We start from the raw sequence: 57,152 nt of genomic DNA, 5'->3' as shown, positions 1-57,152 counted from the left end.
GCCCAGCTGGCCGATCATCTGGTGGCTTTCGTCCAGAAACATCAGCGCATCGGCGGGCAGGTAGTCGGTGAGCGTGGGCGGCGGCTCACCCGGGGCCGCGCCCGAGAGGTGGCGGCTGTAGTTCTCGATGCCTTTGCAGTGGCCCACTTCGGCGAGCATTTCCAGGTCGAAGCGCGTGCGCTGCTCCAGCCGCTGGGCCTCGACCAGCTTGCCCATCTCGTAAAGCTGCTGCAGGCGCTCGCGCAGCTCGATCTTGATGGTCTCCACGGCTGCCAGCACTTTCTCGCGCGGCGTGGCGTAGTGGCTGCTGGGGTAGACCACGAAGCGCGGCACCTTTTGCACCACGCGGCCGGTGAGCGGGTCGAACAAATGCAGCGCCTCCACCTCGTCGTCGAACAGCTCGATGCGCAGCGCCAGCTCGGAGTTTTCCGACGGGAACACGTCGATGGTGTCGCCACGCACGCGGAACGTGCCGCGCGCAAAATCCATATCGCTGCGCCGGTACTGCATGCGCACCAGTTGCGCAATCAAGTCGCGCTGGTTGGCCAGGCCGCCGCCGCGCAGAATCAGCCGCATCTGCATGTAATCCTCGGGCGCGCCAATGCCGTAGATGGCGCTGACGGTGGCCACGATCACCACGTCGCGCCGCTCCAGCACGCTTTTGGTGGCCGAGAGGCGCATTTGCTCGATCTGCTCGTTGATGGCCGAGTCCTTCTCGATGAACAAATCGCGCTGCGGCACGTAGGCTTCGGGCTGGTAATAGTCGTAGTAGCTAACGAAATACTCCACCGCGTTTTTGGGGAAGAACTCGCGGAACTCGCTGTAAAGCTGCGCCGCCAACGTCTTGTTGGGCGCAAACACAATCGCCGGCCGCCCCAGCCGCGCAATCACGTTGGCCATGGTGAAGGTCTTGCCCGAGCCGGTCACGCCCAGCAGGGTCTGGAACACCTCGCCGTCCTGCACGCCTTCCACCAGCTCGGCAATGGCCGTGGGCTGGTCGCCCGCGGGCGGATAGGGCTGGAACAGCTGGAAGGGGGAATCGGGGAAGGTGACGAATTGGCCCTGCTGCGGGGCCGGCGGCGTAGCTGTGGACATGGGTGCCAAAGGATGCAACCGCATTGCGGGGGCATTGCGGCGAGAAGACGCGCGCAGCACAGGGCATGGCGCAACCAGACAAAGCGCAGATTGTGCCTGCCCTGCTACCCGGGCCGCCGCGTTCGGCCTGGCGCAGCTTGCCGGGCCTTGGTCTTTTTTTGGGGATCAGCCCGCTGCCAACCACTGCGCCGGGGTGTGCACTGGCAGGCCGCACAGGGCGAAGTCGCGCACATTGCGCGTGATGATGGCCTGCGCGCCGCAGGCCTGTGCAGCGGCGGCGAGCACGGCGTCTTCAAAGTCGGCCATGGGGCTGCGCAGCGCGGCGTCCAGCACGGCGCGGGTGACAGGGGCCACGCCGCACAGGGCCAGCAGGTCTTGCAGCATGGCGCGCGAGCGCTCACGCCCCACTTGCTTGCAGGCCAGGTAGTCGATGGTCGTCAAGGTGCTGTGCTGGCGGCAATTGCCTCGTCCAGTGCCCAGCCCCCAGCGCGCGCCGCTGCAGGACTGCCGCCAGCCCAGCCCCAGCGCCATTACGATAGCGGCCATGGCCACGCCCGCTTCCTCCCACCCTGCGCCTGATGCTGCCCGCGCGGCGGCAGCCGATGCAACGCCCGATGCCACACCCAGTGCCGCACTCGATGCCGCGCAGTTGCCGGGCGTGGCAGGCGGCGCCGCGGCGTGGCCAGCGCCGGCGCTGCAAAGCGGTGAGGTGCTGTATCTGCAGTTGTTCGACAGCCTGCCGCTGCCAGCGTTCATCCTGGCCTCGGACGGTTTCGTGATCGACGTCAACCCGGCTGCGGCCGCGCTGTTTCAGCAAACGCGGCCCCAAGCCCGGGGGCAGCCACTGCAGCAGTTGCTGCCGCAGTTGAGCGCCCCGCAGTACGAGGCGCTGCTGCACGCGCTGCGCCACGGGCATACGCACTTCATGCAGGCGCCGGGCCAGCGCTCGCTGGCGCTGTATGCCGCGCCTCTGCCCTACCCGATGGCGATGCTGCAGGCGGCCAACCATACCCCGCCGCACTGGCTGGTGCTGGCGCACCGTTTGCACAGCCAGGTCAGCGATCAGTATGCAGAGCTGTTCGAGGCCATCGACCAGGGGGTGCTCGTCTATGACGCGCAGGGCGCGCTGCAGCACATCAACGATGCGGCCATGCGCATCCTCAACCACTCGCCTGGCGATGATGGTTGGCGCGCGGCCATGCAATCGAGCGACTGGACGACCATCGACGCGCATGGCATGCACCTGCCGCGCGAGCAAACGCCCATCGCCATTGCGCAGCGCAGCGGCAAGCCGGTGCTCAACCGCACCATTGGCCTGTACCAAGTGCATGACCGGCGCTTCCGCTGGCTGCAAGTCAGCGCCATCCCCCGTTTTGCCAGCACGGCCCGGCCTGGCGATGCGCCGGTGCAGGTGGTTTCGCTGATCCGCGACGTCACCGAATCGCGGCGCGATCAGCATTTGTTCAGCCGGCTGCAGGCCTTGTCCACCGCCGGCGCCTGGGAGTGGGAGCGCGGCAGCGACCGCTGTTTTCTGACGCAAGGGGCGCTGCGCATTCTGCGACTGGAGCAGCCGCCGGCCTCACTGGGGGGGCTGCTGGCCTGCTTCATACCGCCCGACAGCCAGCGCCTGCGGCAAGCGCTGGAACAGGCGCTGGCCACGCAAACGGCCTTCACGCTGGAGCTGCGCCCCCACCCTCAGCCCAACGAGCCCGAGCACTGGGTGCGCATGCAGGGCGAGCCGGACATGCTCGACCCCTTTGCCGTGCGCATCAGCGGCACGCTCGAGGACATCAGCCGCAGCAAGCACATGGAGCAAAACCTGCTGCACAAGGCCCGCACCGACCCGCTGACCGGCCTGCTCAACCGCGATGCGCTGCTCGAGGAGCTGCACAGGCGCCTGCTGGGCAAATCGCCCCTGCTGGCGCTGCTGTATGTCGATCTGAACCGCTTCAAGGTCATCAACGATGCACTGGGCCACTACATCGGCGACCAGTTGCTGCGCGCCGTCGCGCAGCGCCTGCGCAGCGCCGCTGGCGAGCAGGCCTTGTGCGCGCGCATGGGCGGCGACGAGTTCGTCTTTCTCTGCCCCGCGGCCGAGCCTGGCATGCCCATTGCGCTGGCCCAGCGCATCCTGGCGCAGCTCTCGGAGCCTTTTCAGATCGAGCAAGAGAGCATCCGCATCAGCGCCAGCATCGGCATTGCCCTTGCGCCGCGCGATGGCCGCGACAGCGACACCCTGCTGCAAAACGCCGATGCCGCCATGTACGAGAGCAAGCGCCGCGGCCACGGCAGCTGGCAGATCTACAGCGAGGACCTGGCACGCCGCCAGCACGACCGGCTGCAGATGGACAACCTGATGCGCAGCGCCATCGACAAAGGGGAGTTGCAGCTGCTCTACCAACCGCAAGTGCACCTGCAAAGCGGCGCGCTGATCGGCGCCGAGGCGCTGCTGCGCTGGCGCAGCCCGCAGCTGGGCGAAGTCCCGCCGGAGATCTTCATCGCCCACGCCGAGCACAACGGCGAAATCATGCGCCTGGGCGCCTGGGCCTTGAACGAAGCCTGCCAGCAGGTGCGCCGCTGGCGCAACGCCGGGCTGAACACCGTGCCCATTGCCGTCAACGTCTCCTACCGGCAATTTCTCGCCGGCGACCTGGCGCACATCGTGGTGCAGGCCCTGCAGCAGGCCCACTTGCCCGGCGCGGCGCTGGAGCTGGAGTTCACCGAACGGGTGCTGATCGAGGACGAGCCGCTGACCACGCGCACCATCTCCCACCTGCGCACGCTGGGCGTGCGGCTGTCGATCGACGACTTCGGCGAAGGCTACAGCGCCCTGAACTACCTGCGCCGCCTGCCCATTCACGGCCTCAAGCTCTCGCGCCTGTTCCTGCAAGGCGCGCCCTACAACGCCTCGGACGCGGCCATCTGCCAGGCCGTGGCCGCCATCGCCCAGGGCCTGGGCCTGGGCCTGGTGGCCGAGGGCGTGGAGCGCCCCACGCAGCGCGACTTCCTGCAAAGCCTGGGCGTGGCCTACGGGCAGGGCTATCTGTTCTCCCCGCCCTTGAGTGCCCAGACGTTCACGCAATGGCTCAAGCAGCCACAGCCGGGCAACAGCGCTCCAGGCCCATGACGCAAGGGGCTGCCAGGGCCAGCAAGGGCCAGCCCCCGCAGCGCGCGGCCCAACAACACCTACAATCGTCGGCTCGCGTTTTTCCCTGTCTTTTTCCTTCGTTTCAAGGACGCTTCATGTCATTGTTTTCCGCCGTCGAGATGGCCCCTCGCGATCCCATTCTGGGCCTGAACGAACAATTTGCCACCGACACCAACCCCAACAAAGTGAATCTGGGCGTTGGCGTGTACTTTGACGAAAACGGCAAGCTGCCGCTGCTGCAGGCGGTGCAAAAGGCCGAGGCCGCACTGCAGGCCGAGCCCAAGGCGCGCGGCTACCTGCCCATCGACGGCCTGCTGGCCTACGACCAGGCCGTCAAGGAGCTGGTGTTCGGCAAGGATTCCGAGCCCGTGACATCGGGCCGCGTGGCCACCGTGCAGGCCCTGGGCGGCACGGGCGGGCTGAAGGTCGGCGCGGACTTCCTCAAGAAACTGCTGCCGCAGGCCAAGGTGCTGATCTCCGACCCGAGCTGGGAAAACCACCGCGCCATCTTCCAGAACGCGGGCTTTGAAGTGGGCACCTACCGCTACTACGACGCCGCCCAGCGCGGCATCGACTTCGAAGGCCTGCTGGCCGATTTGCAGGCCGCGCCCGAAGGCACCATCGTGGTGCTGCACGCCTGCTGCCACAACCCCACGGGCTACGACCTCACGCCCGAGCAGTGGGACCGCGTCGTGCAGGCCGTGCAGGCCCGCAAGCTCACGCCCTTTTTGGACATGGCCTACCAGGGCTTCTCGCAAGGCCTGGCCGAGGACGGCGCCGTGGTGGGCAAGTTCGTGCAAAGCGGCCTGACCTTCCTGGTCTCGACCTCTTTTTCCAAGAGCTTCAGCCTGTATGGCGAGCGCGTGGGCGCGCTGTCGGTCGTGGCTGCCAACAAGGACGAAGCCGCGCGCGTGCTCAGCCAGCTCAAGATCGCCATCCGCACCAACTACTCCAACCCGCCCACGCACGGCGCCGCCGTCGTGGCCTACGTGCTGGGCAAGCCCGAGCTGCGCGCGCTGTGGGAGCAGGAGCTCGGCCAGATGCGCACCCGCATCAAGGCCATGCGCCAGAAACTGGTCGAGGGCCTCAAGGCCGCGGGCGTGCAGCAGGACCTGTCCTACATCACCACCCAGGTGGGCATGTTCAGCTACTCGGGCCTGAGCAAGGCGCAAATGGAGCGCCTGCGCAACGAATTCGGCGTTTACGGCGTGGACAGCGGCCGCATCTGCGTGGCCGCGCTGAACGAGCACAACATCGGCCACGTCTGCGAGTCCATTGCCAAGGTCATGTGAGCACCTGCCTGTCTCTGGCAACAGCAAACACAAAAGCAAAAGCGCCCGCAGATGCGGGCGCTTTTTTCGCGGCAGTTCAACCGTCCTGCATCAAGAATCCTTGGGCAGCTTGCAGGTGTTCACGCCCAGCAGCGGATAGGCCGGGCAGAAGCGAAACAGGCCTGTGGCCAGCGGCAGCACGCCCAGCCAGCCCCACCAACCCACGGTGCCCGTGGCCGCCAGGGCAATCAACACCAGGCCCACGACGATGCGTGCAATGCGATCAATCCCGCCAACATTGAATTTCATCAGAGAACTCCTTCACGTTCCTTTTTCATACTCCTTTTGCCAGGCCCTGCAACGGCCGGGCCGGCAAAACACCGATCCCAATATCCAATCGGTGGCGCATCACTGCGCTGCATCCTGCGCCTTCTCGCCGCCGAATTCCTCATAGGCGGCCAGCGCATTGGCAGCATACATCAGCGACGGCCCGCCGCCCATGTACACGCACATGCCCAGCATCTGCAGCAGCTCGGCGCGCGTGCAGCCCAACTGCACCAGCGCCTTGGCGTGGTAGCCCAGGCAAGGGTCGCAACGCGCGGCCACGCCCAGCGCCAGCGCAATCAATTCCTTGGTCTTCTTGTCCAGCGCGCCATCGGCCAGCGCGGCCTGCGACAAAGCGCCAAAGCCTTTCATGGTCTCCGGCATGTCCTTGCGCAGTGGCGCCAGCCAGGACGATGTGTGCTCGATAATTTCGCGGTAGCTTTTGCTCATGCTCGACTCCTTGTGGGTTGCCATACAATTCACAAGAATACATTTTATATTTAAAACAATTGTATGCAGTCCCCCGCCCCATCCCCCATGCCCGAAACCGCCGCACTCACCCCCGAACTCATGCGCTCGGGCGCCGGCAATGCCGTCACCACCCTCAAGCTGCTGGCCAATGAAGATCGCCTGCTGCTGCTGTGCCAACTGGCGCAGGGCGAGAGCTGCGTCAGCGATCTGGCCGCCGCCCTGGGCATCCGCCAGCCCTCGCTGTCGCAGCAACTGGCCATTTTGCGCAGCGAGGATGTAGTCAGCACCCGGCGCGATGGCAAGCGCATCTTCTACAGCATCGCCCAGCCGGAAATCCTGCAACTGCTGCAACTGCTGCACACGCTGTACTGCCCCAACTTACAGGGCAGCAACGCCAACGGCGCCAGTCCAGCCCAGAGCTGCGCCGCGGCTTGAGGCGCACGCGCCGATCGTTGCATTCGACTTCATCCGGCATTGGGCTTTTCTGGCGCCCATCCAGCAATGCAAGCCGCCTGTGATGCGTGTGCAGCAGCCACGGGCGGCAATGGAGTCAATGCATCTCTTCTGACTTGGACGGCTCACACGCATCGATGGCCTCCAGCAACAGCACCAGGGCCGTGCAGACCATGGCCGCCCCCGCACCTGCGGCCATGAACCAATACGCGTTGTCGTGCATCAGCGCAAATGGAGCGATCAGACCCGCTGCCGCGCCACAGGCTCCGGCAAACAGCAATCGAAACCAGCCATTGCGACCAACCCTGGGCAGGCGCCAAGCCAGTTGCGCCAGCAATGCCGCGCCGATGGCCGGCGCGATGCCCGGCAAATAAGAAAGCAGCAGCATTGCCAGAAAGACCGAGGGCAGCGGCACACCGTGCGACGAGAAGTGCTGCACAGCCTGCGCAAAAAAGATCAGCGCAGCCCCCACTGGCGGGCCCAGCGCGAGAAACACAAGCAGCGTGCGCCAGCCCCACCAGGCCTCTGCGGCCAATGCGGCGATGGCAAACAGCACCAGGATGTACGTCATCATTTCTCGAGCACGGCTCAGCCCGGATTGATCGCCCTGAGCGCTTGCTCGCGCGCTCAGGGCGAGTGAGCAAGCTCACACGTTGAACAGGAAGTTCATCACATCCCCATCCTGCACCACGTAGTCCTTGCCTTCGGCGCGCATCTTGCCTGCTTCCTTGGCGCCTTGTTCGCCCTTGTATTGGATGAAGTCCTCAAAGCCGATGGTCTGGGCGCGGATGAAGCCGCGTTCGAAGTCGCCGTGGATGACGCCGGCGGCCTGCGGCGCGGTGGCGCCTTTTTTGATGGTCCAGGCGCGCACTTCCTTGACGCCGGCGGTGAAGTAGGTCTGCAGGCCCAGCAGCTCATAGGCGGCGCGGATCAGGCGGTTCAGGCCCGGCTCGCTCTGGCCCAGCTCCTGCAAAAACAGTGCGCGGTCGCCCGGCTCCATGCCGGCCAGCTCGGATTCGATCTTGGCCGAAATCGCCACCACGGGCGCGCTCTGGCTGGCGGCGTAGTCCTGCAGGCGCTGCAGCAGCGGGTTGTTCTCGAAGCCGTCTTCGCTGACGTTGCCGACGAACATCGCCGGCTTGGCGGTGATCAGGCTCAGCGGCTTGAGCAGGGCCAGCTCCTGGGCGTCCAGGCCCAGGGTGCGGATGGGGCGGGCCTCGTCCAGCGCGGGCTGGATGCGCTGCAGCAGCGCCAGCATCTTGGCCGCCTCCTTGTCGTTGCCGGACTTGGCCAGCTTGGCGTAGCGCTGGATGGATTTTTCCACCGTGCCCAGATCGGCCAGGCACAGCTCGGTCTGGATGACTTCGATGTCGGCAATGGGATCGACCTTGCCGGCCACGTGCACGACGTTGGGGTCCTCAAAGCAGCGCACCACGTTGACGATGGCGTTGGTCTCGCGGATGTGCGCCAGAAACTGGTTGCCCAGGCCCTCGCCCTTGCTGGCGCCGGCGACCAGGCCAGCGATGTCCACAAACTCCACCACGGCGGGCACGACGCGCTCGGGCTTGACGATCTCCGAGAGTTGCGCCAGGCGCGGATCGGGCACCTCGACCACGCCCTCATTGGGCTCGATGGTGCAAAAGGGATAGTTCTCGGCGGCGATGCCGGCGTTGGTCAAGGCGTTGAAAAGGGTGGACTTGCCCACGTTGGGCAGGCCCACGATGCCGCATTGCAGACTCATGCTGTGTTGTTCCTGATGGGATGCACAAAAAAACAGGCCATTTTATGCGGCCTGCCCCTGCCCGGCGGCCTGCCGCCGCATGAGCAGCCCAACAGCAGCGGCCCTGCCCCATCCTGCGCCAGCGCCCGCCCCGCCAGCCCTTGCCCAATGGCGCTCGGCCTGTCAAGGCGCTTGGCGGCGCATTGCTTTTATTGGATTTGGACTGGGGCCAGAGCTTGGCATTGGCCGTTGCGGCATTCATAGACGCCGCCAGCGCCCTCCACCACGGAGGGCGATGCCGCCGGGCGCTTTTTGTCCAGAACGACGCGGTTGCCTTGACGGTCGATGAAGCTGCCGCGCTGCTGCTGGTGGGCGGGTGGTTGCGATGTGGCGCAGGCGCCCAGCAGCAAGGCGGCGGCCAGAATCAGTGCAGATTTCATGGCGTTGGGTGTTCTCATAGCGGTTCAGAGCCTGTTCAAAGTCTCGGAACGAGCGGGCAAGAAGCGGTTTGGGATGGGCTGCAAGGCGCAAAACGCAGCCATAGCCCCCGCTATGGCGAGGCTTTGCAACGCGCCGCAGACCGCCCAAATCCGCTCCCTTGACCGCCGTGTAGAGACTTTGAACAGGCTCTCAGAAAGGAGTAATCAGATCCCTGGCGCACAGCACACTGGGGGAGGAGCTACAGCTTTGGCCCTGGCCGCCAGGGTCGTTTTTGCAGGCCGCGATGGCGCTTTTTTCGGCTTCATTACGAAAATCCTGGTGCGCATGACCGCCTTTGTCGAGGTGATCGCCCAGATTGCCCAGCGGCACAGCGGGGCTGACATAGAAGCGCGAGTAGGCCCTGCCGCCGCCGTTGGGCAGATAGCGGCTGGCCTCAACAATGGCGGTGCAGGCGTTGGCCACCCGGGCAATCACACGGCAATCGCTGAAGCGCCTCGAAATGCAGTCCCCCATGGCCTCTTGCTCGGCTTTGTGCGGGTCGTTGGCCGTGGCCATGAACAGCGAGCCCCGGTTGTGTGTGGGGTCGCGGCGCAGTTGGGGGGCGTCAAAGCCGACCACCGCCACACCGAAGCCAAGCTGGTGTCGCCAGGCCGTCGTGTTGTTGAACTGGCAGCCGCCAATGTCCCGGCAATATTGCTCAAAGGAAGACAGGGGCTGAGCGGGCCGAGGGGGCGAGGGGGCAGTGGTGCAATTGGCCGCGCCGCACATGTGCAGGTTGTGCAAGATGGCCGGGGGAATGTAGCCGGGCATGTTGGGGTTGTTTTGGGCATGGGCCGGCAGGGCAGACACGGCAGACAGGGCTGTGCACAGGGCGCCCAGCAGCAGCGGCAGGCGCTGCAGGCGGCGGGCGCAAGGCAGGCGAAAAACAGCGGTGGGGCTCATGGTGCAGCCTTTGCTCTGGGATGATGGGCGGCGCAGAAACCGGCAAGGGGCAGACAATGCCACAGGGCGCCATGCACCGCAAGGGCCGGAGAAATCCAGGGCCAAGAAGCCATTGCGGCGCTTGCGACCGTCATAGCCCGCCGGCGCTGCGCCCTCGCCACTGGACTGCACAGTGCGGCATCCATGGCGATGGCGCTTGGCTGCCCTGCCTGCCTTGCGCAATGCGGATGATGAAGCGCAGGGCCAAGACACTGGCCCGGCCCGGCCAGCGAAGCCCCCTACAATCGCCGCCATGTCGAAAAGCGGTTTTGATGTATGCATTCGCGGCGCAGGCATCGTGGGCCAGACATTGGCCCTGCGCCTGGGCCAAGCCAAGCTGCGCGTGGCGCTGGTCGATGGCGCTCCGGCCGATGGGCCAGCGCAGCGCGCGCGCGATGTGCGCGCCTACGCGCTGAACCAGGCCTCGCGCCAGCTGCTGCAGGAGCTGCGCTGCTGGCCCGAGGGCGATGCCGTGACCGCCGTGCAGCACATGCATGTGCGCGGCGACGCCGGCGGCGCCGTGCGCTTTGATGCGCCGCACAGCCGAGCCATCAAACATCAGCCCGGCCAGACGACCGCGCCCGCCGCCGATGCACTGGCCTGGATCGTGGACGTACCGGCGCTGGAGGATGTGCTGCGTACCGCGCTGCGCTTTCAGCCTGGGGTAGAGCTGGTCAGCGCCGCCGTGCCCGCGACGCTGACGGCCATCTGCGAGGGCAAGGCCAGCGCCTCGCGCGCCGAGCTGGGCGTGGAGTTCGACCACTTCGATTACCCCCAGCATGCCGTGGCCACCCGGCTGCGCAGCAGCCAGCCGCACGGCGGCACGGCGCACCAATGGTTTTGTGGCGAGCACATTCTGGCGCTGCTGCCGCTGGGCGGCGCGCAGGGCGACGAGTACGCCGTCGTCTGGTCCACCAGCGTGGCGCAGGCCCAGCGCCTGGTGGCGCTGGATGAGGCCGCCTTCGTGGCCGAGCTGCACGCCATTGCCACCGGCGCTGCGGCCGCAGGCCCGGCGCCGCACGGCCAGGGTCTGGCGCCGCACACGCAATTCACGCTGAGCGCGCCGCGCGCGCGCTGGCCGCTGCGCCTGGCGCAGGCGCGCCAATGGGCCGGGCCCATCCCGGGCAACCCAGGCGCGGCCTGGGTGCTGCTGGGCGATGCGGCGCACACCGTGCACCCGCTGGCTGGCTCGGGCCTGAACCTGGGCCTGGGCGATGTGGCCGCGCTGGCCGATGCGCTGCTGCAGCGCCCGGCCTGGCGCAGCGTGGCCGACCAGCGCCTGCTGCGCCAGTACGCGCGCCAGCGCAAGGCCGCGCTGCTGCCCATGGCCACCGCCACCGATGGCCTGCAATGGCTGTTCTGGCAGCAGCAGCCCTGGCTGCAGGGCCTGCGCAACTGGGGCATGCGCGGCTTTTCGGCCAGCGGGCCGCTCAAGCACTGGGTCATGCAGCAGGCCATGGGCGGCGCGGCCGCACTGCCCATGCCGCCCGGCCTGGCCGCAGCCCGTGCGCAGCAGCAGGCGCCGCGCCCGTGATGCGCGGCCTGCGCGATGCGTTGCGCGGCGCTGCATTGCATTGCGACTGCGTTTCGTGAAGACCTCCCCAAAACCATGCCCACGCCCCAATGCGGGCGATCCTGCTATGCTGCGCGCGCTGCGCTGATGCGCTCTTTCAACATCTTTTTCCAACCCATTGCCCAACCATGCACACTGCTTCGACTTCCCCTATGGCCCCGACCTCAACCCGCGCCCGCGCTGCGCTCTGGAAGCCGCTGGCAGCCAGCGCGCTGCTGGCGCTGGGCAGCCTCAGCGGCGCGGCCCACGCCGACGCCGACGCCATCCGCAAGACGCTCAGCGAGCGCATCACCCAGCTCAAGGACATCGACGAGGTGCGCGCCACGCCCATGCAAGGGCTGTTCGAAGTGCGCAAGGGCACGGACTTGTTCTACACCAATGCCTCGGGCGACTTCCTGATCCAGGGCGAGCTCTACGACACCAAGGCCATGCGCAACCTCACCGAGGACCGCATCAATGCGCTGACGGCGGTGGAGTTCAGCAAGCTGCCCTTCGATGACGCCTTCACCATCGTGCGCGGCGACGGCAGCCGCAAGATCGCCGTCTTTGCCGACCCGAACTGCGGCTATTGCAAGCGCTTCGAGCGCGATCTGCGCAACGTCGACAACATCACCGTGCACGTGTTCCTCTACCCCATCCTCAGCCCGGACTCGTTCGAAAAATCGCGCGATGTCTGGTGCGCCGAGGACAAGGCCACCGCCTGGAACAGCTGGATGATCCATGGCAAGACCCCGGCCTCGCAGGCCTCCTGCGACAAGCACGAGGCGCTGCAGCGCAACCTGGCCTTTGGCCGCCAGTACAAGATCACCGGCACGCCCACGATCTTCTTCGAGGACAACGCCCGCGTGCCCGGCGCCGTGCCTGCCGAGCGCATCGAGCAAAGGCTCAAGGAAATTGCCCAGAGCAAGAAAAAATCCTGATCGCCCCCTGCCCCGCAAGCCAGTCCCGGACTGGCTTTTTCGTTTCCGCCCGCCCCGCGCCATGCCGGCGCGGGGCGCGCCCCTTCATACGCCATGCCCAGCCAGCCCAAGCCCCCTGCCCCGCCCGCGCTGCCCGTGCAATACACCGTCGAGCCCAGCGACCCGCACGGCCACCAGTTCCACGTCACGCTGCACATTGCCGCGCCTGCGGCAGAGCAAATCGTCTCGCTGCCGGTGTGGATCCCCGGCAGCTACCTGGTGCGCGAGTTCGCCCGCCACCTGCACAGCCTGCAGGCCAGCCAGGGCGGCGCGCCCGTGGCCATGCGCGCGCTGAGCAAGAACCGCTGGCTCATCGCCGCGCAGCCGGGCAGCGCGCTGACGCTGCGCTACCGCGTCTACGCCTTCGACCACTCGGTGCGCGCCGCCTGGCTCGATGGCGAGCGCGCCTTCTTCAACCCCACCAGCCTGTGCCTGCGCGTGCACGGTCAGGAAGCACAGCCCCACGGCCTGCAGCTGCCGCGCCCCGCGCACGCGCCCGGCTGGCGCGTGGCCACGGCGCTGCCGCCTGCCGAGGTGGACGAGGCCGGCTTTGGCCTGTACCGCGCCGCCGACTACGACGAGCTGGCCGACTCGCCCGTGGAGCTGGGCGCGTTCTGGCAGGGCCAGTTCAGCGCGCGCGGCATCGTGCACCGCTTCGTCGTCGCCGGCGCCACGCCAGCCTTCGACGGGCAGCGTCTGCTACAAGACGCGCAGCGCATCTGCGAGGCCGCCATCGACTTCTGGCACCCGCCCGGCGCAGGACAGCGCGGCGACACCCAGCGCCCGCCGCACGGGCACTACCTGTTTCTGCTCAACGCTGTGGGCAATGGCTATGGCGGGCTGGAGCACCGCCACAGCACGGCCCTGATCTGCCAGCGCAGCGACCTGCCGCGCCTGGGCGCGGCCGAGCAGCCTGAGGGCTACACCACTCTGCTGGGCCTGATCAGCCACGAATACTTCCACACCTGGAACGTCAAGCGCATGCGCCCAGCCGAATTCGCGCGCTACGACTACGAGCAGGAAAACTACACCGAGCTGCTCTGGTTCTTCGAGGGCTTCACCAGCTACTACGACGACCTGCTGCTGCGCCGCGCCGGCCTGCTGGACGACGCCCACTACCTCAAGCTGCTGGGCAAGACCATCCAGCAGGTCGAGCAAACCCCGGGCCGCCACGTGCAAAGCGTGGCCCAGGCCAGCTTTGACGCCTGGATCAAGTACTACCGGCAGGATGAAAACACCGCCAACGCCACCGTCAGCTACTACACCAAGGGCGCGCTGGTGGCCCTGTGCCTGGATCTGCAACTGCGCCAGCATGGCCGCTGCAGCCTCGATGACGTCATGCGCGCGCTGTGGCAACGCAGCCATGGCGGCCCCATCGACGAGGCCGCCGTGCTGGACGTGCTGGCCCAGCTCAGCGGCCGCGATTGGCAAACCGAGCTGCAGCACTGGGTGCACAGCACCGCCGCCTTGCCGCTGGCCCAGACCCTGGCCAGCGCCGGCCTGGCGCTGGAGCACAAACCCGCCAGCTGGGCGCAGCGCCTGGGCCTGCAGCTGCGCGAAGGCCAGGGCAGCGCGCTGACCATCGCCCGCATCCACAGCGGCAGCGCCGCCGAACGCGCCGGCATGGCCGTGGGCGACGAATGGCTGGGGCTGGCGGCCCACAGTCATTCAGGCAATGCAGGCACTGCGCACGACGGCGGCGCAGCAGCCCAGGCGCAATCGACCGATGCTGCAGGCTGGCGGCTGAAAAAACTCGACGAGCTCGACGGCCTGCTGCCCGATGCCAGCGCCGCCCAGGGGCCGCTGCGCGTGCTGCTGGCGCGCGATGGCCGCCTGCTCTGGCGCACGCTGCACCTGCCTGCCGCGCCGGATGTCCCCGGCGACGTGCGGCTGCAGCCCCTGCCCGAGCCCACCGCCAAGCAGGCCCAGACGCTGCGCAGCTGGCTCGGCCCGGCCACGCCCCCAGCCTCCCCCGCAAGCCCATACTGAATGGATCCCCCTGCAAAACAAGCCGCAGATCACCCACCCAAAAGGGCGCGCAGCGCAGCGATTCGTGCAGCGCTTGCCTCTGAGCCGCCTGCGATCGGACTTATAGTGATGCGGTTTTGCTTGGCGTCTGCCCCAGGCTGCCATCGGCAGCGCAGCGCAAACCCCGTTTTTTTCTTCACTTTTTCAACCAGGAGACCAACCCATGGCCTACGAAACCATCGAAGTGCGCACCGAAGCGGAAAAAGTCGGCATCATCACCCTCAACCGCCCCAAGGCCCTCAACGCCCTGAACGACCAGCTCATGACCGAGCTGGGCCAGGCCCTCAAGGCCTTTGACGCCGACGACAGCATTGGCTGCATCATTGTCACCGGCAGCGAAAAAGCCTTTGCCGCCGGCGCCGACATCACGGCCATGGCCAAGTACAACTTCATCGACGCCTACAAAGGCGACTTCATCACCCGCAACTGGGAAACCATCCGCAGCGTGCGCAAGCCCGTCATCGCCGCCGTCAGCGGCTACGCCCTGGGCGGCGGCTGTGAGCTGGCCATGATGTGCGACTTCATCATCGCCGCCGAGAACGCCAAGTTCGGCCAACCCGAAATCAAGCTGGGCGTGATCGCCGGCGCAGGCGGCACGCAGCGCCTGCCGCGCGCCGTGGGCAAGGCCAAGGCCATGGACATGAACCTCACCGGCCGCATGATGGACGCGCAGGAAGCCGAGCGCTCGGGCCTGGTCAGCCGCGTGGTGCCCACCGACAAGCTGATGGAAGAAGCCCTGGGCGCGGCGCTGACGATCTGCAGCTACTCGCTCATTGCCGCCATCGCCGCCAAGGAAGCCGTCAACCGCGCCTTTGAAAGCGGCCTGTCCGACGGCGTGATGTTCGAGCGCCGCCTGTTCCACGCACTGTTTGCCACGCAAGACCAGAAAGAAGGCATGGACGCCTTCGTCAACAAGCGCCCGGCGCAGTTCAAGAACCAATAAAAACCACCACGGGCATCGCCCGCGATGCCCGCTTATTGCCCCGCATTCCCCACATTCCCAAGCGCCCTCACCGGGCGCTTTTTCATGCGCGCCGCCCAAGGCGACGGCGGCGCGCCGCGCCAGGGCTCACCCGCGCTCACCTGCACTCACCAGCGCCCGCTGGCCTGCAACTGCGCCAGCAAGCCATCGCAGGCATCCTCCACCAAATCCAGCACCTGCTCGAAGCCCTCGGCCCCGCCATAGTAGGGATCAGCCACCTCCGCCACCGCATGCCGGCTGGCAAAAGCCGCCAGCCGCTGCAGCTTGTGGCGCTGCGCAGGCGGGCACAGCGCCTGGGCCAGGCGCTCATTGGCCGTATCCATCACCAGCACCAGATCAAACACCGAAAAATCCCGCGCCTGCAACTGCCGCGCACGCTGGCCGCTGAGGTCATAACCGCGCCGCAGCGCATGCTGCTGGGCCCGCGCATCGGGCGGCTCGCCCACGTGGTAATCGTGCGTGCCGGCCGAATCCACCTCGACCGCCTGCTGCAACCCCGCCGCCGTCACCTTGGCCTGCAACACGCCATGGGCCGTTGGGCTGCGGCAAATATTGCCCATGCACACCATCAACACCCGCACAGCCTGCCCAGGCGGCAAATGCTGCAGGTGCTCCAGCACAGGGGGGCGAAGGGTCATGGCTATCTCCTCAAAAAAACCGATTCCAACAATCCAGAAAATCTCTACCAAGGCCCGGCAACGCAAAAATGTCGCGCGCACGGCAGCAGCCCTGTCGTGCACGCCATGCTATCGGATGAGCAGGCCACGGTGCGGCGCATACAATCGCGCACTTTGCCGCCCTTTTACCGCAGCGGGCGCTTTGTCTTTCGCCCCTTCCACTCTTTTGCATGCCCCAGTTTGCCGCTTCCCCCATTGGTGTTTTCGACAGCGGCATTGGCGGCCTGAGCATTCTGCGGGCGCTGCGCCAGGCGCTGCCGCATGAGCGCTTCGTGTATTTCTCCGACGCCAGGCATGCGCCTTATGGCGAGCGCGACGATGCCTTCATCATGCAGCGCTGCATGCAGATCACGCAGCAGTTGCTGGAGCAGGAGCGCATCAAGCTGCTGGTGGTGGCCTGCAACACCGCCACGACCGTGGCCATTGGGCAGTTGCGCGAGCGCTTTGCCGATCTGCCCATCATCGGCGTCGAGCCGGCCATCAAACCGGCCGTGCAGGCCAGCCGCAGCGGCCAGGTGGCGGTGCTGGCCACCGAGCGCACGCTGCGCAGCCGCAAGTACCAGGCGCTGCGCCAGCAGTGGGCCACGCAGGCGGCCGTGCACGATGTGCCCTGCCCTGGCCTGGCTGCAGCGATCGAGCAGGACGATGCGACGCGGATCGACGCGCTGTGCGCGCGCTACATGGCGCAGGCGCTGCGCCCGGCGGCTGAAGATGGATCTGAAGATGCGGCGCTGCCGCCGGTGGACTGCATCGTGCTGGGCTGCACCCATTACCCGCTGGCGGCTGCGGCGCTGCTGCGCCATGCGCCTGCGGGCCTGCGCCTGATTGACAGCGCGGCGGCCGTGGCCCAGCAGACCCAGCGCCGCCTGGCGCAGGCGCAGCTGCTGGCCAGCGCCTCCCCCTGCCCTGGCGGACCGACGCCAGCCTGGCTGGAGCTGTGCAGCAATGGCGATTTGCACTTTCTGCAACGCCAGGCCGCACGGCATTTGCCGCCGCATTGAGTCAGCGTCAGCGCCTCTGCCCCGGCTGCGGCTGCGGCCACGAGCACGCAAAAAAGTACAGCCCGCCAAAGGCGGGCTGTACAAATACCAGGCGCTGGCGCCAAAGCTCAGGGCCTGTTGACGATCTCTCAGTGCAGGTGGCGCGGGCGGCGCCCGCCGCCGTGGCCGCCACCGCCCGGGCCGGAGCCGCCGCGCGGCGGGCGGCCCAGCTCCAGCGAGCTGACCAGCGCATCGAAGCGCCCGGTGAACAGGCGGTCGATTTCCTGCACGACGCCGGTGAGCTCGCTGGCCTCGAAGTGCCGCTCCATCAGCGCCACCACGTCCTGCACCAGCAGATCGCGCTGGATTTGCATGATGGCCGAGGGCGTGGGGCCGACGAACAGCAGGAAGAAGTCGTCGCGCGCTTCATCTTCATGGGCGGGGCCGTCTTCTTCTTCGGCCTCGTCGAAGGCGCGATCGTAGAAGGTCACTTCGATCACGCAGCCGCGGTCGGCCAAGTCGTTGAGGTTCATGCAGACCTCGTCGATGACTTGGCGGAAGTCCTCGTCGCCGCGCACCGTCCAGCACATCTGCAGCGCGTGCTCGCGGGCGATGAATTCAATGCCCGGCTCTTCTTCGTAGTAGCCCACAGCCGCGGCCGCCAGCGAGCGCGCGCCGGCATAGCGCCACATGGGCTTGAGGGCTTCCTCGATGGCGGCAAAGCCCACATCGGGGCGCACGAAGACTTGTCCATGCACGTGGATTTCAAATGGGTAGTCGTTATCGTTGGTCATAGCAGGCCTTCGGTTCAAGTGCGCGGCAGCAGGCCCAGGCCCGCTGCGCCGCAGGGCTGACACTATAACGCGCCGGGCAAGGCCGCGGTGCAGGGCGGGCCGTTTCGGCGCTGACTGGGCTTACTGCGGCGGCCGGCCCCACTGCGCAATCGCGTCGATGGCCAGGCCGTAGCCGGCCACGCCCAGGCCGCACATCACGGCCTTGGCCGCGCTGGCGATGCAGGAGTGGTGGCGAAAGGGCTCGCGCGCGTGGACGTTGCTGATGTGCAGCTCAATGAGCGGCACGCCCGTGCCCTTGATGGCGTCGTGCAGCGCGATGCTGGTGTGGGTGTAGGCCCCGGCGTTGAGCACCACGCCGGCCAGCAAGCCTTGCTGGTGCAGGCGCCCGGCCTCGTGGATCCAGTCGATCAGCGCGCCTTCATGGTTGCTCTGGTGGCAGCGCGCCTGCAGGCCGTGCTGCGCGGCGCGCTGCTGGCACAGCGCCTCCACGTCGGCCAGCGTTTGCTGGCCATAGATCTGGGGCTCGCGCGTGCCCAGCAGGTTCAGGTTCGGGCCGTTGAGGATGAAGACGGTGCGGCGGGGTGCGGCGGTGTCGGTCATGGCGGGCAGTCGCTCAGGAATTCAAATCAAGGCTTGGGGATGGATGCCGGGCCGGGGCAGCGCGCGCCCTGCCAAGCAGCAGGCTTTGAACAGGCTCTTAGAGCGTGTTCTGCTCGAACGTTGACAAATCCAAGACCTGGCCGCTGACTGGCATCGCCATCTCGCAAGTCGCTCTCGTCATGCCCGCGAAGGCGGGCATCCAGCGCCATCCTTGCACACGAGAGGGGATTGGCGCATGGCGGCGGCGCCCCGTCAGCGTCGCAACTGGACACCCGCCTTCGCGGGTGTGACGAGTACGAGAGAAGGCGGCGCTTGCAGGAAATGTCTTCATCAGAATCAAAACTGCTCTAGAGCCGGCGCAGCCGGGCAATCAGGCTGGAAGTGTCCCAGCGCCCGCCGCCCAGGGCCTGCACGTCGGAATAAAACTGGTCCACCAGCGCCGTCACCGGCAGATGGGCGCCATTGCGGCGGCCTTCGGCCAGCACCAGCCCCAGGTCCTTGCGCATCCAGTCCACGGCAAAGCCGAAGTCGAACTGGCCCTGGGCCATGGTCACGGCGCGGTTTTCCATCTGCCAGCTTTGCGCTGCGCCCTTGCTGATGACGTCGATGACCTTGGGGATGTCCAGCCCGGCCTGCTGGCCAAAGGCCACGGCTTCGGCCAGGCCCTGCACCAGGCCGGCGATGGCGATCTGGTTGACCATCTTGGTCAGCTGCCCGGCGCCGGCCGGGCCCATGAGCGTGAAGGCGCGCGAGAACGCCGCCGCCACGGGCGCAACGGCATCGAAGACGGGCTGCTGGCCACCGCACATGACGGTGAGCTGGCCGTTTTGCGCCCCGGCCTGGCCGCCGGAGACGGGCGCATCAAGAAAGTGCAGCCCGCGCTGCTGCGCCAGCTGCGCCAGCTCGCGCGCCACGTCGGCCGAGGCGGTGGTGTGGTCCACGTAGATGGCGCCAGCGGCCATGCCCTCGAAGGCGCCGCCAGGCCCGCTGGTGACGGCGCGCAGGTCGTCGTCGTTGCCCACGCAGCCCAGCACAATGTCGGCGTCCTGCGCCGCCTCGGCCGGCGTGGCCGCGTGGCGCAGCGGCTGCGCCAGACCCAGGGCGGAGAACTCCTGCAGCCATTGCTCGGCCTTGCTGGCCGTGCGGTTGTAGACCGTCACTGCATGGCCGGCCGCGGCCAGGTGCCCGGCCATGGGGTAGCCCATGACGCCCAGGCCGATAAAGGCCAGGCGCTTGGGCGGGGTGGGGTCATAGGTTCTGGGGCGGATCGATGCGCTCATGAGGGGAGTCAAAATCTTGCAGGTCAAAGAAAAAAGGCCGCAGCGTGCGGCCATGGCGGCGCATATGCGCGATCACACCACGGAGAGGTGCTCGGTGCCGGCGGCCAAGTCCTTGGTGCGCGCGCGCGTGCTGTGCAGCTTGATCTGCAGGCGCAGGTCGTTGAGCGAGTCGGCATTGCGCAGCGCATCCTCGTAGCTGATGACGTTGGCCTCGAACAGGTCGAACAGCGCCTGATCGAAGGTCTGCATGCCCTGGTTGCGGCTGAGCTTCATGGCCTCCTTGATCTCGGCGACCTCGCCCTTGAAGATCAGGTCGGCCACGCGCGGGGTGTTGAGCAGCACCTCGATCGCGGCGATGCGCCCCTTGCCATCCTGGCGCGGCACCAGGCGCTGCGACATGATGGCGCGCAGGTTCAGCGACACGTCCATCAGCAGCTGGGCGCGGCGCTCCTCGGGGAAGAAGTTGATGATGCGGTCCATGGCCTGGTTGGAGCTGTTGGCGTGCAGCGTGGCCAGGCACAGGTGGCCGGTTTCGGCAAAGGCGATGGCGTGCTCCATGGTCTCGCGGTCGCGGATCTCACCCATGAGGATCACATCTGGCGCCTGGCGCAGCGAGTTCTTTAGCGCCACTTCCCAGCCGTCGGTGTCCAGGCCGATCTCGCGCTGGGTGATGACGCAGTTCTTGTGCGCGTGCACGAATTCCACCGGGTCCTCGATGGTGACGATGTGGCCGTAGGAGTGCTCGTTGCGCCAGTCCACCATGGCCGCCAGCGAGGTGGACTTGCCCGAGCCGGTGGCGCCCACCAGGATGCACAGGCCGCGCTTGCTCATGGCCACGTCCTTGAGCACCTGCGGCAGGCCCAGGCCGTCGATGGTGGGCACGTTCAGCGGGATGACGCGCAGCACCAGGCCCACGTGGCCTTGCTGCACAAAGGCGTTGACGCGAAAGCGCCCCACGCCCGCGGGCGAGATGGCGAAGTTGGCCTCCTTGGTGCGCTCGAACTCGGCGGCCTGCTTGTCGCTCATGATGGAGCGCGCCAGCGCCAGGGTGTGCGCCGGCGTCAGCGGCTGCGGCGAAACCTTGGAGACCTTGCCATCGACCTTGATGGCCGGCGGGAAGTCGGCGGTGATGAACAAGTCGCTGCCATTGCGGCTGACCATCAGCCGCAGCAGATCGTTGATGAATTTACTGGCCTGATCGCGTTCCATTGTCTTCTCCCTTGATGATCGGGCTGGGCCTGCGCCGCAGGCCGCATGGGCCAGAGGGCCCGTTGTTCTTCATTTGAGCTTGGAGCTCACGGCGCGCAGCCGCACCGACAACTTGCGAGCCAGCAGCAGCACCAGACGGGCCGCCAACTGCGCTTGATTGTGCATCATTTCATCGAGGCCATCGCGCGTGAGCACGGCCAGCTCGCAGGGCGTGAGGCTGACGCAGGAGGAAAAGCGCAGCCCCTGGTCGAGCAGCGACATCTCGCCGATCAGGTCGCCCACGTGGGTCTCGGCCATGCGCACCGGCTGGCCATTGGGGCCTGCGCGCTCCACGGCCATCACGCCATTGAGCTGCACCATCATGTAGTCGCCGTACTCGTCCTGCTGGATGATCTCGCGGTCGGCCGGCAGGCTGTGGTATTCGAAGAAGGTGCCCAGCAGCGCCAGCTCCTGGCGGTTGAACGGCTGGCTGGGGCCCTGGCGCGCCCAGGCCGTCTGCAGCAGGCCGATGCCCCGCTCCTGGCCGATGCGCCGCGCGCCCAGCTCCTGGGCGCGCGCGCTCCAGGGCACGATGACTTGCGCGCTGCCCGCATGGGGCAGGATCAGCGACTGAAACAGCACCGATTCGGATTCGCCCGCCTGCCGCGCCAGTTGCCCAGGCTCGGCCGGCAGCGCAGCGGCGGCGGCGGGCTGGCCGTTGGCCCCGGTGGGCGCCCATGGCGCCAGGCTCTCGCCGCGCTCCCTCTCTTTTTTTCTGCTACCCCACCACACGAACCACTCTCCAGTCCATCAGACGGGGAAGTTTTCCGGCATCTTGGCCTTCAGGCGCGCATCGCGCGCGCTGATGACGTTGCGGCGCACCAGCTCCACCAGGTTCTGGTCCAGCGTCTGCATGCCCTGGTTCTGGCTGGTCTGGATGGTCGAGTACATCTGCGCCACCTTGGCCTCGCGGATCAGGTTGCGGATCGCGGGCGTGCCCAGCATGATCTCGTGCGCGGCCACGCGCGAGTTGCCATCCTTGGTCTTGAGCAGCGTCTGCGAGATCACGGCCTCCAGCGATTCGGACAGCATGGAGCGCACCATCTCCTTTTCCTCGGCGGGGAAAACGTCGATCACGCGGTCAATGGTCTTGGCCGCGCTGGAGGTGTGCAGCGTGCCAAACACCAAGTGGCCGGTCTCGGCGGCGGTCAGGGCCAGGCGGATGGTCTCCAGGTCGCGCAGCTCGCCCACCAGGATGGCGTCCGGGTCTTCACGCAGCGCCGAGCGCAGCGCGGCCGTGAACGAGTGCGTCATCGGCCCGACCTCGCGCTGGTTGATCAGGCACTTCTTGCTCTCGTGCACAAATTCGATCGGATCCTCCACCGTCAGGATGTGGCCGTACTCGCTCTCGTTGAGGTGGTTGATCATGGCCGCCAGCGTGGTGGACTTGCCCGAGCCGGTCGGCCCGGTCACCAAAATCAGCCCGCGCGGCTTGAGCGCCAGGTCGGCAAAGATGCGCGGCGCGTTGAGCTGCTCCAGCGTCAGCACCTTGCTGGGAATGGTGCGGAACACCGCCGCCGCGCCACGGTTCTGGTTGAAGGCGTTGACGCGAAAGCGCGCCAGGCCGTCGATCTCGAACGAGAAGTCCACCTCCAGGAACTCCTCATAAGTCTTGCGCTGGGCATCGCTCATGATGTCGTAGACCATCGAGAACACCGTGCGGTGGTCCAGCGGCTCGACGTTGATGCGCCGCACGTCGCCATTGACGCGAATCATCGGCGGCAGGCCCGCCGAGAGGTGCAAGTCCGATGCCTTGTTCTTGACGCTGAAGGCCAGCAATTGGGTGATGTCCACGTTTACATTTCCTATCAGTCGATACGATTGCAGGCGATTATCACCATTCGCGCCCTGCCTCACAACCGCCAGTCACGGCACGCGCAGCCGCGGCGACACCCAGGCCAGCGCGCGCATTGCCTAGGGCCAAGCCACCGCCTGGGCCCATCCAGCGCCGCGCCGGGCAGCACAGGCGCAATTGATCACGTTGTTTACTCTGTCGCCAATTGCCAACGTTTGCATGGCGGCGCTGCGCACTGCGCAACAAAAAACGGCCCCGCAGGGCCGTTTGGCAGACGCCAAGCGACGGGATCAGTCCGCGTACTGGCCGGCGGCCTTGATCACGGCGCCCCACTTCTCGATTTCCGAAGCGACAAAGGCCTTGTGCTGCTCGGGGTTGGTGCGCTCGTCGGTGGCCACGACCGCGCCCAGATCGCTCTGGCGCTTGATGAACTCGGGGTCCTTGAGCGCTTCCTTCAGCGCGGCGTTGAGCTTGGTCACCACTTCCTTGGGCGTGCCCTTGGGCGCGTACAGACCGTGCCAGATCGTGACGTTGAAGTCCTTCAGGCCAGCCTCGTCCAGCGTCGGCAGCTCCTTGTAGGCCGGGGCCTCCAGGCGCTTGGGCGTGGTCACGGCAAAGGCCTTGACCTTCTTGGCCGAGACGTGCGGCGTGGTGTTGGTGGTCTGGTCGCACAGCAGGTCGATCTGGCCTGCCAGCAGGTCGGCGATGGCCGGCGCGGTGCCGCCATAGGGCACGGTCACCATCTGGATATTGGTGGCGTCCTGGAACATCAGGCCGCACAGGTGCGAGGCCGAGCCCAGACCGGCATTGCCCAGGTTGACGCCATCCTTCTGGCCCTTGACCCAGCTCATCAGCTCGGAGTAGTTGTTGGCCTCCAGCGTCGGGCGGCTGATCAGCGTCATCGGCACGTCATTGATGATGCCCAGATACTCGAAGTCTTCCTTGACGTTGAAGGACAGCTTGCGATAGAGCGAAGGCACGGTGGACATGCTGATGTGCGCCACCAGCAGGGTGTGCCCATCGGGCTTGGCGCGGGCGGCCTTGGCCAGGCCGATGGTGCTGCCGGCGCCGGCGGCGTTGTCGATCACGATCGAGGCATTGCCCAGGTGCTTGCGCAGCGCATCGGCAAAATCGCGCGCCACCTTGTCGGTGGGGCCGCCTGCGGAGAACGGAACGATGATGGTGATCGGCTTGCTGCCAGGATAGTCCTGCGCCTGGGCAGGTTGTGTCAAAGCCATGGCAGCCAGGCTGACGGGAAGCAGAGCCAATGCAGAGAGTCGACGAGCCATCTCACAGTCCTTTGATGGAAACAGGGTCTTGGAAACGGCGCCCAAGCCTCACAGGCAGGGGCGCCGACAGGGAGTGCCGCATTGTAAATTGCATTTATTCACAATTGAGCCAGACCAGGACCCAGGTGTCGCAATCGTTGCACAAGCGTCAAGTTTCCGCAGTGCCGGCTGGAGAAAGCCTGTTCAGGATCGGACTGCTGCCTCTTACAAATGGCCCCAGACCAGCATGGCCTCGCGCGCGCCCACCTGCAGCTGCACCTTGGCGCCCACGGGCAGGCAGACCTTGGTGCGCACGTGGCCGAACGGCAGGCCGGTCAGCACCGGCAGGCCGGTGCGCTCGCGCAGTGCTGCGATGATGCTGCCCAGGTGGTAGCCGCGCTCGCGCGGGGCTGGCGGCGCTTCGGTGAAGTGGCCCAGCAGCAGCGCCTGCTGGCGCGCCAGAATGCCGGCCTGCTCCAGCTGCACCAGCATGCGCTCGACGCGGTAGGGGGCCTCACCCACATCTTCCAGAAACAGGATGCCGCCCTCGATGGCCGGCAGGTGCGGCGTGCCGATCAGCGAGGCCAGCACGGCCAGATTGCCGCCCCACAGCCGGGCCTGCTCGATGTGCAGGCCCTGGTAGGCCGCTGCGCACTCCTTGCCGATGCGCCAGCCCGTGCCCTCGGCAATGCCATGGGCCACGTCCTCGAAGCAGGCCTGGGTGATCTCGTCGGGCGGCTGGGCAGTGCCGAAGTCGGCGCACAGGCTGGCGCCGGCCCAGCTGATGGCGCCGGTGTGCGCCAGCAGCGCCAGCTGCAGCGCCGTGAAGTCGCTAAAGCCCATGAACTGCGTGCCCTGGGCGATGGCGCGCGCCAGCAGCGCGTAATCAATGTGCGGCAGCAGGTGGTTCAGGCCGTAGCCGCCGCGGCTGATCAGGGCCACATCGGCGCCGCTGCGCGCGGCGCGGTGCAGCGCATCCAGGCGCTGGGCGTGCGTGCCGGCAAAGCGGCTCTCGCGCAGCAGCGCGCCCTCATCGAGCGTGAGGGCAAAGCCGGCCTGCTGCAGGCGGCGCACGCCACGGCGCAGCGCGGCGCGGTCGCGCACGGCGCCGCTGGGCGAATACACGTAGACCTGGCGGGCACGCTCGGGCCGCTGCCCATGCCCATCTTGCTGGGCATGGCAGGCGCAGGCTGGCGTGCAGGGGTGGTTGGCTGGGGGCATGGCTGTGCAAGCGGGTGATCAGGCGCTCGGCCAGGGCTGAGCGTAGGCGCTCACCTGCGGGCGCGGCGGCGTGCTGGGCGTGTGCGGCGGCGTGCCCAGGTTCAGCAGGCCGAGGATGCGATCGCCCGGCTCAAAACCCATGACGCGCTTGAGCAGCTCGGGCAGCACCCCCGGCGCGGTGGACCAAAAGCCATGAAAGCCCAGGAAATGCGCGGCATTGAGCATGTTCATCACCGCCGCGCCGCAGGCCAGGGTTTGCTCGAAATCGGGCGCCTTGGGGTGCGGCACCTGCCGCTCGGCCAGCACGATGACCACGGGCGCCGTGGTGAGCTTGGCGGTGAACTTGCCGTGCATGTCCTGCGCCTGCGGCGTTTGCGCCTCGGGGCAGGCCAGCACCTGCTGCAGCAACTGCTGGCGCTGCGCATCGCGCACGTATTTGAAGCGCCAGGGCATCAGGCCGGCGTGGTCGGGCGCGCACGCGGCCGCGCCGAGGATGCGCTGCAAGGTCTGCTCGTCCGGGCCGGGCTGGGCCAGCGGCCAGGCCGAGCGGCGCTGCAACATGCGCTGCAGCGCGGCGTTGCCAAGCTGCTCGGGGGCACTGGTGGGTGACATGAAAATCCTTTCATTACAAGAATCTGTTCAACATCTCTGCACGGCTGGCAAGAGCGCGGATTGGGGCGGACTGCTTGCGTTGCACACGCCTGGCCATCGCTTCGGCCATGGCGGCGTGATATGCGCAAGGTGGCGCCCGGCTGCCCATTCCCAACCGCTTCTTGCCCGCGCGCACCGGGATTTTGAACAGGCTCCAAGAGGGCCATCGGGTTGGCTGGGGCGGGCTGCGCCGCGATAAATCAAGGCATACTGCCTGCCCTTGCTGCGTCGGCTCGGGCCTGTCCACGGCGCTGGCGCGCAGCGCGGCTGGATGCCTGCCGTCTGCGCCCAACTCGTGAACAGGCCCGAAGAAGCTGCGCGATCATACCGGCCCAAGCCCAAGCCCAAGCCCAAGCCCAAGCCCAAGCCCAAGCCCAAGCCCAAGTGCCAAGCCCAAGTGCCAAGCGCCATGCGGCTGCTGGCCAGTTTCTTCTCAAGGCCCATCATTGCCCGCCATGCCGTTGAACCCGCCCCGCTTGCCCGATTGCCCCCCTGCCCCGCCCTGCGGCCTGTTGGCTCGGGCCAATGCCGCCAGCTGGCCCGATCGCCGGCCCGGTCGCTGGCGCCTGGCGCTGCTGGGCAGTCTGCTGGGCCTCATGGGCCTGCTGGCGGCCTGTAGCAGCAAGCCGCCGCCGGCGCAGTGGCAGGTGCGCTCGCTGGCCTCGGCCGAGCTGGCCCAGGCGGCCTACCTCGATGGCGACGAGCGCGTGGCGCAGCTGGAGTGGCAGCGCGCGCGCCAGCAGGTGGCGCGCACCGGCAGCCCCGAGGCCCTGGCGCTGCTGGTGCTGCGCCAGTGTGCGGTGCAAATGGCCAGCCTGCACTGGCAGCCCTGCGCCGATTTCACGCCGCTGGCGCCCGGCGCATCGGCCCAGGCGCGCGCCTATGCGGCCTATCTGGACGGCCAGGCGCTGGATGCGGCGCAGCGCAGCGCCCTGCCCGCGCCGCAGCAGCGCATTGCCGCGCACCAGCAGATCGACGCGGCCAGCCTGGGCGCGCTGCGGGCCATCGAAGATCCGCTCTCGCGCCTGCTGGCCGCGGCCTTGCTGCAGCGCCGCAGCGCCCAGGCCTCGCCCGAGCTGATGGCGCTGGCCATCGACACCGCCTCGGCCCAGGGCTGGCGCCGGCCGCTGCTGGCCTGGCTGCTGCGCCAGGCGCAGTACGCGCGCGCGCAGGGCTTGGGCGAGCTGCTGGCGCAAACCGAGCTGCGCATTGCCATCGTGCAGCGCCAGGGCGCGCTGGCCAGTCCGTCCAGCCAAGCCCCCGCGCCCCAGCCAGCAACGCCTGCCGGGCGCTGATCGCGCCCCGTCATCCCCCATCGCAACCGCCACGCGCCCGGCGCATGGCCCACGGTGTTTTTCCCATGCAAATCGACATCCAAATCCTCGACCCCCGCCTGCACGAGCAACCGCCCGCCTACGCCACCCCCGGCAGCGCCGGGCTGGACTTGCGCGCCTGCCTGCAAGAGCCCCTGACGCTGGCGCCCGGCTCGCCAGCGGCGCTGGTGCCCACCGGGCTGGCCATGCACCTGCAGGACCCGGGCTATGCCGCGCTGATCCTGCCGCGCTCGGGCCTGGGCCACAAGCAAGGGCTGGTACTGGGCAATCTGGTGGGGCTGATCGACAGCGATTACCAGGGCCAGCTGATGGTCAGCGCCTGGAACCGCGGCCAGCAGCCCATCGAGATCGCCCCGCTGGAGCGCATCGCGCAGCTGGTGATCGTGCCCGTGGTGCAGGCGCAGTTGCGCGTGGTCAAGCAATTTGCCCCCAGCAGCCGCGGCACTGGCGGCTACGGCTCCACGGGCACACGCTGAGCCGGGCTCGCCCCTCAAACCGGCATGGCGGCAAACTCGGCCACGCGCTGCGCGCGGTTGGCCGGGGTGATGGCCCAGCGCTGGCTGTCTTCGTATTCGAACTGCGCGCCCATGCGGCCATCGCTGCCCAAGCGCAGCAGGCAGGCCTGCCAGGGGCTGCCAGTGGGGCTGTCCTGGGCCATGGCCTGGGCCAATTGCTCAAGAAGCTCCAAAGTGTGGCCGCCGCGCGGCGCAACGGCATGGGCCTTGCCTTCAGCATCGAAGGCAAAGCCGCCCATGCCGCCGCAGCCGTCGTATTCGCCGATCAGGATCAGCTTGCTCCACTGCGGCGGCAGTTGGATTTCCTGCAAGGCGCTGCGCAGCACCTGGGTCAGCAAGTCCCCGGCCTGGGGCAGCGGTTTGTCGCAATGGCCCATGTCTCTCTCCTGAGCTGAAGGGTTTGTGCACGATCTGAGCGCGCGTGCCGCATCTTTGCACGACGCTCGCCGGCCTTGGCATTACCCGCCCGGTGGCGGCATGGCGGCAAATTCGGCGATGCGCTGCTCGATGTTGGCGGGCGTGATCTGCCAGCGCTGGGCGTCGTGGTATTCGAAGTCGGCATCGAATGGCCCATCGCTGCCGATGCGCAGCAGGCAGGACAGCCAGAGGCGGCCCGGCTCAGCCGCGCCCGCCACGCCCGCTGCTGCGGCGTCGGCATCGGCCATGGCCTGGGCCAGGCGCTTCATGGCGCGCACGCTCTGGCCGCGCGGCGCAACGGGGTGGGCCTGGCCTGCGGCATCGAAGCAAAAGCCGCTCATGCTGGCAAAGCCCTGGCCGAGCACGCCCACCAGGATGAGCCTGCGCCACTGCGGCGGCAGTGTCACTTCCTGCAAGGCGGCATGGCACAGTTGCCGCAGCAGTTCATCGCGCTCACTCATGTCGCTCTCCTTTCAAGGTTTTGACAGGCTGCGGCTTTCACGCCCCCTCTGCGCACTGGCCAGAGAGGGCATGGGCCTCAGCGCTGCACCTGCGCCTTGTAGGCGCCGTAGCCCTGCTGCTCCATCTGCGCCAGTGGGATGAAGCGCAGGCTGGCGCCGTTGATGCAGTAGCGCAGGCCGCCCTTGTCGCGCGGGCCGTCGGGGAAGACGTGGCCCAGGTGCGAGTCGGCCGTGCGGCTGCGCACTTCGACGCGGCGCATGTTGTAGCTCAGGTCTTCGTGCTCGGTGACGGCGGCCTGCTCGATGGGGCGGGTGAAGCTGGGCCAGCCGCAGCCGGAGTCGAATTTGTCGGCCGAGCTGAACAGCGGCTCGCCGCTGACCACGTCCACATAGATGCCGGGCTCGAACAGGTGGTCGTAGGCGTGGCTGAAGGCGCGCTCGGTGCCGCTTTGCTGGGTGATGCGGTACTGCTCGGGCGTGAGCTGCTGGCGCAGCGCCGCGTCGTCGGGCTTGCGCCAGGCTTGCGCGTCAAAGCCCGCGCCCTGGCTGCTGCCCTGGCTGGCCTGGGCCTGTTGGCCCTGCGCGCGTTGCTGGCGGCCCTGCAGCGGCTCATCGGCCTTGCGGATGTCGATGTGGCAATAGCCGCCCGGGTTCTTCAGCAGGTAGTCCTGGTGGTACTCCTCGGCCGGGTGGAACTGGCGCAGCGGCAGGTTTTCCACCACCAGCGGCTGGCCGTATTTGCGCTGCTCGGCGGCCAGCGCGGCGGCAATGAGCGGTTGCTCGGCGGCGTCGGTGTAGTAGATGCCGGTGCGGTACTGCGTGCCGCGGTCGTTGCCCTGCCGGTTCAGGCTGGTGGGGTCGATGACGCGAAAGTAGTACTCCAGGATGTCTTCCAGGCTCAGGCGATCTGCGTCGTAGTCCACGCGCACGGTCTCGGCATGGCCGGTGCCGCGGTGGATCACGTCCTCATAGCTGGGCTTGTCGGTCTTGCCGTTGGCGTAGCCGGAGACGGCATCGACGACGCCGGGCACGCGCTGGAAGTAGGCCTCCAGGCCCCAGAAGCAGCCGCCGGCCAGGTAGATGGTTTTGCGATTCATGGTGTGCGCCTCCTGTGGTGCGGGGGATGGGGTGGGGCTGGCTGCCGCAGTGGCATCCAGCGGGGCCTGGGCATTGGCCAGCAGGGCCTGCAGTTGCGCCGCGTTCAGGCTGCCGCGCACGCTGCGCAGCAGCTGGCCGTCGGCATCGAACAAGGCCCAGGAAGGATAGACGCGGATGCCCAGCGCCTGGGTGATGCTGCCGCCGTGGTCCAGCAGCACGGGCAGCTGCGGGTATTCGAGCCGCGAGTACCAGCGCTCAAAGGCGCCGCTGGCCTTCTCGCCCAGGTGGCCGGGCGAGGCCAGGCTGACCAGGTTGACCTTGCCCAGCTGCCCGTCGCGCACCCAGTCGTTGGTCTGCTGCAATTCCGACAGGCACAGCGGGCACCAGCTGGCCCAGAACTTGACCAGCGTGGGCCGGCCCGGCTGCAGGTGCGCGCTGGCGGGCTGGCCGCGCACGTCCTGCAGCGCGCTCAGCGTCGCCCAGGCCGGCACGGGTGCGGGTGCGGGCTTGTCGGCGCGCGCCAGCGGCAACAGCAGCAGCACGGCGGCGGCGATGGCTGCGGCCAGAAGGCACAGCGCCAGCCAGCCGCGCTGGCGCATTGCGTGTGATGGCATGGTTTCTCTCCTTTGCAGTCGATGGACACTGCCATAGTCGCGCCAGCGGCCCAAAACCTGACAGCCTTGTGCGCGCTGATGCGCCCAGCGCCCAGTCAAGCCCCCAGTCAAGCGCCCAGCCCGCCAGCGCCGCTCAACGCGCGGCGGGCTGCGCAGTCGTCGGGCGCGGCTGGCTGCGGCGCTGCTGCACCTGCTGGCTGTAGCGGATGATTTCCTTGGCCAGGCTCTCGCGTCCGACGCGGCGCGCAAAGTCCACCGCCGTCATGCCCAGCTGGTTTTTCATCAGCGGGTCGGCCCCTTCCTGCATCAGCAGCCGCGCCACGGCATCGGTGCCGTATTGGGCGGCCATCATCAGCGGCGTGGTGCCATTGGGCGATTGCGCGTCGATGTAGGCGTGCTGCGCCAGCAGCAGCTCGGTGATGGCCAGCTGGTGCTCCTCGGAGGTGCCCGAGGCGGCGTAGTGCAGCGGCGTCCACTGCGGCTTGTTGACGTGCGCGCCCTGGCGCACCAGGCGCGTGACGGCGTCGAGGTTGCCCCGGATGGCGGCCATCATCAGCGGGCTTTCGTCGCGCGCGTTGCGGTATTCGACGTTGGTGCTGCGCGAGGCCATCAGCGCGTTGAAGACGTTCAGGCTCTCGAGCTGCAGCGCCAGCGTCATCGGCGTCTGGCCGCTGGCCGCATCGCGCACATTGGGGTTGGCGCCCTCGGCCAGCAGGCGCTGCATGGCCGAGCCGTTGTCGCGCTTGACGGCGGTGAACAGGCGCTCGACGCCGGGCTCATTCTGGCGCGCGGCCTGCGCGGCCTTCGCGCCCGGCTGTTGGGGCTGTTGCGCCCAAGTGGCTTCTGGCGCGGCCAGCAGGCCCAGCGCCAGTGTGGCGGCCACGCCAGCCAGGGCCAGGGCCGGCGTGCGGCGTTGAAGGCCAGGGGTTTGCAGGGCTTGCTTCATGCGGCAGTCACTCCATGGAAAAGGCTGTGGAAATTCTCGCTGCTGGCCTGGCCGACCTGCTCGGCGCTGATGCCGCGCAGCGTGGCAATGCACTGCGCCACGTGCGGCACGTAGGCCGGGCTGTTGGTCTTGCCGCGGTGCGGCACCGGGGCCAGATACGGGCTGTCGGTCTCGATCAGCAGGCGATCGAGCGGCACGTAGCGCGCCACCTCCTGCACCTGCCTGGCGTTCTTGAAGGTGACGATGCCGGCAAAGGAGATGTAGTAGCCCAGCTCCAGCACCTGGCGCGCAACTGGCACGTCCTCGACGAAGCAGTGAAACACGCCGCCGGCCTGGTTGCCGCGGCCATCCTCGCCCTCCTCGCGCAGGATCTGCAGCGTGGCCAGCGCCGAGTCGCGCGTGTGGATCACCAGCGGCTTGCGCAGCGCGCGCGCGGCGCGAATGTGCACGCGAAAGCGCTCACGCTGCCAGTGCATGTCGGCAATGCTGCGCCCGCCCTTGCGCCCGGGCATGTCGTAATAGTCCAGGCCGGTCTCGCCAATGCCCACGACCTTCTCGCGCGCGCCCAGCGCCAGCAGCGTGTCCAGATCGGGCTCGGCCACGCCTTCGTTGTCCGGGTGCACGCCCACCGTGCACCAGATGTTGGGGTGCTGCAGCGCCAGCGCGTGCACGCGCTCGAATTCCTCCAGCGTGGTGCAGATGCACAGCGCCTTGTCCACCTGCGCGGCCTGCATGGCCTCGCGGATGGCAGGCAGCTGCGGGTACAGCTCGGGGAAGCTCAAATGGCAGTGCGAATCGATGTACATGAAACAGAAATGGAAATACTGCCCGCGCCAGGGCAGCCAGACCGGTGGATCAAGATGCAGCCGCTGCTTTGAACGCCAGGCAACGGAAAACCGGCCCATGCGGGCCGGTGCTGCGCCGGGGCGGCCAGGGTGGCAAGCGATCTCAAAACCTGTTCACACCGTGTGCGTGGGGCGGCCGGAGTTCAGCGCCGAGCCCAGGCGGTTTTCGATCTTGGTGCGCAGCTCGGCCGATTTTTCATCGGCCGGAAAGCGCACGCCCACGCCCTGCGTGCGCCCGCCCGAGGCCCCGGCCGGGGTGATCCAGGCCACGGTGCCGGCGATGGCGTACTTCTTCGGGTCGTCGGGCAGCGTCAGCATGACGAAGATGCTGTCGCCCATCTGGTACTCGCGCTGCGTGGGCACGAAGATGCCGCCTTCCTTGAACAAGGGGATGTAGGAGGCATACAGCGCCGCCTTTTCCTTGATGTTGAGCTGGATCACGCTGGGACGCGCGGCCTTGCTGGTGTCGTCGGCTGTGGCATTCATGGTGAAAAGGCGTGGTTCGATGGGCCAGGGGCTGCCGCGGCAGCGGGCGCGCCGCGGCATCAGGCGCGTAAGTTTAGGGCACTGCGCGCCTGCTCCACAAGCGCGGCCAGCATCAGCTCTTGCGCGTAGGGGTGTTCGCTGGTGCGGGCGGCCTGCAGCAGCTCGGCCGACCAGCGCCCCAGGCGCTCGAAAGCGCGCTGGCGCTGCGCCGCGGCAGCGCCCGCTTGCACCGCCTCGGCCTGCGGCCCGGCCACGGCCCAGCCTGGCAGGCAGGCGGCCAGGGCCGCGCGGCTGAAGTAGCGCGGCGCGGCGCCGGCCACCAGGGCCATGGCGTCGTGGCAGATTTGCTGCAGCACGGCAATGGCCTGGCTGGGCGTGGTCTCGGCCAGCCAGCCGGGCCGCCCCTGGGCCAATTGCCCGGGCAGGGCCAGCCACTGCTGGGCATCAAAGCCCGCCTGCAGCAGGGCCCAGGCATCCTGCGGGCGGCCACCGGCCGCGGCCAGCGCGGCCTCGATCTGCGGCGCGGCCGCGCCCGAAGCGGCCAGCCATTGCTGCACCTGCTCGGCATCGGGCCATTGCATTTTCCAGGCGTGGCAGCGGCTGCGGATGGTGGGCAGCAGCCGGTGCGCGGCCTGGCTGGCGAGCACGAAGCGGGTATTGCCCGGCGGCTCCTCCAGGGTTTTGAGCAGCGCATTGGCCGTCACCAGATTCATGTTTTCCGCCGGGTAGACCAGCACCACCTTGCCGCGGCCGCGCGCATCGGTGCGCTGGCTGAAGGTGATCATCTGGCGCATGGCCTCGACGCGGATCTCCCGGCTGGGCTTGCGCTTGGCATCGCCCTCGGTCTCGGGCGCGGCGGCCCAGCCCCATTGCAGCTGCAGCGCCTCGGGCAGCAGCACCAGCAAATCCGGGTGGGTGTGCACGGCCATGGCGTGGCAGCTTTCACACTGGCCGCAGGCCGGCTGCAGCGGCGCGCCATCTGCGGCAGGCTGGGCTTCGCACAGCACGGCCTGGGCCCAGGCCAGGCCCAGCTCGAACTGCCCCAGGCCCGATGGGCCTTCGAGCAGCAGCGCATGGCCGCTTTGGCGCAGCAGCGCCTGCAGCTGCGGCTGCAGCCAGGGCATGGGCGGCGCGACAGCCGGGGTGGGCGCTGCTGCGGTGGCGGTGGGACGTTTGGCCATGATTGCTTGCCTGGGGTGTGTCCGGATCTGCGTCGGTAGCGCGCGCTGGCCTCAGGCCTGCGGGGTCGGCGCCAGCAGACCGCGCGCGCGCAGCGCCGCCAGCACCTCGGCCTGCACCTGGGCCAGTGGCGCATCGGCATGGATGCGCACGAAGCGCGCCGGCTGCTGGGCGGCGCAGCGCGCATAGCCCTGCGCCACGCGCTCGAAGAATGCCTGGGCCTCCTGCTCGAAGCGGTCGGGCGTGCGCGCCTGGCGCAGGCGCTGCGCGGCCACGGCCGGCGGCAGGTCAAACCACAGCGTGCAGTCCGGCTGCAGCAGGCCGCTGTCGCCGCCCGAGCCGGCATCGGCATCGGCGGCACCCGCATCGGCCTGCTGGCCGGGGGCGGCAGCCGGGGGCGGCGGCAGCGCGTGGCCGCCCTGCACCCAGGCCTGCAGCTGCTCGATCCAGGCCCAGGGCTGGCTGCGCCCGCCGCCCTGGTAGGCGAAGGTGGCATCGGTGAAGCGATCGCACAGCACGGTCGTGCCCTGGCGCAGCGCCGGCGCGATGACCTGCAGCAGGTGCTCGCGCCGGGCGGCAAAGGCCAGCAGGGTTTCGCTCAGCGCATCCATGCGCTCGTGCAGCAGCAGCTCGCGCAGCCGCTCGCCCAGCGGCGTGCCGCCGGGCTCACGCGTGCACAGCACGCTTTGGCCCTGGGCGCGCAAGGCCTGGGCCATGGCCTCCAGATGGGCGGACTTGCCTGCGCCATCGATGCCCTCGACGCTGATGAACCAGCCGCGCCGCGCGGGCAGTGACGCGGGCAGCGGCGCAGGCGATGGGGGTTGCGGCTGTGGCGGCATGCTGGCCTGGCTCATGGCTTGCCCCGGATGTAGCGGTCCACCGCGCGGTTGTGTTGCTGCAGGGTATCGCTGAATTCGCTGGAGCCATCGCCGCGCGCCACGAAGTACAGCGCGCTGGTTTTCTCCGGCTGCACCGCTGCCAGCAACGATTGCTTGCCGGGCATGGCAATGGGCGTGGGCGGCAGGCCGGCGCGGGTGTAGGTGTTCCAGGGCGTGTCAGCCTCCAGGTGGCGGCGGCGCAGGCGGCCGTCGTAGGCGTCGCCCAGGCCGTAGATCACGCTCGGGTCGGTCTGCAGCAGCATGCCTTTGTTGAGCCGGTTGATGAACACCCCGGCAATGCGGCCCCGGTCGCTGTGCTGGCCGGTTTCCTTCTCGACGATGCTGGCCAGGATCAGCGCCTCATCGGGCTTTTTCAGTGGCAGATTGCGGTCACGCTGCTGCCAGGCGGCCTCCAGCATGCGGTCCATGGCCTGCAGCGATTGTTCGAGCACGGCCAGATCGCTGCTGCCCTTGGCAAAGAAATAGGTGTCGGGGAAAAAGCGCCCCTCGGGGTGCACCCCTTCGCGACCGAGCTGGGCCATGATTTGCGCATCGCTCAGCCCCGCCGTCTGGTGCTGCAGCGGCTGCTGGGCCAGCAGCTGGCGCATTTGCTTGAAGGTCCAGCCCTCGACGAAGGTGATGGATTGCAGGGTCTGCTCACCGCGCACCAGGCGCCGCAGCACCTGCCGGGGCGTGACGCCGCTGTCGAATTCGTAATAGCCGGCCTTGATGCGCCGGCCCTGGCCGCTGGCGCGCAGCCCCCAGTACAGCAGCGCGGGCGGCAACTGGAACACCTTGGCATCGACCAGCGCCTGCGCCACGCCGCGCGGCGTGGCGCCGCGCGCAATCGTCAGCTCGGCCGGGGCGGGCTCGATGTGCAGCGGCTGATCGTGCCACCACAGGCCATAGGCCAGCGCCGCGCCCAGCAAAGCCAGCACCAGCAACAGGAACAAAAACAACTTGCGCAGCAAGGGAGGGCTTCCTTCTGTTAAAAACCGGGCCGCGCCGTGCGCAGCGCCAGGGCCGCAAAAGCCGCGCACGATAGCACGAAACCCCGCGCCATCCGCACCGGCCCGCTGGCCCCTGCCGGGCCCGCCCCCTTCCCGTCATACAGCCCCAATCGACCCCATGTCCGCCCTTGCCGCCCCTGCCCAGCCCAATGCCACTGCCGCCATCTGCCCCATCACCGAGCTGGGCGTGTTGCACTGCAGCGGCGACGATGCGTTGCAATTCTTGCAAAGCCAGCTGAGCAACGACTTCGCCCTGCTGGGCCACGACAGCGCGCGCCTGGCGGCCTATCTGAGCGCCAAGGGGCGCATGCAGGCCAGCTTCATCGGCGTGCGCCTGGGCCCCACGGACGTGCTGCTGCTGGTGCACCGCAGCGTGCTGGCGGCCGTGCAAAAACGCCTGTCCATGTTCATCCTGCGCGCCAAAGTGCGCCTGAGCGACGCCAGCGCGCAATGGCAGCTGCACGGGCTGCTGGGCCAGGCCGCCATCGAGCAGGCCATCTCGGCCACCCTGGCCGCTGACGCTGGCGACGCCGCTGGCCATACCCCTGAGCCAGCCCCGCTGGCCCCCTGGCAAGCCGTGGCCAACGCCGCCGCGCGCAGCGGCGCAGCGGCCGATGCCGCACCGGCCTGGGTCATCGGCCTGTACCCGGCCGCCGGCCAGCCCCGGGCGCTGCACATCGCCCCCAGCGGCAGCGCCGCCAGCCTGCCCGCCACACGGGCGCAGCAGCAGGCCTGCGCCGCCTGGGCGTATTCAGAAGTGCTGGCCGGCGTGGCCACCATCAGCGCCCCCGTGGTCGAGCTGTTCGTGCCGCAAATGCTCAACTACGAATCGGTGGGCGGCGTCAGCTTCAAGAAAGGCTGCTACCCCGGCCAGGAAGTGGTGGCGCGCAGCCAGTTCCGCGGTGCCATCAAGCGCCGCGCCTTCCTGGCCAACGGCCAGGCCGCAGAGCTGCCCGAGCCCGGCACGGAAATCTTCTCCGCCAGCGACCCCGACCAGCCTTGCGGCGTCGTCGTGCAATCGGCCTGGCACAGCCAGACAGAAGCCAGCGGCAGCGGCCCGCGCCCCTTCGCCGCCATCGTCTCGCTGAAAACGGACTGCGCCAGCCAGCCACTGCAACTGGCCGCCCCCGGCAGCAGCGCCACGCCGCTGCAGATCCAGCCCGCGCCCTATCCGATCCTGGACGATGTGTGAGGCAGACACACAAGACACAAGCCAGGACGCCGCCGCGCCCAGGCGGCTGTTGAAGTCGGCTCAGCCGTTCAGCGCCGCCCGGCGCGGCTGAACAGCCAGATGCCGGCCACGACCAGCACCGTGCCGGCGGCCAGCCATGGGGTGAAGGGCTCGCCCAGCAGCCAGACGCCCATGGCGATGGTGGACAGCGGGCCGATCATGCCGATCTGCGCCGTCAAGCTGGCGCCGATGCGCTCCATGGCCATCATCACCATCAGCACGGGCGCCACGGTGCAGGCCGTGGCGTTGAGCAGGCTCAGCCACAGCACCGGCGTGGCCACCTGCTGCGCGGCGCTCAATGGGCGGGTCAGCAGAAATTGCGCAATGCAGCACAGGCAGGCAAAGCTGGTGGCCAGCCCGACCAGGCGCAAGGCCCCCAGGCGCTGCACGTATTCGCCGCTGAAAAACAGGTACAGGGCATAGCTGACGGTGCCGCCAAAGACCAGGGCCGTCCCCAGGGCGGTGTCTGCCGTGCCTGGCAGTTGCATCTCTCGCCCGAAGACCAGCAGCGCGCCGCTGTAGCTCACAAGCACGGCCAGCCAGTGGCGGCGGCTCAGGCGCGCGCCGCGCAGCGCCCAGCCCAGCAGCATGACCAAGGTGGGTGTTAGGTAGAGGATGAGCCGCTCCAACCCGGCGCTGATGTATTGCAGGCCCATGAAGTCCAGCAGGCTGGCCAGGTAGTAGCCCGAGATGCCCAGGCCCATGACGGCCAGCATGTCGCGCCGCGTCAGCGGCGGCTTGCCGCGCCCGCCCCACCAGGCCATGGCGACGAAGAGGGGCAGCGCAAACAGCATGCGGTACATGATGAGCGTGACCGCATCGACGCCATGCCGGTAGGCCAGTTTGACGATGATGGCCTTGCCGCTGAAGGCCACGGCCCCCAGCGCCGCCAGCAGCAAGCCCGAGGCCATGGGCGGCGCAGGGCTGGGAGCTGCCGGGGCGGCAACGGCGGGGGATGATGCGGTCGGCATGGTGGGCAAATGCGAGGGAAGGTCTGCCCCGCGCACTTTTCGAAGCGCTTGGATGCAGGTGCGGGCGCGCATTATTCCAGCGCCTGACAGCCACTTGCAGCAACGCGCGCAAAACAAAACCCGGCCATGGGCCGGGTTGGGTGGAAATGGCGCCTGCCCAGCACTCTTGCACAAGGAGCGCAAGGGTGTGGGCCAGGGCGCCTGACAGGCCGGCCGATCGCGGGCGGCCGGTCTCTCGTCAGTGGCGCATCAGAAGCCGCCCATGCCGCCCATGTCGGGCATAGCAGGCGCTGCCGGCGCGTCTTCCTTCGGGGCTTCGGCGATCACGGCCTCGGTCGTCAGCAGCAGCGAGGCCACGGAAGCGGCGTTTTGCAGCGCGGTGCGGGTGACCTTGGTGGGGTCCAGAATGCCCAGCTCCAGCATGTCGCCATAGCTGTCGTTGGCGGCGTTGAAGCCGAAGTTGCCCTGGCCTTCGAGCACCTTGTTGACCACCACGGAGGGCTCGCCACCGGCGTTGGCGACGATTTCACGCAGCGGCGCCTCGATGGCCTTGAGGATCAGGCGGATGCCCGCTTCCTGCTCGGCGTTGTCGCCCTTGAGCTTGCCTTCCACGGCCGCCTTGGCGCGCAGCAGGGCCACGCCACCGCCAGCGACGATGCCTTCTTCCACGGCAGCGCGGGTGGCGTGCAGAGCGTCTTCCACGCGGGCCTTCTTCTCCTTCATTTCCACTTCGGTGGCTGCACCGACCTTGATCACGGCCACGCCGCCAGCGAGCTTGGCCACGCGCTCTTGCAACTTCTCACGGTCGTAGTCAGAGGTGGCTTCCTCGATCTGCACGCGGATTTGCTTGACGCGCGCCTCGATGTCGTCGGCCTTGCCTTCGCCGTCGATGATGGTGGTGTTTTCCTTGCCCACTTCGATGCGCTTGGCCTGGCCCAGGTCGGCCAGGGTCACCTTCTCCAGGCTCAGGCCCACTTCCTCGGCGATGACCTTGCCGCCCGTCAGGATGGCGATGTCTTCCAGGATGGCCTTGCGGCGGTCACCAAAGCCAGGGGCCTTGACGGCCACCACTTTCAGGATACCGCGGATGGTGTTGACCACCAGCGTGGCCAGGGCTTCGCCTTCAACGTCCTCGGCAATGATCAGCAGCGGGCGGCTGGCCTTGGCAACAGCCTCCAGCGTGGGCAGCAGGTCGCGGATGTTGCTGATCTTCTTGTCGAACAGCAGCACGAAGGGGTTGTCCAGCACCGCCACTTGCTTGTCGGGGTTGTTGATGAAGTAGGGGCTGAGGTAGCCGCGGTCGAACTGCATGCCTTCGACAACGTCCAGCTCGTTGTTCAGGCTCTTGCCTTCTTCCACGGTGATCACGCCTTCCTTGCCGACCTTGTCCATGGCCTCGGCGATGATCTTGCCCACGTCCTCATCGCTGTTGGCGGAGATGGAGCCGACCTGGGCGATTTCCTTGGAAGTGGTGATGGTCTTGGACTGCGACTTCAGCTGCTCGACCAGCTCGGCCACGGCCTTGTCGATGCCGCGCTTGACTTCGATCGGGCTGTGGCCGGCGGCCACGTACTTCAGGCCTTCGCGCACGATGGACTGGGCCAGCACGGTGGCGGTGGTGGTGCCGTCACCGGCGATGTCGTTGGTCTTGGAAGCCACTTCCTTGACCAGCTGGGCGCCGATGTTCTGCAGCTTGTCCTTGAGCTCGATTTCCTTGGCCACGGACACACCGTCCTTGGTCACGGTGGGGGCGCCGAAGGAGCGCTCCAGCACCACGTTGCGGCCCTTGGGGCCCAGCGTGACCTTGACGGCGTTGGCCAGGATGTTGACACCTTCGACGATGCGAGTGCGTGCATCGGTGCCGAAAACTACGTCTTTTGCTGCCATTTTGAAAAATCTCCAATGGATATGAGCGCAGGCCGCACAACAGGGGCGATGCCCGGCTCAACAGAAATGAATGGGGATGGGGCGCGTGCAGGCCGCCCGATTACTGGATTACTTCTCGACGACGGCGAAGATGTCGTCTTCCTTGAGCACCAGCACTTCCTGGCCATCGACCTTGACGGACTGGCCGCTGTACTTGCCAAACAGCACGCGGTCGCCGACCTTCACGTCCATGGACAGGCGGTCGCCGTCGTCATCGCGCTTGCCGGGGCCCACGGCCAGCACTTCACCCTGGTCGGGCTTCTCGGCGGCGTTGTCGGGGATGACGATGCCCGAGGCGGTGGTGGTTTCGTTTTCCAGACGCTTGACGATCACGCGATCGTGCAAAGGACGCAGAGCCATGTGTTCTCTCCTGAGAATTGCAAAAAAATTGAACGGCGGGGCTGTGGCTCGACCTGACAGGCGGTGTTCAGACCGCTGCACAACCCCCATTGGCCGGGCGAAGCCAAGCAAAACAAAGCAACTGCTAGCACTCACCCGCAACGAGTGCTAATGATACGGACGAAAAAAGCCATTTCAAGGGACTGCTGTGCAATTTTTTGCGGGCCCTAAGTCCTCTCCTGCTGAGACTCTTCGCGCATCGCCTCGCCGCGCTGCTGGCTGCGGGCGGACGGTTGCGCCGCTCGCCCAGGCACTGGCAGCGACCATCGCGGCAGCTCGCTGTGTCAAGGCATATTCACGCAGCTCCCCAACTACAGCGCACACTGTCCCTACAGCGCACACTGTCCCTACAGCGCACACTGTCCCGCAGAAGACGCGCGAACCTGCATTCAATTTTTAACTATTCAATGACAATAAAGATGAAAAATTACTCAGAAATTAAAGCCAAGTTAAGCCATCCATAAAATATTCACAATTTGATTGTCAATTAAATATCAAACCAATCCGCTCTCAATGTTTTTATAGAAACAATTTGTTTCGACAAATCAGCACATTAAAACCATTACGGCCTGCAAAGCCAAGACCTTGATGGCGGCACCCTGAATCAACCTAAAGATACAAATAGCAACACTCGACAAATAAAAACCGCCAGGCCATTACAGCCCGGCGCCGATGCGTCCATAGAATCCAGCGGCTTGCTCATTCAGAAAAAACACCGGGCCAAAAGCTTCGTCACAGATTTATCCCCATAAAAATATGAGCGGCGCTGCTGGCCCAGTGCACATGCCAATCATGTGTGGCTCCAGCCCTCTGAAATCCCAGGGAAGCCGCAAAGCTCAGTCCAACCCATGCCTGCATCCAAGGAAACTCTGCCAGCCCCCCAAGGTCAGCGCAGGCCATCGCCATCGAGCCCAAACCCGGCCGCCCACGCTGCGCGCAGCATTTGGCAAGGCCCGGCCAGCGAGTCGGCCGTGGCCATCGTCGGCATGGCTTTCCGCCTGCCCGGCGATCTTGGCGACGAGGCCAGCCTGTGGCAGGCGCTGCAAGAGGGGCGCGATCTGGTCACGCAGGTACCGCCCGGGCGCTGGGCCACCGACACACTGCAGCATCCGTGCCGCGCCGAGCCCGGGCGCAGCATCACTTTCTCTGCTGGCGTGCTGTCGCGCATCGATGAATTCGACGCAGGCTTCTTCGGCATCGCACCGCGTGAAGCGGCCTGGATGGATCCACAGCAGCGCCTACTGCTGGAGCTGGCCTGGGAGACCATGGAAAACGCCGGCATCGCCGCCAGCTCTCTGGCAGGCAGCGATTGCGCCGTCTATGTAGGCATCTCCAGTCTGGACTACGGCACGCGCGGCCTGGACGACCTGGCCAGCATGACGGCGCACTCCATGACCGGCAACACCCTGAGCATTGCCGCCAACCGCCTGTCCTACGTGTTCGATCTGCATGGTCCGTCGCTGGCGGTGGACACGGCCTGCTCCTCATCGCTGGTGGCTCTGCACCATGCCTGCAACAGCCTGCGCAGCGGCGAGGCCTCAATGGCTCTGGTCGGCGGCGTCAGTCTGTTGCTGCACCCTTACCCCTTCATCGGCTTTACCAAGGCCTCGATGCTCTCGGCCGGCGGACGCTGCAAACCCTTCGATGCCAGCGGCGACGGCTACGTGCGCGCCGAAGGCGCAGCCGTGCTGCTGCTCAAACCGCTGCAGCGCGCATTGGTCGATGGCGACAACGTGCAGGCCGTGATTCTGGCCAGCGGCGTCAACGCCGATGGCGCGCGCAAAAGCGGCATCACCATCCCCAGCAGCGCTGGCCAGGCTGAGCTGATGCGCCAGGTATTGGCGCGCAGCGGCCTGGCGGCTCACGACATCGACTTCATCGAGGCCCACGGCACAGGCACCGCCGTGGGCGATCCGGTCGAAAGCGCTGCCATCGGCGCCGTCTACGGCCAGGGTCGCACCCAGCCCCTGCCCATTGGCTCGGTCAAGGCCAATCTTGGGCACCTCGAAGCGGCCTCGGGCATGGCCGGGCTGATCAAGGCCATCCTGGCATTGCGCCACCGCGCGCTGCCACCCACACCACACCTGCACACCCTCAATCCGCACATCGACTTTGCCGCTCTGAACCTGGCGCCGGTGCGCAGCGCCACGCCACTGCGCCAAGGCCTGGCCGCACAGCAGCGGCCACTGGTGGCCGGCGTCAACTCCTTTGGCTTTGGTGGCGCCAATGCCCATGTGCTGCTGCAAGAGTTCCTGCCCAGTGGGTCCATCGCCAAGAGCCCAAACCCAGGCGCCGGATGCGCGACCAATGCCAACCAGTCAGCCACTGGCGCGGCTACGGCCGCCGCGCCCATGGCCCCACTGCGGCTTTCGGCGCGCACGCCACAGGCGCTGCGCGTACTGGCGCAACGCTATGCCGACTGGCTTGACGGCCAACAGCCGCAGGCCTTCTACGCCATTGCGCGCAGCGCAGCCCTGCACCGCGAGCACCTGGAGCAGCGCCTGCTGCTGCAAGCGCCGACGCTGGCCCAGGCCTGCAGCGCACTGCGCGCCCATGCCAGCGGCAAGCCCTCGCCACACATCGTCTGTGAAGAAGCCCTGACGCCTGCCGGTGGCCTAGCCTTCGTCTACTCTGGCAATGGCGCCCAATGGGCCGGCATGGGCCAGGCGCTGCTGGCCCAATCGCCCCGTTTTGCGCAACTGCTGACCCAACTGGACGAAGCCATGCGCCCACAGGCCGGCTTTGCACTGCTGCCACTGTTGCAAGCTGGCGATGCCCAGGCCTTGCAAGACACCACCGTTGCCCAACCGCTGCTGTTTGCCATCCAGGTGGCGCTGACCCTCTGGCTGCGCGAGCAAGGCATTGCGCCGGATGCCACCGCCGGGCACAGCGTGGGCGAAATCGCCGCCGCCTGGGCTGCCGGGGCGCTGACGCTGGAGCAGGCCATCACCGTGATCTGTGCCCGCAGCCAGGCCCAGGGCCTGACGCGCGGTCAAGGCCGCATGGCGGCGCTGGGCCTGTCCGAGGTCCAGACCCGGCAATTGCTGGCCGAGCTGGGCCTGCAAGCCAGCATCGAAATTGCTGGCATCAATAGCCCAGGCAACATCACCCTAGCAGGCCCTCTGCCAGCGCTACAGCGCCTTGAACAGCAGCTTGCCGCGCGCGCCACTCCAGTGTTCTTCCGACTGCTGGAGCTGGACTACGCCTTTCACAGCCGTGTCATGGACGCCATTGAGGACGAGCTGGCCCAGCGACTGAGCCAGTTCGCACCGGGGCGCGCCAGCGCCCAGCCCTTTGTCTCTACCGTTACAGGCACGCAGCTCGAAGCCCATGCGCTCAATGCTGACTACTGGTGGCGCAATGTGCGCGAGCCTGTGCAATTCCAGCGCGCAGTAGCAACTCTGGCGCAGCTGGGCTGCACAGTCTTCGTCGAAATCGGCCCCCATGCCATCTTGCAGCGTTACATCACCGAAAGCCTGCAGGCCGAAAAAGCCCAAGGCCGCGCCTTGCCCTCGCTGCAGCGCGGCAACGACGGCCCGCAGCGGCTGACCGAACTGGCTGGGCGCTTACACCTGCTGGGCGATGGCCGCAGCCTGCAGCAGCACTTTCCCAAAGCCGCGCCACGCGTGCCCCTGCCCAACTACCCTTGGCAGCGCGAGCGCCACTGGCACCCCAATACCAGCGAAAGCCTACAGGCGTTCTCACGCCAGCGCCTGCACCCATTGCTCGGCTGGCCGCTGCCCGAGGCTGAGGCCGCCTGGGGCAATGTGCTCGACGTTCGCACCCTGCCCTGGCTGGCCGACCATCAAGTTGGCGGAGCCATCGTCTATCCCGGCGCAGCCTACGCGGACATGGCGCTGGCCGCCGCGCGCCAATGGCTGGGAGCCGGGCCGCTGCGCATCGAACAGCTCGACATCCTCGCCCCCATGGTGCTGGAGCCCGATCAGGCGCGCAGCCTGCGCTTGGTACTGCAGCCGCGCGATGGCAGCTTCCAAATCAGCAGCCGCGCGCGCCTGAGCAGCGACGACTGGACCCTGCACGCCGCAGGTCGCATCCTGCAAGCCAGCGCCCTCCAGCCCAGCGCCCGCATCGTCGCCCCGGAAAGCACAGCCAGCATCACGGATGCCGCCGCCCACTACCACCGCACCCAAGCCCTGGGCCTACAGTACGGCCCGGCCTTTCAAGGCCTGCGCAGTGTGCAGGTGCAGGGTCAGCAACTGCAGGCGCAACTGCAACTGCCCGCGCCGCTGAGCCCGCAAGAGCACGAGCTGCATCCGGCGCTGCTTGATCTTTGCTTTCAGACGCTGGCGGACTTCTTCGGCCAGGCCATCGACGCCGGGGACGGCATTGCCCTGCTGCCCACCAAGATTGGCCGCCTCGAACTGCTGGCTGTGGCCGACGACCAGGCCCCGCCCATTACGGCCCTGCGCGCGCAACTGCGCCGCCACAGCCACCGCTCAGCGCTGGCTGACTTCGAGCTGCTGGACGAGCAAGGCCGGCTGCGCGCCCGCTTGCAAGACTGTCGCTTCCGCGCCGCGCACCTGGCCGCGCCAATCTCAGCCACAGCGCCACATTGGCACATCAGCGCGCCATTGACCCCGCACCCCTGCGACAGCCTGCGCAGCCATGCCCTGCCCATTGCCAGTCTGCGCACCCAGGCCGAAGCCGCCCTGGCGCCCTGGCAGGCGCAACGCCAAGCCTGGTTCACGCAAACCCTGCCCCTATGTGAAGCACTGACCCTGTCCTTCGCATACCAAGCCTTTGCACAACTGGCAGCGCAAGCAGGGCCACACTGGCACCAGTGCTTCAGTGATGCCGCAGCCCGCCCCTATGCATTCTGGTTGGCCCAACTGCTGCAGCGCGAGCAACTGCTCACACAGCCACAGCCTGGGCAATGGCAACTGACCAGCGCCGACGCCCTGCCTGCCGCAGGCCAGCTCTGGCAAGCCATCTTGCACGACAGCCCCGCCAGCCTCCCCCAACTGATGCTGCTGGCGCGCGTGGGCGCGCAACTGCCATCGCTGCTGCAACAGGGCAGCGCCGACGGCATGGCCGCTGACAACGATGCAGCCCTGGCCCTGCTCACCGCGCTGCGCCGCGCCCCCGCAGCCGAGGCGCTCTACAGCGACGACCCGGCCTACTGCGGCATCTACCTGGCGCTGCAAGCCATGCTGCGCGAGGCCGCACGGCGATGGCCCGCCACACAGCGCCTGCGGGTGCTGGAGATTGCCGCCGGGCCCAGCCTGCTGGCCCTGGATCTGGCCGAGCAACTGCCCGATGACCGGCTGGACTACGTGCTGGCCCTGCCCGATGCGCCGCTGCAAGAGCGCCTACAAGCTCAGCTACAAGCGGCCCTGCCCGATCGCGCTGCCATCAGCGTCACTGGCTTCGACCCGCTGAGCGGAGCGCTGACAGCAGACAGATCGGGGCCGCAGCACTTCGATCTCGTACTGCTGCACCACAGCCTGCACCTGGCCCGGGACTTCGGCGCAGCTCTGGCCCAGGCGCAGCAGTATCTGGCCGAAGATGGCCTGCTGCTGCTGGCCGAACGCCACCCGGACTGGAGCGCCAGCCTGCTCGAAGGCCTCGATAGCGCCCACTGGCGCTTGCCAGTGGGCAGCGCCGACTCCAACCAAGATGAAGCTCCATCCATTGCACATGCGCCAGAGGCACTGCCTGCCTTGCTGCCACCACAGGCCTGGCAGCAGTTACTGAAGCAACAAGACTGGCGCGAAACCTGCCACTTTGCCGAGCCAGCCGCACAAGGCCTGGCCGAAGGTGCCTACCTGCTGCTGGCGCGGCGGCCAGCGATGCCTGCCAAGACCGAGGCCGCCACACCGCCCCCGACCGCAGCCTGGCTATTGATGGCCGATGCTGCCAGCGCCCCAATGGCCCAGGCATTGCGCCAAGCCCTGCACGAGCAGGGGCAGCAGGCGCAAATACTGCTGCAACACGCTGCCTGCGCACCCAATGGCCTGGACCGTGCCAGCAACGCTGGCACGGGCTCCCGCACCAAAGACACTGCACTGCTGGACTGGAGCGCCGATACCAGCGGCCAGGCCCGCCGTGTCATCTACCTGCGCGGCTGGGACGACGCTCCCGAACAAGCCGCCGCCAGAGCTGCAGAGTGGCTCGATGCCATGCAGCGCCTGGCAAACCAGCCGCATGCGCCGCACCTGTGGCTCGTCACGCGCGGCGGCGCCTTGTGCGACAGCCTGCCCGAAGCGGCAGCGCATGGCAGCGCTGCGCCCAATCCGGCGCAAGCCGCACTCTGGGGCATGGGGCGCGTCGCCATGAACGAACTCCCCCAACTGGCCTGCACACTCATCGAACTGGCCTGCGACCCAGCCGCTGAGCAGACCGTGCCGCGCCTGCTCAATGAATGCCTGCACCCCGACGGGCTGGATGAAATCCTGCTGACCTCTCAGACGCGCCATGCCCTGCAGTTGCACCAGGCTGCGCCGCCGGGCCCTCCCCCACAGCCCACAAGCCGCTGGCGCCTAGATTTCCATGTCCCAGGCCAGTTGCGTAATCTGGTCTGGCTGCCCGAGGCCGAGCGCCCCCTGCAAACGCACGAAGTCGAAGTACGCACCATGGCCACCGGCCTGAACTTCCGCGACGTGATGTACCTCATGGGCCTGCTGCCCGATGAGGCAGTCGAAAACGGCTTTGCCGGCGCCAGCCTGGGACTGGAATTCTCTGGCGTGGTGCACCGCGTGGGCGCACAAGTGAAGACACTGCGCCCAGGCGATGCCGTCGTAGGCTTTGGCCCGGCCTGCTTTGCCAGCCACGTCGTCACACCGGCCCACGCGCTGGCGCCCATGCCTGCGCACTGGAGCTTCGAAGCCGCAGCCACCGTGCCCACCGTGTTCTTCACCGTCTATTACGCACTGGTGCAACTGGCCGACCTGCAACCGGGCGAGCGCGTGCTCATCCACGGTGCGGCCGGCGGGGTGGGCATGGCCGCCATTGCGCTGGCGCAGCACCTGGGCGCCGAGGTCTACGCCAGCGCAGGCAGCGAGGACAAGCGCGATTTCGTGCGCTTGCTCGGCGTCGAGCGCGTCTTCGATTCACGCAGCCTGGATTTCGCCGATGCCCTCATGCAGGTCACCCACGGCCAAGGGGTGGACGTGGTGCTGAACTCGCTCGCTGGCGAGGCCATGCGCCGCAGCCTGGAGCTGCTGCGGCCCTTCGGACGCTTCCTGGAGTTGGGCAAGCGCGATTTCTTTGAAAACACCCCGCTGGGGCTTCGGCCAATGCGCAACAACATCAGCTATTTCGGTATCGATGCCGACCAGTTGCTGACTGGCCGACCGGCATTGGCAGCCAAGCTGTTTGGCGAGGTCATGGCCCTTTTGCGCGAGCGCATCCTGGCCCCACTGCCCTACCGGGCGTTTCCGGCCGAGCGCATCGTCGAGGCCTTCCGTGCCATGCAACAGGCGCGCCACATCGGCAAGATCGTGGTCTCCATGCACCAGGCGCAGCCTGAGGTCAAGCCAGCCCCTGCCATGAGCTCAACCGCCGCGCAGCAGGCCGCCGAGCCCTTACTGGCAGGCAGCGGTGCCTGGCTGGTCAGTGGCGGGCTGTCGGGTTTTGGCCTGGCCTCGGCGCGCTGGCTGGCCCAGCAAGGCGTGCGCCAGCTGGCCCTGATCGGGCGGCGCGGCGCTGACACGCCCGGCGCAGCCCAGGCCCTGGCCGAGCTGCAAGCCCAGGGCGTGCAGGTGCGCGCCTGGGCCTGCGACGTCAGCGATGCGCAAGCCGTCGATGCGCTGATCGCGCAAGTGCAGCGCGAGCTGCCGCCATTGACGGGCGTGCTGCACGCCGCCGCCGTGTTTGATGACCAGATCCTGGCCCGCCTCGATGCCGCCAGCCTGCAGCGCGTGCTGCACGCCAAGCTGCTGGGGGCCTGGAACCTGCACCGCGCCACACGCACGGCCGCGCTGCAGCACTTCATCGTCTACTCCTCCATCACCACCGCCATCGGCAATCCAGGCCAGGCCAACTACGTGGCGGCCAATGCCGGATTGCAGGCGCTGACGGCCCTGCGCCAGCAACAGGGCCTGCCCGCCACCTGCATGGCCTGGGGGCCGATTGCCGACGTGGGCTACCTCAGCCGCAACGACGCCGTGCGCGACAGTCTGGCGCAGCGCCTGGGCCGCGCGCCCATGAGCGCCGAGCAGGCCCTGACACAGCTAGGCCGGGCACTGCGCCACGGCAACGGGCAGCCTGGCTTCACGCCTGCGGACTTCGACTGGAACGCGCTCGCGCCGCTGCTGCCCGGCGCCCAAGGCAGCCGCTTTGCAGCGCTCAACCGGCTGCGCCGCGACGCCGGCAGTGCCGCGCAGGAGCAGGACATCCGCAGCCTGATTGCCAGTAAAACGCCTGAGCAAGTCCTGCGCATCGTGCAGGAGCTGGTGGCGCAGCAGGTGGCCAAAACCCTGGGCATTGCCGCCGAACGCATTGCCCCGGAGCGCTCGCTGCACGACCTGGGCATGGACTCGCTGATGGCCGTTGAGCTGGCGCTGGGGCTGGAGCAGCGCCTGGGCGTGCAACTGCCCGTGATGATGCTCAACGACGCCCCCAGCGTGCACAGCGTCAGTGCGCGCATCGTCACGCGCCTGGGCCACGGCGCGGGCGATGACGCCCATGACGTGGGCATTGCACAAGTGGCCCACATTGCCGCCCAGCACGGCGAGGGCCTGAGCGCGGAAGACATCGAGGCGCTCAGTGCAGATGCGCGTCAACTGGCGCAGCAAGGAGCAAGGCTGATCCCATGACGGACAAACAATCGCCGCTCACGCACAAAGCCCGCACCCAGCTCATCGACCGCATCCTGGGGCGCAAGTCGGTCAATGACAATGGCGCCGGGCACGCGCCGCAAAACCATGCCGCAACCGCCTGGCAACCGGCCGCGGCGGCAGCGCAAGTGCCCGAGGCCTTCACCCGCTTTGACCGCCACCCCAGCTACGAAAAAATGCGCATTCCCCAGGCCGCTGCCAAGCGCCTGGGTCTGGACAACCCGTTCTTCAAAGTCCATGAAGGCGTTGCCAGCGCTCAAACGCGCATTGCCGGGCGCGATTACCTGAACTATTCCAGCTACAACTACCTGGCGCTCTCGGGCCATCCGCAGGTCAATCAGGCCGCGCACGAAGCCATCGAACGCTATGGCACTTCCGCTGGCGCCAGCCGCCTGGTAGCCGGCGAGCGCCCCGTGCAGCGCGAGTTGGAGCAGGCCTTGGCGCAGCTGTACGGCGTGCAGGACTGCGCCGTCTTCGTCAGCGGCCACGCCACCAACGTCAACACCATTGCCTGCTTGTTCGGCCCCAAGGATCTGGTCTTGCACGACAGCCTGATCCACAACAGCGTGCTGCAGGGCATCCAGCTCTCGGGCGCGACGCGGCGCGCCTTTGCGCACAACGACCTGGCTGCGCTGGAGCAATTGCTGCTGCAACTGCGCGGCCAGTTCGAGCGCGTGCTGATCGTCGTCGAAGGGGTTTACAGCATGGACGGCGACAGTCCCGACCTGGCCGCGCTGGTGGCCCTCAAGCGCCGCCATCAAGCCTTTCTGATGGTGGACGAGGCCCATGCACTGGGCGTGCTCGGCGCCACCGGCCGGGGCCTGCACGAACACTGCGGCGTGGCAGGCGCGGAGGTGGACATCTGGATGGGCACATTGAGCAAGACCTTGGCCGGCTGCGGTGGCTACATCGCTGGCGAGCACGCCCTGATTGAGTTGCTGAAGTACTCCGCCGCTGGCTTTGTCTACAGCGTCGGCATCTCTCCGCCGCTGGCGGCGGCCTCGCTGGCGGCGCTGCGCCTGATGCTGGCCGAGCCCCAGCGCGTGGCCACGCTGCGCGAGCGCAGCGGTCAGTTCCTGCGCCTGGCCCAGGCACGCGGCCTGGATGTCGGCCTGTCGCAAGGCCATTGCGTCGTGCCACTGATTGCCGGCAGCTCACTCAAGGCCACGCGCCTGGCTGCGGCGCTATTCGAGCGCGGCATCAACGTCCAGCCCATCATCCACCCAGCGGTCGAGGAAAAGGCCGCACGGCTGCGCTTTTTCATCAGCTGCGCCCACACCGAGCAGCACATCGAACACACCATCGCCACTCTTGAGGAGCTCGTCTGAAAGTGCCTGCACCACGCCGCTGGCCAATCCTGTCCTGGCTGCTCCGGCCCCAGGGCCTGTTCTGGCTCACCGTCGCAGCCCCCGTGCTGGCGGCCGCAGCCTATTTCGGCCTGATCGCCTCGGACGTCTACATCAGCGAAGCACGTTTCGTGGTGCGCAGCCCGGAGCGTCAGAGCAGCTCCTCGCTGGGCCTGCTGCTGCAGGGCTCTGGCTTTGTGCGCTCACAAGACGACAGCTACACGGTGCAGGATTTCATGCTCTCGCGCGATGCGCTGCGCACGCTGGACGAGCGACTGGGCCTGCGCGCCATCTTCGACCAAGGCGACCTCTTCAGCCGCTTCCCAGGCCTGGACTGGGATGAGAGCTTCGAGAACATGCACCGCTATTACCAAAAGCGCGTGAAGGTGCAGCTCGATGCCAGCTCCTCCATTACCACCGTGATGGTGCGCGCGCCCAGCGCCGCCGATGCACAGCGCATCAACGAGCAACTGCTACAGATGAGCGAGGCGCTGATCAACCAGCTCAATGAGCGCGGCCGCCAGGACATGGTGCGCTTTGCCGACGCAGAAATGCGCCACGCCCAGGAGCAGGCACGCCAGGCGGCTCTGGCGCTGGCGCAATACCGCAACGAAGCAGGCGTGATCGACCCGCTGCAGCAAAGCGCCATTCCGCTGCAGCAAATCGCCAAGCTGCAAGATGAGCTCATCGCCACCAAATCGCAGCTGGCCCAGTTGCAACTGCTCACGCGCGACAACCCGCAAATCCCGGTGCTACGCCAGCGCATCCGCATGCTCGAGCACGAAATCGAGCGCGAGTCGGCGCGCGTGGCCGGCGGCAAGCAGTCGCTGGCCAGCAAGACGGCGCAATTCCAGCGCCTGCTGCTGGACAAGGAGTTCGCCGACCGCCAGCTCGCCAGCGCGCTGAGCTCGCTGGAGCAGGCGCGCAATCAGGCCCAACGCCAGCAGCTGTACCTGGAGCGCATCGCCCAGCCCAGCCTGCCCGATGCCGCCATGGAGCCACGCCGGCTGCGCGGCGTGCTGGCCACGCTGCTGCTGGGCCTGATCACCTGGGGCGTGCTGGCAATGATCGTCGCAGGCATTCGGGAGCACATCGATTGAACACCTCAGCCCCCAGCCCCGCCAGCGATGCCATGCCCACTGCAGCCACAGCAGGCAGGCAGGCTGCACTGCGCGCTGGCCTGGTGATCCAGGCCCGGGTCGTTGGCGCGCTGCTGCTGCGCGAGGTCATCACGCGCTATGGCCGCCACGGCATTGGCATGCTGTGGGTGTTCTTCGAGCCCATGCTGTTCACGCTGGGCATTACCGCGCTGTGGTACGCGGTCAAGCTGCATACGCTGGTGGACGTGCCCGTGGTGGCCTTTGCCGTGACCGGCTACTCCTCGGTGCTGATCTGGCGCACGGCCACCAACCGCTGCGCCAAGGCCATCGAACCCAACCGCGGCCTGCTCTACCACCGCCACGTCAAAGTCATAGACCTGTTCATCACGCGCGTGCTGCTGGAGCTGGCCGGCGGCACGGCCTCCTTCATGCTGCTGACGCTGATCTTCTCCTCCCTGGGCATGATGAGCCTGCCCGAAGACCTGCTGACGGTGCTGCTGGGCTGGCTGCTGCTGGGCTGGCTGGCCTTTGCGCTGGGCTTCATCGTCGGCGGCCTGTGCGAGCGCTCGGACACCTTCGAGCGCATCTGGCAGGTCATCAACTACCTGCTGTTTCCCATCTCCGGCGCGGTCTACATGGTGGACTGGCTGGCCAAGCCGCTGCAAGAGCTGGTGCTGTGGATACCCATGGTGCATGGCGTGGAAATGGTGCGCCACGGCTTCTGGGGCGAGGCCGTCACCACCCATGAAGACCCGGCCTTCTTCATTGTCAGTAATCTGGCGCTGAGCCTGATCGGCCTGGCGCTGGTGCGCGGCTCCGAGCGGCGCGTGGAGCTCGAATGACGATCCGCCTGCACCAAGTCAGCAAGCACTACCACACCCGCCAGGGCATCCACCGGGTGCTCGATGGCGTGGACGCCAGCATCGCGCGCGGCGAAAAAGTCGGCGTGCTCGGGCGCAATGGCGCGGGCAAATCGACGCTGATCCGCATCCTCGGCGGCGTCGAGCGGCCCAACTCCGGCCACATCGAGCGCGGCATGAACATCTCCTGGCCGCTGGCCTTCGGCGGCGCCTTCCAGGGCAGCCTCACCGGCCTGGACAACCTGCGCTTCATCTGCCGCGTCTACGGCGTGCCCCACCAGGACAAGGTGGCCTACGTGGACGACTTCGCCGAACTGGGCAAGTACCTGCGCGAGCCAGTCAAAACCTACTCGGCCGGCATGCGCGCGCGCCTGGCCTTTGCGATCTCCATGGCCGTGGAGTTCGACTGCTTTCTCATCGACGAGGTCATCACCGTCGGCGACGCGCGCTTTCACGACAAATGCCGCCGCGAATTGTTCGAAAAACGCGCCGACCGCAGCTTCGTCATCGTCTCGCACGAAGTGCACAAAATTCGCGAGCACTGCGACCGCGCCTTCGTCCTCAAGGACCGGCGCCTGCAGGCGTTTTCCGACACCGGCGAGGCCATCGCCTTCTACCAGGAGCACTGCTGAATGCCATCCATCGCGTCCTCCACCGCCGCTGCCCCGGCGCCATTGCCGCCAGCCACGCTGGCGCAACAGCTCTTGCTGCCGCAGGACACTGCGCTGAGCGACCTGTACCTGCGTTATCTGGCCGGATACTCGGAAGTCATCGGCGATGCGCTGCACATGGAGCGGGGCGCCAAGGTCTCGTTCAACAGCTATTTCAACTCCTTCTACGAAAGCTACTGGAGCCAGATCAGCAGCGTGCACGACCTGGAGCTGGAGATTGCATTCACCGGCGCGCTGCAGTTGGAGGTGTTTCGCGACACCCGCGACTACGGCTGCCAGAAAATCGCCTTCACCCGCCTGGAGTCCGACGGCAGCCAGCCCCAGCGCATCGCGCTCAACGCGCTGGCATCGGCCACCGGCGAGCTCACCGGCCGCATCTTCATCGACCTGGGCGCGCGCCGCCGCAGCCGCATCGACTCCATCGGCTTCGTCACCCGCAGCGCGCCACAGCGCCAGCCGCGCATCAGCATCGGCATCTGCACCTTCAACCGGGAGAAATTCCTGCTGCGCAATCTGCGCGCGCTGCTGGCGCTGCCTCAGCTTCGCGATGCGCTGGCGCGCATCGTCGTCGTCAACCAAGGCCCGCCGTTCGCCCTGCCCGAGCTGGCCAAGCTCACGCAAAGCGAGCCGCGCATCCTGCTCATCGAGCAGGGCAACCTCGGCGGCTGCGGCGGCTTCACCCGCACCATGCACGAAGCCTTGCAACTGGAGGGCATCACCCACCACGTGCTGATGGACGACGACGCCGTGATCGATGCACGCGTGCTGCACACCCTGCACAGCCTGCTGCAATTCATCGGCCCGGACCATGCCGTCGGCGGCCACATGCTCGACATGATGCGGCCGCACTTCCTCTACGAAGCGGGCGCGCGCGTGCGCGCCAACACCCGCATCCAGTCGCTGCACCACAACATCGACCTGCGCAGCCTCGACGCCCTCATCCCCTTCAACCGCTACCACGAGGTGGACTACAACGCCTGGTGGTTCTGCGCCATCCCCACGGCGCACATCGAAGCCGCGCAACTGCCCGCGCCGATCTTCATCCGCGGCGACGACATGGAATACGGCCTGCGCCTGCAGCAGCGCGGCGTCAAGACCGTGGCCATGCCCGGCATCGCCGTCTGGCACGAGCCCTTCTACGTCAAGGTCGGCAGCTGGCAAACCTACTACGACCTGCGCAACCGCCTGGTGCTGGCCTCGACCTATCCGGAGCGCTTCCGCCACGAATCGCCCACCGACGTGCTGTGGTGGATGCTCAAGGCCGCCGCCTCGCACGATTACCTCTCGGCCACGCTGCTGGCGCGCGCCGTGCGCGACTTCCTGCAAGGCCCGGACGTGCTCGAGAGCGGCGCTGACGCCATCCATGCCGACATCGCCGCACTGGCCAAACAACTGGCGCCGGCCCCGGCAGACCAGAACCAACTGCCACCGCGACCAGCCAAGCTGCGGCGCATGCCGCGCTCGGACTTCGGTCTGGCCCTGCTGGTGGGCTACCGCCTGGCCATGGCCCTGCTGCTGGCGCGCAACAGCGGCGCCAGGCTGCTGCTCGACCACGAAGCCAACCTCTCGAACATCGGCCCCCGCCCCTACGTCAAAACCAATGGCCTGGGCAGCTACCACCTGCGCTACAGCCCCGACCGCACATTGCTGCGCCAGACACTGCGCCAGGCCTGGGGCGCCTGGTCGGCCTACCGCCGCCAGCGCCATGCCGCCGCCCAGGCCTGGGCGCAGCGCATCCCGCAATTGCGCAGCCGCCAAGCCTGGCAAGACATCTTCGCGCACGACGCGCAGCGCCGCCAGGCTGCGGCGCAGGAGCAGTGATGGCGGCGCCACGCGGCCTGATACTGATGCGCGCCGGGCGCCAGCACTGCGCCGGCCCGCTGCTGCGCGTGCCGCGCAGCCAGCGCAGCTGGGACATTGCCCTGAGCTGCTACGACGGCAGCCTGCCCGCGGCCCAGACCGGCGACGGGCTGCCCGAATGGCTGCACCAGCGCCCCGGCGGTAAATGGGACGGCATCTGGCACTTCTTCGCCCAGCACCCACAGGCCCTGCAAGGCTACGACCACTACTGGCTGGTGGACGACGACATCGAAACCAATGCCCAGCAGGTCGAGGCGCTGTTCGCCTACGTACGCCAGCACGGCTTCTGGCTGGCGCAGCCGGCCCTGAGCAGGGACAGCTACTTCTCACACCGGCTGACGCTGGCCTGCCCAGGCTTTGCCCACCGCCACACCAACCTGGTCGAAATCATGGCTCCGCTGCTGGCCGCGCCGCTGCTGCAACAACTGCTGCCACGGCTGCAACACACGCGCAGCGGCTTCGGGCTGGACTGGCACTGGCAAACCCTGGTGCCCGAGCCCGCAAGACAGATCGCCATCATCGATCAGCTGCCCGTGCGCCACGGCCGCCCGCTGCGCCAGCACCTGCGCGGCGCCATGCAGCGCCAGGGCATCACTCCCGAGCAAGAGCGCCAGCAACTGGCGCAAGCCCTGGGCCTGCAACGCCTGCATGCCGTAGCCACCAGCGGCCTGCTGGAGGGCGGGCGGCGCGTGCCCGGCCGGCTGCGCATGGCCTGGCACATGGCACGCGCCTACTGGCGCGTGCGCGCACAAATCACCCGCCGCCACTGGGGCCTGCGGCAATCGGCCCTGCTGCTGTACCGCCAGCTCTTCGCCCCCCTGGGCTACCCCCCATCCTCAAGGAGCGCATCCCATGTATGACTACCTGATCGTCGGCGCTGGCATGTTCGGCGCCACCTTTGCCCGCCTGGCCACCGACGCCGGCAAGCGCTGCCTGGTCATCGACCAGCGCCCGCACATCGCCGGCAACTGCTACACCGAGCACATCGACGGCATCCACGTGCACCGCTACGGGCCGCACATCTTCCACTGCAACGACGAAAAGATCTGGGCCTTCGTGCAGCGCTTTGCGCAATTCAACAACTTCCGCAACGCCCCCATTGCCATGCACGGCGGCAAGGCCTACTCGCTGCCATTCAACATGTACACCTTCAACCAGATCTGGGGCGTGACCACGCCCGAGCAGGCCCGCGCGCGCATCGAGGCCCAGCGCCTGCGCCTGGGGCGCGAGCCGGCCAACCTGGAAGAGCAGGCGCTGTCGCTGGTCGGGCGCGACATCTACGAAACCCTGATCCGCGACTACACCCGCAAGCAATGGCAAAAAGACCCCAAGGAGCTGCCGGCGGCCATCATCAAGCGCCTGCCGCTGCGCTGGACCTGGGACAACAACTACTTCAACGACCGCTACCAGGGCATCCCCGTCGGCGGCTACACCGCGCTGTTCGAGCGCATGCTCCAAGGCATCGAAGTGCGCCTGAACACCGACTACCTGGCCGAGCGCAGCGCCCTGGACGCTCTGGCGCGCCACACCGTCTTCACCGGCCGCATCGACGCCTTCTACGGCTACCGCTTCGGCGAGCTCGAATACCGCACCCTGCGCTTTGACACCGAGTGGCTGGACACCGACAACCACCAAGGCAATGCCGTGGTCAACTACACCGAGGCCAGCGTGCCCTGGACGCGCATCGTCGAGCACAAACACTTCGAGCCGGGCAACACCAGCGCGCGCACCTGCATCACGCGCGAAATCCCCGACACCTGGTCGCGCGACAAGGTGCCCTACTACCCCATCGGCGACGCCGCCAACATGGCGCTGTTCGCGCGCTATGAAGCCCTGGCCGAGCGCGAGCCGCGCGTGCTCTTCGGCGGCCGCCTGGCCGAATACCGCTATTACGACATGCACCAAGTGATCGGCTCGGCCCGCGCCAAGGCCGAGAAGCTGCTGCGCGCCGCCTAGTGCTTGTTGAGATTGAGTGTTGCGGCAGTGTTTTCGCTCAAAACTGCGCAACTGCGGCGTTGAAAATGCTTGCACGGTAGACAAGCTTGCGCGCATTTTCGCCTTGCATCTGCGACTTTTGCCTCGAAAAACCGCTTCGCAAACCCAATCGCAACAGTCTCTCTAGTGTGAACAGCCCCTAGCGCCTGTCATGAACTCTGCGCCCACACCACGATGAACCACTTGCTCCAACGGATCACCAGCCGATTCCAAAACCCGCTGGCCAAGGCCCGGCAAGCGCAGCAGGCGCGA

50 protein-coding genes (2 of these 50 running past the window's edge) are annotated in these 57,152 nt (G+C 67.4%); 20 read left to right on the top strand and 30 right to left on the bottom strand.

Going from position 1 to position 57,152, the window contains the following annotated elements; genetic code table 11:
- On the bottom strand, positions 1-1,095 hold the 5' portion of the coding sequence (uvrB, locus tag CK625_RS10435; RefSeq protein WP_095540251.1) for an excinuclease ABC subunit UvrB. The gene continues 969 nt to the left of window position 1, outside the view; the window shows 1,095 of its 2,064 coding nt (coding positions 1-1,095); the start codon lies at positions 1,093-1,095; its stop codon lies beyond the left edge, outside the window.
- 165 nt (positions 1,096-1,260) lie between these two features.
- On the bottom strand, positions 1,261-1,641 hold the full coding sequence (locus tag CK625_RS10430; RefSeq protein ID WP_172425140.1) for a PIN domain-containing protein: 381 nt from the start codon (positions 1,639-1,641) through the stop codon (positions 1,261-1,263).
- On the opposite strand from CK625_RS10430, the gene CK625_RS10425 reads away from it, so the two are divergent.
- Both CK625_RS10425 and CK625_RS10420 read left to right on the top strand, forming a co-directional pair.
- Positions 1,640-4,222: a sensor domain-containing protein gene (locus tag CK625_RS10425; protein WP_172425139.1), complete on the top strand. Its 2,583-nt coding sequence runs from the start codon at positions 1,640-1,642 to the stop codon at positions 4,220-4,222. The two genes, CK625_RS10430 and CK625_RS10425, sit on opposite strands and share 2 nt — an antisense overlap.
- Positions 4,223-4,338: 116 nt before the next feature.
- Positions 4,339-5,535, top strand: a complete 1,197-nt coding sequence (locus CK625_RS10420) for an amino acid aminotransferase (protein ID WP_095540248.1) — start codon at positions 4,339-4,341, stop codon at positions 5,533-5,535.
- A gap of 90 nt (positions 5,536-5,625) precedes the next feature.
- Here the strand turns inward: CK625_RS10420 and CK625_RS10415 are convergent, their stop codons facing one another.
- Together CK625_RS10415 and CK625_RS10410 are read right to left on the bottom strand one after the other, a co-directional pair.
- Positions 5,626-5,823 (bottom strand): YgaP family membrane protein, encoded by a 198-nt coding sequence (locus CK625_RS10415; protein ID WP_095540247.1) that lies wholly within the window; start codon positions 5,821-5,823, stop codon positions 5,626-5,628.
- A 99-nt stretch (positions 5,824-5,922) separates the two neighbouring features.
- A complete protein-coding gene (locus CK625_RS10410; protein ID WP_095540246.1) occupies positions 5,923-6,288 on the bottom strand; it encodes a carboxymuconolactone decarboxylase family protein in 366 nt (121 codons plus the stop codon).
- An 87-nt stretch (positions 6,289-6,375) separates the two neighbouring features.
- On the opposite strand from CK625_RS10410, the gene CK625_RS10405 reads away from it, so the two are divergent.
- Positions 6,376-6,744 carry an ArsR/SmtB family transcription factor gene (locus CK625_RS10405; protein ID WP_338114413.1) on the top strand — a complete coding sequence of 123 codons (369 nt, stop codon included), beginning with the start codon at positions 6,376-6,378 and terminating at the stop codon, positions 6,742-6,744.
- 115 nt (positions 6,745-6,859) lie between these two features.
- Here CK625_RS10405 and CK625_RS10400 read toward each other — a convergent pair whose 3' ends face one another.
- The 4 genes from CK625_RS10400 to CK625_RS10385 all read right to left on the bottom strand — a co-directional run bounded on the left by CK625_RS10400 (position 6,860) and on the right by CK625_RS10385 (position 9,865).
- Positions 6,860-7,234 (bottom strand): hypothetical protein, encoded by a 375-nt coding sequence (locus CK625_RS10400; protein ID WP_143326256.1) that lies wholly within the window; start codon positions 7,232-7,234, stop codon positions 6,860-6,862.
- A 174-nt stretch (positions 7,235-7,408) separates the two neighbouring features.
- Positions 7,409-8,503 (bottom strand): redox-regulated ATPase YchF, encoded by a 1,095-nt coding sequence (ychF, locus tag CK625_RS10395; protein WP_095540243.1) that lies wholly within the window; start codon positions 8,501-8,503, stop codon positions 7,409-7,411.
- Positions 8,504-8,691: 188 nt separating this feature from the next.
- Complete coding sequence (locus CK625_RS10390; protein ID WP_095540242.1) at positions 8,692-8,922, bottom strand: hypothetical protein; 231 nt, start codon at positions 8,920-8,922, stop codon at positions 8,692-8,694.
- A gap of 190 nt (positions 8,923-9,112) precedes the next feature.
- Positions 9,113-9,865, bottom strand: a complete 753-nt coding sequence (locus CK625_RS10385; RefSeq protein ID WP_172425138.1) for a DUF4189 domain-containing protein — start codon at positions 9,863-9,865, stop codon at positions 9,113-9,115.
- A gap of 292 nt (positions 9,866-10,157) precedes the next feature.
- On the opposite strand from CK625_RS10385, the gene CK625_RS10380 reads away from it, so the two are divergent.
- From CK625_RS10380 to CK625_RS10365, 4 genes are all read left to right on the top strand, one after another.
- Positions 10,158-11,438 carry an FAD-dependent monooxygenase gene (locus tag CK625_RS10380; RefSeq protein WP_095540271.1) on the top strand — a complete coding sequence of 427 codons (1,281 nt, stop codon included), beginning with the start codon at positions 10,158-10,160 and terminating at the stop codon, positions 11,436-11,438.
- 191 nt (positions 11,439-11,629) lie between these two features.
- A complete protein-coding gene (locus tag CK625_RS10375) occupies positions 11,630-12,397 on the top strand; it encodes a DsbC family protein (protein WP_095540241.1) in 768 nt (255 codons plus the stop codon).
- Positions 12,398-12,490: 93 nt separating this feature from the next.
- Entirely contained in the window at positions 12,491-14,425 is a 1,935-nt protein-coding gene (locus tag CK625_RS10370) for a M61 family metallopeptidase (protein ID WP_095540240.1), read from the top strand.
- Between the two features lie 202 nt (positions 14,426-14,627).
- The gene (locus CK625_RS10365) at positions 14,628-15,407 is read left to right on the top strand and encodes an enoyl-CoA hydratase (protein WP_095540239.1); all 780 of its coding nucleotides are present in this window, start codon (positions 14,628-14,630) and stop codon (positions 15,405-15,407) included.
- 146 nt (positions 15,408-15,553) lie between these two features.
- Here the strand turns inward: CK625_RS10365 and CK625_RS10360 are convergent, their stop codons facing one another.
- Positions 15,554-16,015: a low molecular weight protein-tyrosine-phosphatase gene (locus CK625_RS10360; protein ID WP_095540270.1), complete on the bottom strand. Its 462-nt coding sequence runs from the start codon at positions 16,013-16,015 to the stop codon at positions 15,554-15,556.
- Positions 16,016-16,293: 278 nt separating this feature from the next.
- Here CK625_RS10360 and murI point away from each other — a divergent pair, with 278 nt between their 5' ends.
- Positions 16,294-17,124 carry a glutamate racemase gene (gene murI, locus CK625_RS10355; protein ID WP_095540238.1) on the top strand — a complete coding sequence of 277 codons (831 nt, stop codon included), beginning with the start codon at positions 16,294-16,296 and terminating at the stop codon, positions 17,122-17,124.
- Between the two features lie 128 nt (positions 17,125-17,252).
- Here murI and CK625_RS10350 read toward each other — a convergent pair whose 3' ends face one another.
- The 9 genes from CK625_RS10350 to CK625_RS10310 form a co-directional block, all read right to left on the bottom strand.
- Entirely contained in the window at positions 17,253-17,897 is a 645-nt protein-coding gene (locus CK625_RS10350) for a DUF6806 family protein (RefSeq protein ID WP_095540237.1), read from the bottom strand.
- Between the two features lie 120 nt (positions 17,898-18,017).
- Positions 18,018-18,497 (bottom strand): type II 3-dehydroquinate dehydratase, encoded by a 480-nt coding sequence (gene aroQ / locus CK625_RS10345; protein ID WP_095540236.1) that lies wholly within the window; start codon positions 18,495-18,497, stop codon positions 18,018-18,020.
- Between the two features lie 347 nt (positions 18,498-18,844).
- The gene (locus tag CK625_RS10340) at positions 18,845-19,777 is read right to left on the bottom strand and encodes an NAD(P)-dependent oxidoreductase (RefSeq protein WP_095540235.1); all 933 of its coding nucleotides are present in this window, start codon (positions 19,775-19,777) and stop codon (positions 18,845-18,847) included.
- Between the two features lie 72 nt (positions 19,778-19,849).
- Positions 19,850-20,986: a PilT/PilU family type 4a pilus ATPase gene (locus tag CK625_RS10335; RefSeq protein ID WP_095540234.1), complete on the bottom strand. Its 1,137-nt coding sequence runs from the start codon at positions 20,984-20,986 to the stop codon at positions 19,850-19,852.
- 69 nt (positions 20,987-21,055) lie between these two features.
- A complete protein-coding gene (locus CK625_RS10330; protein ID WP_095540233.1) occupies positions 21,056-21,757 on the bottom strand; it encodes a cyclic nucleotide-binding domain-containing protein in 702 nt (233 codons plus the stop codon).
- A gap of 18 nt (positions 21,758-21,775) precedes the next feature.
- The gene (locus tag CK625_RS10325) at positions 21,776-22,819 is read right to left on the bottom strand and encodes a type IV pilus twitching motility protein PilT (protein WP_095540232.1); all 1,044 of its coding nucleotides are present in this window, start codon (positions 22,817-22,819) and stop codon (positions 21,776-21,778) included.
- Between the two features lie 291 nt (positions 22,820-23,110).
- Positions 23,111-24,058: a tripartite tricarboxylate transporter substrate-binding protein gene (locus CK625_RS10320; RefSeq protein ID WP_238945623.1), complete on the bottom strand. Its 948-nt coding sequence runs from the start codon at positions 24,056-24,058 to the stop codon at positions 23,111-23,113.
- A gap of 255 nt (positions 24,059-24,313) precedes the next feature.
- Positions 24,314-25,309, bottom strand: a complete 996-nt coding sequence (locus CK625_RS10315; protein WP_095540230.1) for an LD-carboxypeptidase — start codon at positions 25,307-25,309, stop codon at positions 24,314-24,316.
- An 18-nt stretch (positions 25,310-25,327) separates the two neighbouring features.
- Positions 25,328-25,921: a nitroreductase family protein gene (locus tag CK625_RS10310; RefSeq protein WP_095540229.1), complete on the bottom strand. Its 594-nt coding sequence runs from the start codon at positions 25,919-25,921 to the stop codon at positions 25,328-25,330.
- Positions 25,922-26,415: 494 nt separating this feature from the next.
- On the opposite strand from CK625_RS10310, the gene CK625_RS10305 reads away from it, so the two are divergent.
- Positions 26,416-27,255 carry a hypothetical protein gene (locus CK625_RS10305; protein ID WP_238945622.1) on the top strand — a complete coding sequence of 280 codons (840 nt, stop codon included), beginning with the start codon at positions 26,416-26,418 and terminating at the stop codon, positions 27,253-27,255.
- Positions 27,256-27,320: 65 nt separating this feature from the next.
- Positions 27,321-27,770 (top strand): dUTP diphosphatase, encoded by a 450-nt coding sequence (gene dut / locus CK625_RS10300; protein WP_095540228.1) that lies wholly within the window; start codon positions 27,321-27,323, stop codon positions 27,768-27,770.
- 14 nt (positions 27,771-27,784) lie between these two features.
- Here the strand turns inward: dut and CK625_RS10295 are convergent, their stop codons facing one another.
- The 9 genes from CK625_RS10295 to mltG form a co-directional block, all read right to left on the bottom strand.
- Positions 27,785-28,186 carry a hypothetical protein gene (locus tag CK625_RS10295; RefSeq protein ID WP_095540227.1) on the bottom strand — a complete coding sequence of 134 codons (402 nt, stop codon included), beginning with the start codon at positions 28,184-28,186 and terminating at the stop codon, positions 27,785-27,787.
- A gap of 81 nt (positions 28,187-28,267) precedes the next feature.
- Entirely contained in the window at positions 28,268-28,687 is a 420-nt protein-coding gene (locus CK625_RS10290; protein ID WP_095540226.1) for a hypothetical protein, read from the bottom strand.
- A 77-nt stretch (positions 28,688-28,764) separates the two neighbouring features.
- Positions 28,765-30,399, bottom strand: a complete 1,635-nt coding sequence (gene msrAB / locus CK625_RS10285; protein ID WP_238945621.1) for a bifunctional peptide-methionine (S)-S-oxide reductase MsrA/peptide-methionine (R)-S-oxide reductase MsrB — start codon at positions 30,397-30,399, stop codon at positions 28,765-28,767.
- Between the two features lie 133 nt (positions 30,400-30,532).
- Positions 30,533-31,345, bottom strand: a complete 813-nt coding sequence (locus CK625_RS10280; protein ID WP_095540224.1) for an ankyrin repeat domain-containing protein — start codon at positions 31,343-31,345, stop codon at positions 30,533-30,535.
- Positions 31,342-32,151, bottom strand: coding sequence for a TatD family hydrolase (locus tag CK625_RS10275; RefSeq protein WP_095540223.1), 810 nt, complete (start codon positions 32,149-32,151; stop codon positions 31,342-31,344). Before CK625_RS10275 ends, CK625_RS10280 begins: the two co-directional genes overlap by 4 nt.
- A 153-nt stretch (positions 32,152-32,304) precedes the next feature.
- Positions 32,305-32,676: a PilZ domain-containing protein gene (locus CK625_RS10270; RefSeq protein WP_095540222.1), complete on the bottom strand. Its 372-nt coding sequence runs from the start codon at positions 32,674-32,676 to the stop codon at positions 32,305-32,307.
- 59 nt (positions 32,677-32,735) lie between these two features.
- The gene (gene holB, locus CK625_RS10265; RefSeq protein ID WP_095540221.1) at positions 32,736-33,857 is read right to left on the bottom strand and encodes a DNA polymerase III subunit delta'; all 1,122 of its coding nucleotides are present in this window, start codon (positions 33,855-33,857) and stop codon (positions 32,736-32,738) included.
- A 51-nt stretch (positions 33,858-33,908) separates the two neighbouring features.
- Positions 33,909-34,709, bottom strand: a complete 801-nt coding sequence (gene tmk, locus CK625_RS10260; protein WP_429001311.1) for a dTMP kinase — start codon at positions 34,707-34,709, stop codon at positions 33,909-33,911.
- Positions 34,706-35,701, bottom strand: coding sequence for an endolytic transglycosylase MltG (gene mltG, locus CK625_RS10255; RefSeq protein WP_172425142.1), 996 nt, complete (start codon positions 35,699-35,701; stop codon positions 34,706-34,708). Before mltG ends, tmk begins: the two co-directional genes overlap by 4 nt.
- Positions 35,702-35,861: 160 nt before the next feature.
- Here mltG and CK625_RS10250 point away from each other — a divergent pair, with 160 nt between their 5' ends.
- The gene (locus CK625_RS10250) at positions 35,862-36,935 is read left to right on the top strand and encodes a YgfZ/GcvT domain-containing protein (protein WP_095540220.1); all 1,074 of its coding nucleotides are present in this window, start codon (positions 35,862-35,864) and stop codon (positions 36,933-36,935) included.
- Positions 36,936-37,003: 68 nt separating this feature from the next.
- Here CK625_RS10250 and CK625_RS10245 read toward each other — a convergent pair whose 3' ends face one another.
- The 3 genes from CK625_RS10245 to groES all read right to left on the bottom strand — a co-directional run bounded on the left by CK625_RS10245 (position 37,004) and on the right by groES (position 40,231).
- Positions 37,004-37,945, bottom strand: a complete 942-nt coding sequence (locus CK625_RS10245; RefSeq protein ID WP_095540219.1) for a DMT family transporter — start codon at positions 37,943-37,945, stop codon at positions 37,004-37,006.
- A gap of 249 nt (positions 37,946-38,194) precedes the next feature.
- A complete protein-coding gene (gene groL / locus CK625_RS10240; protein ID WP_095540218.1) occupies positions 38,195-39,832 on the bottom strand; it encodes a chaperonin GroEL in 1,638 nt (545 codons plus the stop codon).
- 108 nt (positions 39,833-39,940) lie between these two features.
- On the bottom strand, positions 39,941-40,231 hold the full coding sequence (gene groES, locus CK625_RS10235; RefSeq protein WP_095540217.1) for a co-chaperone GroES: 291 nt from the start codon (positions 40,229-40,231) through the stop codon (positions 39,941-39,943).
- 887 nt (positions 40,232-41,118) lie between these two features.
- On the opposite strand from groES, the gene CK625_RS10230 reads away from it, so the two are divergent.
- The 9 genes from CK625_RS10230 to CK625_RS10190 all read left to right on the top strand — a co-directional run.
- Positions 41,119-49,047: a type I polyketide synthase gene (locus CK625_RS10230; RefSeq protein WP_095540216.1), complete on the top strand. Its 7,929-nt coding sequence runs from the start codon at positions 41,119-41,121 to the stop codon at positions 49,045-49,047.
- A complete protein-coding gene (locus CK625_RS10225; RefSeq protein ID WP_095540215.1) occupies positions 49,044-50,396 on the top strand; it encodes an aminotransferase class I/II-fold pyridoxal phosphate-dependent enzyme in 1,353 nt (450 codons plus the stop codon). Before CK625_RS10230 ends, CK625_RS10225 begins: the two co-directional genes overlap by 4 nt.
- Before the next feature lie 2 nt (positions 50,397-50,398).
- Positions 50,399-51,514: a hypothetical protein gene (locus CK625_RS10220; protein WP_095540214.1), complete on the top strand. Its 1,116-nt coding sequence runs from the start codon at positions 50,399-50,401 to the stop codon at positions 51,512-51,514.
- Positions 51,515-51,546: 32 nt separating this feature from the next.
- Positions 51,547-52,356, top strand: a complete 810-nt coding sequence (locus tag CK625_RS10215; protein WP_095540266.1) for an ABC transporter permease — start codon at positions 51,547-51,549, stop codon at positions 52,354-52,356.
- Positions 52,353-53,006: an ABC transporter ATP-binding protein gene (locus CK625_RS10210; protein ID WP_095540213.1), complete on the top strand. Its 654-nt coding sequence runs from the start codon at positions 52,353-52,355 to the stop codon at positions 53,004-53,006. Before CK625_RS10215 ends, CK625_RS10210 begins: the two co-directional genes overlap by 4 nt.
- Positions 53,007-54,866: a glycosyltransferase gene (locus tag CK625_RS10205; protein WP_095540212.1), complete on the top strand. Its 1,860-nt coding sequence runs from the start codon at positions 53,007-53,009 to the stop codon at positions 54,864-54,866.
- A complete protein-coding gene (locus CK625_RS10200; protein WP_095540211.1) occupies positions 54,866-55,765 on the top strand; it encodes a hypothetical protein in 900 nt (299 codons plus the stop codon). The genes CK625_RS10205 and CK625_RS10200 overlap by 1 nt, the downstream gene beginning before the upstream one ends.
- On the top strand, positions 55,758-56,861 hold the full coding sequence (glf, locus tag CK625_RS10195; protein ID WP_095540210.1) for a UDP-galactopyranose mutase: 1,104 nt from the start codon (positions 55,758-55,760) through the stop codon (positions 56,859-56,861). The genes CK625_RS10200 and glf overlap by 8 nt, the downstream gene beginning before the upstream one ends.
- Before the next feature lie 213 nt (positions 56,862-57,074).
- Positions 57,075-57,152 carry the 5' portion of a right-handed parallel beta-helix repeat-containing protein gene (locus tag CK625_RS10190; protein WP_095540209.1) on the top strand. The gene runs 2,691 nt beyond the window's last position, so the window shows 78 of its 2,769 coding nt (coding positions 1-78); the start codon lies at positions 57,075-57,077; its stop codon lies beyond the right edge, outside the window.

This window comes from Vandammella animalimorsus, assembly GCF_002285265.1.
GTDB lineage: Bacteria > Pseudomonadota > Gammaproteobacteria > Burkholderiales > Burkholderiaceae_C > Lampropedia.
Note: the sequence above shows the minus strand (reverse complement) of the source record. Positions and strands in the feature narration are given on the sequence as shown.

Bases quoted from the DNA above. Each gene is read 5' to 3' on its own strand.
- CK625_RS10425 (WP_172425139.1), top strand. From the start codon at position 1,640: ATGGCCACGCCCGCTTCCTCCCACCCTGCGCCTGATGCTGCCCGCGCG.
- CK625_RS10430 (WP_172425140.1), bottom strand. From the start codon at position 1,641: ATGGCCGCTATCGTAATGGCGCTGGGGCTGGGCTGGCGGCAGTCCTGC.
- CK625_RS10420 (WP_095540248.1), top strand. From the start codon at position 4,339: ATGTCATTGTTTTCCGCCGTCGAGATGGCCCCTCGCGATCCCATTCTG.
- CK625_RS10415 (WP_095540247.1), bottom strand. From the start codon at position 5,823: ATGAAATTCAATGTTGGCGGGATTGATCGCATTGCACGCATCGTCGTG.
- CK625_RS10410 (WP_095540246.1), bottom strand. From the start codon at position 6,288: ATGAGCAAAAGCTACCGCGAAATTATCGAGCACACATCGTCCTGGCTG.
- CK625_RS10405 (WP_338114413.1), top strand. From the start codon at position 6,376: ATGCCCGAAACCGCCGCACTCACCCCCGAACTCATGCGCTCGGGCGCC.
- ychF (WP_095540243.1), bottom strand. From the start codon at position 8,503: ATGAGTCTGCAATGCGGCATCGTGGGCCTGCCCAACGTGGGCAAGTCC.
- CK625_RS10390 (WP_095540242.1), bottom strand. From the start codon at position 8,922: ATGAAATCTGCACTGATTCTGGCCGCCGCCTTGCTGCTGGGCGCCTGC.
- CK625_RS10385 (WP_172425138.1), bottom strand. From the start codon at position 9,865: ATGAGCCCCACCGCTGTTTTTCGCCTGCCTTGCGCCCGCCGCCTGCAG.
- CK625_RS10380 (WP_095540271.1), top strand. From the start codon at position 10,158: ATGTCGAAAAGCGGTTTTGATGTATGCATTCGCGGCGCAGGCATCGTG.
- CK625_RS10375 (WP_095540241.1), top strand. From the start codon at position 11,630: ATGGCCCCGACCTCAACCCGCGCCCGCGCTGCGCTCTGGAAGCCGCTG.
- CK625_RS10370 (WP_095540240.1), top strand. From the start codon at position 12,491: ATGCCCAGCCAGCCCAAGCCCCCTGCCCCGCCCGCGCTGCCCGTGCAA.
- CK625_RS10365 (WP_095540239.1), top strand. From the start codon at position 14,628: ATGGCCTACGAAACCATCGAAGTGCGCACCGAAGCGGAAAAAGTCGGC.
- CK625_RS10360 (WP_095540270.1), bottom strand. From the start codon at position 16,015: ATGGTGTGCATGGGCAATATTTGCCGCAGCCCAACGGCCCATGGCGTG.
- murI (WP_095540238.1), top strand. From the start codon at position 16,294: ATGCCCCAGTTTGCCGCTTCCCCCATTGGTGTTTTCGACAGCGGCATT.
- CK625_RS10350 (WP_095540237.1), bottom strand. From the start codon at position 17,897: ATGACCAACGATAACGACTACCCATTTGAAATCCACGTGCATGGACAA.
- aroQ (WP_095540236.1), bottom strand. From the start codon at position 18,497: ATGACCGACACCGCCGCACCCCGCCGCACCGTCTTCATCCTCAACGGC.
- CK625_RS10340 (WP_095540235.1), bottom strand. From the start codon at position 19,777: ATGAGCGCATCGATCCGCCCCAGAACCTATGACCCCACCCCGCCCAAG.
- CK625_RS10335 (WP_095540234.1), bottom strand. From the start codon at position 20,986: ATGGAACGCGATCAGGCCAGTAAATTCATCAACGATCTGCTGCGGCTG.
- CK625_RS10320 (WP_238945623.1), bottom strand. From the start codon at position 24,058: ATGGCTTTGACACAACCTGCCCAGGCGCAGGACTATCCTGGCAGCAAG.
- CK625_RS10315 (WP_095540230.1), bottom strand. From the start codon at position 25,309: ATGCCCCCAGCCAACCACCCCTGCACGCCAGCCTGCGCCTGCCATGCC.
- CK625_RS10310 (WP_095540229.1), bottom strand. From the start codon at position 25,921: ATGTCACCCACCAGTGCCCCCGAGCAGCTTGGCAACGCCGCGCTGCAG.
- CK625_RS10305 (WP_238945622.1), top strand. From the start codon at position 26,416: ATGCCGTTGAACCCGCCCCGCTTGCCCGATTGCCCCCCTGCCCCGCCC.
- dut (WP_095540228.1), top strand. From the start codon at position 27,321: ATGCAAATCGACATCCAAATCCTCGACCCCCGCCTGCACGAGCAACCG.
- CK625_RS10295 (WP_095540227.1), bottom strand. From the start codon at position 28,186: ATGGGCCATTGCGACAAACCGCTGCCCCAGGCCGGGGACTTGCTGACC.
- CK625_RS10290 (WP_095540226.1), bottom strand. From the start codon at position 28,687: ATGAGTGAGCGCGATGAACTGCTGCGGCAACTGTGCCATGCCGCCTTG.
- msrAB (WP_238945621.1), bottom strand. From the start codon at position 30,399: ATGCCATCACACGCAATGCGCCAGCGCGGCTGGCTGGCGCTGTGCCTT.
- CK625_RS10280 (WP_095540224.1), bottom strand. From the start codon at position 31,345: ATGAAGCAAGCCCTGCAAACCCCTGGCCTTCAACGCCGCACGCCGGCC.
- CK625_RS10275 (WP_095540223.1), bottom strand. From the start codon at position 32,151: ATGTACATCGATTCGCACTGCCATTTGAGCTTCCCCGAGCTGTACCCG.
- CK625_RS10270 (WP_095540222.1), bottom strand. From the start codon at position 32,676: ATGAATGCCACAGCCGACGACACCAGCAAGGCCGCGCGTCCCAGCGTG.
- holB (WP_095540221.1), bottom strand. From the start codon at position 33,857: ATGGCCAAACGTCCCACCGCCACCGCAGCAGCGCCCACCCCGGCTGTC.
- tmk (WP_429001311.1), bottom strand. From the start codon at position 34,709: ATGAGCCAGGCCAGCATGCCGCCACAGCCGCAACCCCCATCGCCTGCG.
- CK625_RS10250 (WP_095540220.1), top strand. From the start codon at position 35,862: ATGTCCGCCCTTGCCGCCCCTGCCCAGCCCAATGCCACTGCCGCCATC.
- CK625_RS10245 (WP_095540219.1), bottom strand. From the start codon at position 37,945: ATGCCGACCGCATCATCCCCCGCCGTTGCCGCCCCGGCAGCTCCCAGC.
- groL (WP_095540218.1), bottom strand. From the start codon at position 39,832: ATGGCAGCAAAAGACGTAGTTTTCGGCACCGATGCACGCACTCGCATC.
- groES (WP_095540217.1), bottom strand. From the start codon at position 40,231: ATGGCTCTGCGTCCTTTGCACGATCGCGTGATCGTCAAGCGTCTGGAA.
- CK625_RS10230 (WP_095540216.1), top strand. From the start codon at position 41,119: ATGCCTGCATCCAAGGAAACTCTGCCAGCCCCCCAAGGTCAGCGCAGG.
- CK625_RS10225 (WP_095540215.1), top strand. From the start codon at position 49,044: ATGACGGACAAACAATCGCCGCTCACGCACAAAGCCCGCACCCAGCTC.
- CK625_RS10215 (WP_095540266.1), top strand. From the start codon at position 51,547: ATGCCCACTGCAGCCACAGCAGGCAGGCAGGCTGCACTGCGCGCTGGC.
- CK625_RS10210 (WP_095540213.1), top strand. From the start codon at position 52,353: ATGACGATCCGCCTGCACCAAGTCAGCAAGCACTACCACACCCGCCAG.
- CK625_RS10205 (WP_095540212.1), top strand. From the start codon at position 53,007: ATGCCATCCATCGCGTCCTCCACCGCCGCTGCCCCGGCGCCATTGCCG.
- CK625_RS10200 (WP_095540211.1), top strand. From the start codon at position 54,866: ATGGCGGCGCCACGCGGCCTGATACTGATGCGCGCCGGGCGCCAGCAC.
- glf (WP_095540210.1), top strand. From the start codon at position 55,758: ATGTATGACTACCTGATCGTCGGCGCTGGCATGTTCGGCGCCACCTTT.